The sequence below is a fragment of the Streptomyces auratus genome (genome assembly GCF_050433025.1).
GTDB lineage: Bacteria > Actinomycetota > Actinomycetes > Streptomycetales > Streptomycetaceae > Streptomyces > Streptomyces sioyaensis.
In genome coordinates this window covers 2,535,964-2,592,314 of sequence record NZ_JBNGCB010000001.1, presented here as the reverse complement: position 1 = coordinate 2,592,314, position 56,351 = coordinate 2,535,964, and the positions used below count along the sequence as shown (strand labels likewise).

At 70.9% G+C, this 56,351-nt stretch carries 49 protein-coding genes, 3 pseudogenes and 2 riboswitches (2 of these 54 only partly in view); of the genes and pseudogenes, 20 read left to right on the top strand and 32 right to left on the bottom strand.

What is annotated here, in order from left to right; translation table 11 throughout:
• The 6 genes from BKA18_RS11135 to BKA18_RS11110 form a co-directional block, all read left to right on the top strand.
• Positions 1 to 1,271, top strand: partial view of an MFS transporter gene (locus tag BKA18_RS11135; RefSeq protein WP_366042995.1) — the 3' portion only. It extends 34 nt beyond the left edge of the window; only the last 1,271 of its 1,305 coding nucleotides appear in the window; the start codon falls outside the window, past its left edge; it ends in the stop codon at positions 1,269 to 1,271.
• A gap of 102 nt (positions 1,272 to 1,373) precedes the next feature.
• Positions 1,374 to 2,786, top strand: a complete 1,413-nt coding sequence (locus BKA18_RS11130; RefSeq protein WP_366042994.1) for a M20/M25/M40 family metallo-hydrolase — start codon at positions 1,374 to 1,376, stop codon at positions 2,784 to 2,786.
• A gap of 6 nt (positions 2,787 to 2,792) precedes the next feature.
• On the top strand, positions 2,793 to 4,019 hold the full coding sequence (locus BKA18_RS11125; protein ID WP_366042993.1) for a CaiB/BaiF CoA transferase family protein: 1,227 nt from the start codon (positions 2,793 to 2,795) through the stop codon (positions 4,017 to 4,019).
• 5 nt (positions 4,020 to 4,024) lie between these two features.
• The gene (locus BKA18_RS11120) at positions 4,025 to 4,801 is read left to right on the top strand and encodes an enoyl-CoA hydratase/isomerase family protein (RefSeq protein ID WP_366042992.1); all 777 of its coding nucleotides are present in this window, start codon (positions 4,025 to 4,027) and stop codon (positions 4,799 to 4,801) included.
• 162 nt (positions 4,802 to 4,963) lie between these two features.
• Positions 4,964 to 5,515: a DoxX family protein gene (locus BKA18_RS11115; RefSeq protein WP_429638315.1), complete on the top strand. Its 552-nt coding sequence runs from the start codon at positions 4,964 to 4,966 to the stop codon at positions 5,513 to 5,515.
• A 176-nt stretch (positions 5,516 to 5,691) separates the two neighbouring features.
• Positions 5,692 to 6,192 carry a VOC family protein gene (locus BKA18_RS11110; RefSeq protein WP_366042990.1) on the top strand — a complete coding sequence of 167 codons (501 nt, stop codon included), beginning with the start codon at positions 5,692 to 5,694 and terminating at the stop codon, positions 6,190 to 6,192.
• A gap of 22 nt (positions 6,193 to 6,214) precedes the next feature.
• Here BKA18_RS11110 and nicT read toward each other — a convergent pair whose 3' ends face one another.
• The 3 genes from nicT to BKA18_RS11095 all read right to left on the bottom strand — a co-directional run bounded on the left by nicT (position 6,215) and on the right by BKA18_RS11095 (position 9,196).
• A complete protein-coding gene (nicT, locus tag BKA18_RS11105) occupies positions 6,215 to 7,432 on the bottom strand; it encodes a Nickel transporter NicT (RefSeq protein WP_366043462.1) in 1,218 nt (405 codons plus the stop codon).
• 31 nt (positions 7,433 to 7,463) lie between these two features.
• Positions 7,464 to 7,678, bottom strand: a riboswitch (cobalamin riboswitch).
• Positions 7,679 to 7,757: 79 nt separating this feature from the next.
• The gene (locus BKA18_RS11100; RefSeq protein ID WP_366042989.1) at positions 7,758 to 8,606 is read right to left on the bottom strand and encodes an alpha/beta fold hydrolase; all 849 of its coding nucleotides are present in this window, start codon (positions 8,604 to 8,606) and stop codon (positions 7,758 to 7,760) included.
• On the bottom strand, positions 8,603 to 9,196 hold the full coding sequence (locus BKA18_RS11095; protein WP_366042988.1) for a MarR family winged helix-turn-helix transcriptional regulator: 594 nt from the start codon (positions 9,194 to 9,196) through the stop codon (positions 8,603 to 8,605). Before BKA18_RS11095 ends, BKA18_RS11100 begins: the two co-directional genes overlap by 4 nt.
• A 211-nt stretch (positions 9,197 to 9,407) precedes the next feature.
• Here BKA18_RS11095 and BKA18_RS11090 point away from each other — a divergent pair, with 211 nt between their 5' ends.
• Positions 9,408 to 9,833: a hypothetical protein gene (locus BKA18_RS11090; protein WP_366042987.1), complete on the top strand. Its 426-nt coding sequence runs from the start codon at positions 9,408 to 9,410 to the stop codon at positions 9,831 to 9,833.
• On the opposite strand, the gene BKA18_RS11085 is transcribed toward BKA18_RS11090, so the two are convergent.
• Both BKA18_RS11085 and BKA18_RS11080 read right to left on the bottom strand, forming a co-directional pair.
• Complete coding sequence (locus BKA18_RS11085; RefSeq protein WP_366042985.1) at positions 9,796 to 10,452, bottom strand: nucleoside/nucleotide kinase family protein; 657 nt, start codon at positions 10,450 to 10,452, stop codon at positions 9,796 to 9,798. The genes BKA18_RS11090 and BKA18_RS11085 overlap by 38 nt on opposite strands.
• Positions 10,453 to 10,586: 134 nt before the next feature.
• Positions 10,587 to 11,783 carry a methyltransferase gene (locus tag BKA18_RS11080; RefSeq protein ID WP_366042983.1) on the bottom strand — a complete coding sequence of 399 codons (1,197 nt, stop codon included), beginning with the start codon at positions 11,781 to 11,783 and terminating at the stop codon, positions 10,587 to 10,589.
• 416 nt (positions 11,784 to 12,199) lie between these two features.
• Here BKA18_RS11080 and BKA18_RS11075 point away from each other — a divergent pair, with 416 nt between their 5' ends.
• Complete coding sequence (locus tag BKA18_RS11075; RefSeq protein ID WP_366042982.1) at positions 12,200 to 12,844, top strand: DUF4328 domain-containing protein; 645 nt, start codon at positions 12,200 to 12,202, stop codon at positions 12,842 to 12,844.
• A gap of 10 nt (positions 12,845 to 12,854) precedes the next feature.
• Here BKA18_RS11075 and BKA18_RS11070 read toward each other — a convergent pair whose 3' ends face one another.
• The 5 genes from BKA18_RS11070 to BKA18_RS11050 form a co-directional block, all read right to left on the bottom strand.
• A complete protein-coding gene (locus BKA18_RS11070; RefSeq protein ID WP_366042981.1) occupies positions 12,855 to 13,508 on the bottom strand; it encodes a DedA family protein in 654 nt (217 codons plus the stop codon).
• Positions 13,509 to 13,726: 218 nt separating this feature from the next.
• Positions 13,727 to 14,191 (bottom strand): DoxX family protein, encoded by a 465-nt coding sequence (locus BKA18_RS11065; RefSeq protein WP_366042980.1) that lies wholly within the window; start codon positions 14,189 to 14,191, stop codon positions 13,727 to 13,729.
• 78 nt (positions 14,192 to 14,269) lie between these two features.
• A complete protein-coding gene (locus BKA18_RS11060) occupies positions 14,270 to 16,240 on the bottom strand; it encodes an FAD/NAD(P)-binding protein (protein ID WP_366042979.1) in 1,971 nt (656 codons plus the stop codon).
• A 182-nt stretch (positions 16,241 to 16,422) separates the two neighbouring features.
• Positions 16,423 to 18,144, bottom strand: coding sequence for an alkaline phosphatase D family protein (locus BKA18_RS11055; protein WP_366042978.1), 1,722 nt, complete (start codon positions 18,142 to 18,144; stop codon positions 16,423 to 16,425).
• Positions 18,145 to 18,257: 113 nt separating this feature from the next.
• Entirely contained in the window at positions 18,258 to 18,902 is a 645-nt protein-coding gene (locus BKA18_RS11050) for an HNH endonuclease family protein (protein ID WP_366042977.1), read from the bottom strand.
• Between the two features lie 207 nt (positions 18,903 to 19,109).
• Here BKA18_RS11050 and BKA18_RS11045 point away from each other — a divergent pair, with 207 nt between their 5' ends.
• Both BKA18_RS11045 and BKA18_RS11040 read left to right on the top strand, forming a co-directional pair.
• Entirely contained in the window at positions 19,110 to 19,868 is a 759-nt protein-coding gene (locus BKA18_RS11045) for an ABC transporter permease (RefSeq protein WP_366042976.1), read from the top strand.
• A 227-nt stretch (positions 19,869 to 20,095) separates the two neighbouring features.
• Positions 20,096 to 20,677 (top strand): TMEM165/GDT1 family protein, encoded by a 582-nt coding sequence (locus BKA18_RS11040; protein ID WP_366042975.1) that lies wholly within the window; start codon positions 20,096 to 20,098, stop codon positions 20,675 to 20,677.
• A gap of 61 nt (positions 20,678 to 20,738) precedes the next feature.
• On the opposite strand, the gene BKA18_RS11035 is transcribed toward BKA18_RS11040, so the two are convergent.
• Positions 20,739 to 21,401 carry an HAD-IA family hydrolase gene (locus BKA18_RS11035; RefSeq protein WP_366042974.1) on the bottom strand — a complete coding sequence of 221 codons (663 nt, stop codon included), beginning with the start codon at positions 21,399 to 21,401 and terminating at the stop codon, positions 20,739 to 20,741.
• A gap of 171 nt (positions 21,402 to 21,572) precedes the next feature.
• Positions 21,573 to 22,676, bottom strand: a complete 1,104-nt coding sequence (locus tag BKA18_RS11030; protein WP_366042973.1) for a peptidoglycan-binding protein — start codon at positions 22,674 to 22,676, stop codon at positions 21,573 to 21,575.
• Positions 22,677 to 22,963: 287 nt separating this feature from the next.
• Here BKA18_RS11030 and BKA18_RS11025 point away from each other — a divergent pair.
• Positions 22,964 to 25,041 (top strand): annotated as a pseudogene (locus BKA18_RS11025) (DHA2 family efflux MFS transporter permease subunit).
• A 128-nt stretch (positions 25,042 to 25,169) separates the two neighbouring features.
• On the opposite strand, the gene BKA18_RS11020 reads toward BKA18_RS11025, so the two are convergent.
• Both BKA18_RS11020 and BKA18_RS11015 read right to left on the bottom strand, forming a co-directional pair.
• Positions 25,170 to 25,733, bottom strand: coding sequence for a GNAT family N-acetyltransferase (locus BKA18_RS11020; RefSeq protein ID WP_366042972.1), 564 nt, complete (start codon positions 25,731 to 25,733; stop codon positions 25,170 to 25,172).
• 64 nt (positions 25,734 to 25,797) lie between these two features.
• On the bottom strand, positions 25,798 to 26,133 hold the full coding sequence (locus BKA18_RS11015; protein WP_366042971.1) for an antibiotic biosynthesis monooxygenase family protein: 336 nt from the start codon (positions 26,131 to 26,133) through the stop codon (positions 25,798 to 25,800).
• Here BKA18_RS11015 and BKA18_RS11010 point away from each other — a divergent pair, their 5' ends adjacent.
• The 5 genes and pseudogenes from BKA18_RS11010 to BKA18_RS10990 all read left to right on the top strand — a co-directional run bounded on the left by BKA18_RS11010 (position 26,134) and on the right by BKA18_RS10990 (position 32,421).
• The gene (locus tag BKA18_RS11010) at positions 26,134 to 27,894 is read left to right on the top strand and encodes a recombinase family protein (RefSeq protein ID WP_366042970.1); all 1,761 of its coding nucleotides are present in this window, start codon (positions 26,134 to 26,136) and stop codon (positions 27,892 to 27,894) included.
• Positions 27,895 to 29,547: 1,653 nt separating this feature from the next.
• Positions 29,548 to 29,802 (top strand): hypothetical protein, encoded by a 255-nt coding sequence (locus BKA18_RS11005; protein ID WP_366042969.1) that lies wholly within the window; start codon positions 29,548 to 29,550, stop codon positions 29,800 to 29,802.
• A gap of 474 nt (positions 29,803 to 30,276) precedes the next feature.
• Positions 30,277 to 30,624: pseudogene (locus tag BKA18_RS11000) on the top strand (phage major capsid protein); the annotation flags it as partial.
• Positions 30,625 to 30,665: 41 nt separating this feature from the next.
• The gene (locus tag BKA18_RS10995) at positions 30,666 to 31,100 is read left to right on the top strand and encodes a phage major capsid family protein (protein WP_366043460.1); all 435 of its coding nucleotides are present in this window, start codon (positions 30,666 to 30,668) and stop codon (positions 31,098 to 31,100) included.
• Between the two features lie 934 nt (positions 31,101 to 32,034).
• Positions 32,035 to 32,421, top strand: coding sequence for a phage terminase small subunit (locus tag BKA18_RS10990; RefSeq protein ID WP_488169137.1), 387 nt, complete (start codon positions 32,035 to 32,037; stop codon positions 32,419 to 32,421).
• A 1,242-nt stretch (positions 32,422 to 33,663) separates the two neighbouring features.
• Here BKA18_RS10990 and BKA18_RS10985 read toward each other — a convergent pair.
• The 4 genes from BKA18_RS10985 to BKA18_RS10970 all read right to left on the bottom strand — a co-directional run bounded on the left by BKA18_RS10985 (position 33,664) and on the right by BKA18_RS10970 (position 36,369).
• A complete protein-coding gene (locus BKA18_RS10985) occupies positions 33,664 to 34,011 on the bottom strand; it encodes a hypothetical protein (protein ID WP_366042967.1) in 348 nt (115 codons plus the stop codon).
• Positions 34,008 to 35,258, bottom strand: coding sequence for a WXG100-like domain-containing protein (locus BKA18_RS10980; RefSeq protein ID WP_366042966.1), 1,251 nt, complete (start codon positions 35,256 to 35,258; stop codon positions 34,008 to 34,010). The genes BKA18_RS10985 and BKA18_RS10980 overlap by 4 nt, the downstream gene beginning before the upstream one ends.
• Positions 35,255 to 35,584 carry a WXG100 family type VII secretion target gene (locus tag BKA18_RS10975; RefSeq protein WP_366042965.1) on the bottom strand — a complete coding sequence of 110 codons (330 nt, stop codon included), beginning with the start codon at positions 35,582 to 35,584 and terminating at the stop codon, positions 35,255 to 35,257. The genes BKA18_RS10980 and BKA18_RS10975 overlap by 4 nt, the downstream gene beginning before the upstream one ends.
• A 323-nt stretch (positions 35,585 to 35,907) precedes the next feature.
• A complete protein-coding gene (locus tag BKA18_RS10970; RefSeq protein ID WP_366042964.1) occupies positions 35,908 to 36,369 on the bottom strand; it encodes a DUF2000 family protein in 462 nt (153 codons plus the stop codon).
• Positions 36,370 to 36,436: 67 nt separating this feature from the next.
• Between BKA18_RS10970 and BKA18_RS10965 the strand changes: the two genes are divergently transcribed.
• The gene (locus tag BKA18_RS10965) at positions 36,437 to 37,288 is read left to right on the top strand and encodes an AraC family transcriptional regulator (RefSeq protein WP_006605896.1); all 852 of its coding nucleotides are present in this window, start codon (positions 36,437 to 36,439) and stop codon (positions 37,286 to 37,288) included.
• Between the two features lie 159 nt (positions 37,289 to 37,447).
• On the opposite strand, the gene BKA18_RS10960 is transcribed toward BKA18_RS10965, so the two are convergent.
• From BKA18_RS10960 to BKA18_RS10945, 4 genes are all read right to left on the bottom strand, one after another.
• A complete protein-coding gene (locus BKA18_RS10960; protein ID WP_366042963.1) occupies positions 37,448 to 38,005 on the bottom strand; it encodes a hypothetical protein in 558 nt (185 codons plus the stop codon).
• 215 nt (positions 38,006 to 38,220) lie between these two features.
• Positions 38,221 to 39,732 (bottom strand): glycine betaine/L-proline transporter ProP, encoded by a 1,512-nt coding sequence (proP, locus tag BKA18_RS10955; RefSeq protein WP_366042962.1) that lies wholly within the window; start codon positions 39,730 to 39,732, stop codon positions 38,221 to 38,223.
• 741 nt (positions 39,733 to 40,473) lie between these two features.
• Positions 40,474 to 41,505, bottom strand: a complete 1,032-nt coding sequence (locus BKA18_RS10950) for a CU044_5270 family protein (protein ID WP_366042961.1) — start codon at positions 41,503 to 41,505, stop codon at positions 40,474 to 40,476.
• A complete protein-coding gene (locus BKA18_RS10945) occupies positions 41,498 to 42,187 on the bottom strand; it encodes an RNA polymerase sigma factor (protein WP_429638314.1) in 690 nt (229 codons plus the stop codon). Before BKA18_RS10945 ends, BKA18_RS10950 begins: the two co-directional genes overlap by 8 nt.
• A gap of 137 nt (positions 42,188 to 42,324) precedes the next feature.
• Here BKA18_RS10945 and ctaD point away from each other — a divergent pair.
• Positions 42,325 to 43,959, top strand: a pseudogene (ctaD, locus tag BKA18_RS10940) (aa3-type cytochrome oxidase subunit I); the annotation flags it as partial.
• A 95-nt stretch (positions 43,960 to 44,054) separates the two neighbouring features.
• Positions 44,055 to 44,408, top strand: coding sequence for a hypothetical protein (locus BKA18_RS10935; protein WP_366048293.1), 354 nt, complete (start codon positions 44,055 to 44,057; stop codon positions 44,406 to 44,408).
• A 111-nt stretch (positions 44,409 to 44,519) separates the two neighbouring features.
• Here BKA18_RS10935 and BKA18_RS10930 read toward each other — a convergent pair whose 3' ends face one another.
• The 4 genes from BKA18_RS10930 to BKA18_RS10915 form a co-directional block, all read right to left on the bottom strand.
• Positions 44,520 to 45,218, bottom strand: coding sequence for a hypothetical protein (locus BKA18_RS10930; RefSeq protein WP_366048292.1), 699 nt, complete (start codon positions 45,216 to 45,218; stop codon positions 44,520 to 44,522).
• A 145-nt stretch (positions 45,219 to 45,363) separates the two neighbouring features.
• Positions 45,364 to 45,792 carry a DUF6114 domain-containing protein gene (locus BKA18_RS10925; RefSeq protein ID WP_366048291.1) on the bottom strand — a complete coding sequence of 143 codons (429 nt, stop codon included), beginning with the start codon at positions 45,790 to 45,792 and terminating at the stop codon, positions 45,364 to 45,366.
• On the bottom strand, positions 45,783 to 46,403 hold the full coding sequence (locus tag BKA18_RS10920; RefSeq protein WP_093482940.1) for a DUF6230 family protein: 621 nt from the start codon (positions 46,401 to 46,403) through the stop codon (positions 45,783 to 45,785). The genes BKA18_RS10925 and BKA18_RS10920 overlap by 10 nt, the downstream gene beginning before the upstream one ends.
• A 420-nt stretch (positions 46,404 to 46,823) precedes the next feature.
• On the bottom strand, positions 46,824 to 48,056 hold the full coding sequence (locus BKA18_RS10915; RefSeq protein WP_366048290.1) for a cytochrome P450: 1,233 nt from the start codon (positions 48,054 to 48,056) through the stop codon (positions 46,824 to 46,826).
• Between the two features lie 240 nt (positions 48,057 to 48,296).
• Between BKA18_RS10915 and BKA18_RS10910 the strand changes: the two genes are divergently transcribed.
• Positions 48,297 to 49,466 (top strand): steroid 3-ketoacyl-CoA thiolase, encoded by a 1,170-nt coding sequence (locus BKA18_RS10910; RefSeq protein WP_006605909.1) that lies wholly within the window; start codon positions 48,297 to 48,299, stop codon positions 49,464 to 49,466.
• Between the two features lie 25 nt (positions 49,467 to 49,491).
• On the opposite strand, the gene BKA18_RS10905 is transcribed toward BKA18_RS10910, so the two are convergent.
• The 6 genes from BKA18_RS10905 to BKA18_RS10880 form a co-directional block, all read right to left on the bottom strand.
• Positions 49,492 to 50,379 (bottom strand): ECF transporter S component, encoded by an 888-nt coding sequence (locus tag BKA18_RS10905; protein WP_366048289.1) that lies wholly within the window; start codon positions 50,377 to 50,379, stop codon positions 49,492 to 49,494.
• On the bottom strand, positions 50,376 to 52,085 hold the full coding sequence (locus BKA18_RS10900; RefSeq protein WP_366048288.1) for an ABC transporter ATP-binding protein: 1,710 nt from the start codon (positions 52,083 to 52,085) through the stop codon (positions 50,376 to 50,378). Before BKA18_RS10900 ends, BKA18_RS10905 begins: the two co-directional genes overlap by 4 nt.
• Complete coding sequence (locus BKA18_RS10895; protein WP_366048287.1) at positions 52,082 to 53,269, bottom strand: CbiQ family ECF transporter T component; 1,188 nt, start codon at positions 53,267 to 53,269, stop codon at positions 52,082 to 52,084. The genes BKA18_RS10900 and BKA18_RS10895 overlap by 4 nt, the downstream gene beginning before the upstream one ends.
• Entirely contained in the window at positions 53,242 to 53,901 is a 660-nt protein-coding gene (locus BKA18_RS10890; RefSeq protein WP_366048286.1) for an SCO2322 family protein, read from the bottom strand. The genes BKA18_RS10895 and BKA18_RS10890 overlap by 28 nt, the downstream gene beginning before the upstream one ends.
• Positions 53,901 to 55,214 carry an SCO2321 family membrane protein gene (locus BKA18_RS10885; RefSeq protein WP_366048285.1) on the bottom strand — a complete coding sequence of 438 codons (1,314 nt, stop codon included), beginning with the start codon at positions 55,212 to 55,214 and terminating at the stop codon, positions 53,901 to 53,903. Before BKA18_RS10885 ends, BKA18_RS10890 begins: the two co-directional genes overlap by 1 nt.
• Before the next feature lie 185 nt (positions 55,215 to 55,399).
• Positions 55,400 to 55,493, bottom strand: a riboswitch (cobalamin riboswitch).
• A 153-nt stretch (positions 55,494 to 55,646) separates the two neighbouring features.
• On the bottom strand, positions 55,647 to 56,351 hold the 3' portion of the coding sequence (locus tag BKA18_RS10880) for a Strvi_7410 family MBL fold metallo-hydrolase (RefSeq protein WP_366048284.1). Its footprint extends 357 nt past the window's final position; only the last 705 of its 1,062 coding nucleotides appear in the window; its start codon lies off the right edge, out of view; it ends in the stop codon at positions 55,647 to 55,649.

The following is a 56,351-nucleotide window of genomic DNA, read 5'->3' as shown; positions in this document are numbered from 1 at the left end:
CCGAGAAACCCCTGAGCCGGAATCGGGCAAGGCGTGCCGTGCTCGCGGCCACGGCCGGAAACACGCTTGAGTGGTACGACCTGACCACTTATGGGTTCTTCGCGGTTTCGATCTCCAAGGCGTTCTTTCCCACCGGTGACGCAACGGTGTCCCTGATGCTCGCCTTCGGCACCTTCGGGATCTCGTATCTGGTCCGGCCGTTGGGCGCACTCGTTCTGGGGCCGTACGCGGACCGCGCCGGACGCAAGGCCGGTCTGCTGCTGACGATCCGGCTGATGATGATCGGCACGTTGCTGATCGCCGTGATGCCCACCTATGCCTCCATCGGCATTGCCGCACCGGTCATGATTCTGCTGGCCCGGCTGGTGCAGGGATTCTCTGCGGGCGGTGAATTCGGCAGTGCGACCGCATTCCTGTCCGAGCAATCGTCGGACCGGCGCGGCTACATGGCGAGCTGGCAGTTCGCCTCGCAGGGCCTGGCGACGCTGCTGGCCGCGACCTTCGGCACCGTGCTCAGCATGAATCTCTCCGCTGCCCAGCTGGATTCCTGGGGCTGGCGCATTCCGTTCCTCCTCGGCCTGCTGATCGGTCCGGTGGGGTATGTGATCCGCCGGCAGCTCCCGGAGACCCCCGAATTCGCCGAGGTCGTCGAGGCGGGAGAAGCCACGACGACACCGATACGGCAGGTGCTCGGACGGCAGAAGCTGCGGGTGCTGCTCATGGTCGGCGCCATGGTGATGTCCACCGCGGTGACGTATGTGATCGTCTATATGCCGACCTATGCCCAGAAGGTCCTGGGGCTGCCGTCCTCCGCGGGCTACATCGGTGCGGCGGTCTCCGGGGTGATGCTGACGACCGTGACGCCCCTGATCGGCCATCTCTCGGACCGGATCGGCCGCACGAAGATCATGCTCATCGCCGGGACCGCGATGGTGCTCCTCATCTGCCCACTGTTCCTGCTGCTGTCGGGCAGCCCGTCGCTGCTGGTCATGGGCGTGGTGATGGGAGTGCTCGGGCTGTTGAAGGCCTGCTACTTCGGTGCGCTGCCCGCCCTGATGTCCGAGGCGTTCCCGACGGCCACCCGCAGCACCGGCCTGTCGCTGAGCTACAACCTCGGCGTGCTGTCCTTCGGCGGCTTCGCCCCGGCGATCATCACCTGGATGATCGCCAGCACCGGCAATCACCTCTCGCCCGGCTTCTACATCATGGCGGCCGGCGCCCTGAGCATCGCCGCCCTGCTGGCCGCCCGGCGCCTCCTCGCCCTGCGCTGACCCGCCGGCCGTATTCCGTACGCACCGCCGACCAGCCGCCAACGGCTGCTGCCGGACGGGTCCCTGCCCGCCGGCCCCCCACGAGAGAACGAGGTCACTTCCATGACGGACGCTGCGACGATCCGCGCTCAGCTCCCCGGCACCCCGCGTGATCTGGTGCACGAGCGCCAGGACGCACTCATCGCCGGACTGATGGACTACGTCAGCCAACCCGGCGTGAGCGCGACCGGCGAGGGGTTCCCCGCCGCGACCGACCGTGCACTCGACGAGGTCAAGCGGGCCGGCCTGACGCCGTCGGTGCTGGCGAGCGACGGGGGCCGGCCGCTGGTGGTCGGCCACCGCGCCGGGCCGGCCGGGTCGCCGCACGTCCTCCTCTACGGCCACTACGACGTCCAGCCGGCCGGACCGCGCGAGCAGTGGGACTCCGACCCCTTCACCCCGGTCCTGCGGGACGGGCGGATCTGGGGGCGCGGCACCGGCGACAACAAGGGCCAGCACTATGCGCATCTGCAGGCGCTGCGCCTGTTCGAGGAGTACGCCGGCCAACTGCCCTGCTCGGTCACGGTGCTGCTCGACGGCGAGGAGGAGATCGGCAGCCCCACGCTGGCGACCACCCTGCGCGCGCACCGGGAACTGTTCGACGGCGATCTGGTCGTCTGGAGCGACCGGTCGGTGCACGAGTCCGGTGAATGGTGTGTCTCGCACGGGGTGCGCGGCATGCTCCGGCTCCGGCTGCGGGCGACCGGTCCGAGCCGTCCCCTGCACTCCGGCAACTTCGGCAATGTCGCGACCAATCCGGCCTGGCAGCTGGTCCACGCGCTGGCCTGCCTCAAGGACCCGGCCGGCCGGGTCCTCGTCGAGGGCTTCGACGACGGCCGCGAACCGCTGCCCGACGCCGACCGCGCCGCGTTCGCCGCGCTCCCGCTCGATCTGCCGCAGGTCCTCGGGGACATCGGGCTGAGTGGGATGGACCCCGCCTTCGACGGGCTGTCCTTCTACGAACGCCTGGCGGACCGGCCCACGCTGACGATCAACGGGATCAGCACGGGTGACGTGGCCCGGACGATCATCCCCGACACCGCGGAGGCGGGCGTCGACATCCGGCTGACGCCGGGCCAGGATCCGCAGGCCGTCTTCGAGCGGGTGGCCGCCCATCTGCGGGTCCACGCCCCCGAGGTGACGGTCGTCAAGACCGGCGGCACACCGGCCTCCCGGACCACGATCGACAATCCCTACACGCCGCGGGTGGCAGCGGCCATCTCGCGGGTCACCGGGCGGCCCCCGCTGCTGATACCCGCCTACGGCGGCACCCTCCCGGACTGGGTCTTCACCGACGTCCTCGGGCTGCCCAGCATCGGCCTGCCGCTGGCCAACGCCGACCAGGCCAACCACGCGCCGAACGAGAACCTGCGCGTCGACTACTTCCTCGACGCCACCGCCATCTGCATGGAGCTCCTGCTCGAACTGGGCTCGTCCGACGGCCCGTTGGCGCCTTCCACCGGAACGGAGGCGTGAGACCCGATGCACCCCGCACCACACCCCGGGCCCTGGCTCGTCCACGACGGAACGCTGACCGGTCTGAAGGTCCTCGATCTGTCCCGCATCCTGTCCGGGCCGTTCTGCACCATGATGCTGGCCGACCTGGGCGCCGATGTGATCAAGGTCGAGGACCCCGTCTCCGGAGACGACACCCGGGTCTGGGGTCCCCCCTTCCAGGGCGAGGACGCGGCGTACTTCCACAGCGTCAACCGCAACAAGCGCGGTATCGCCGTCGACCTCAAGGACCAGGAGTGCCGCGGCCTGATCCACGAGCTGGCGGGCACCGCCGATGTGATCGTGGAGAACTTCCGGCCGGGCACCGCGGCCCGCCTCGGTCTCGGTTACGAGGACGTCCGGGCCGGCAACCCCGGCGTCGTCTACGCCTCGATCAGCGGCTACGGGCAGACCGGGCCGTACCGGCAGGAGCCCGGCTATGACGCGATCGCGCAGGCGGTGAGCGGGGTCATGAGCGTGACCGGCGAGCCCGGGGGGCCGCCGGTGCGCTTCGGGGTGTCCCCCGCCGACCTCGCCGCCGGCATGTGGGCCGCCCTCGGCATCCTCGCCGCCCTCCGCAGCCGTGAGCGCACGGGCCGGGGCGAGTGGGTCGATGTCTCGCTGCTGGACGGCCAGGTGGCCTGGCTGAGTTATGTGGCCGCCGGCTACTTCGCCTCCGGCGACGTCCCGCAGCGCTACGGCTCGGCCCATCCGGCGATCGTGCCCTACCAGGCGTTCCCCACCGCCGACGGTCATCTCATGGTGGCCGCCGGGAACGACGGGCTGTGGCGCCGTTTCGCCACCGCGATCGGACTCGCCGCTCTCGCCGACGACCCACGGTTCGCGACCAACCCCGACCGGGTCCGCCACCGCGGGGAGCTGCTTCCGCTGATCGAACGCGCGCTGGCTGCCCGCGGCGCCCAGGAGTGGGCCGCACAACTCACCGAGGCGGGGATACCGGTCGGTCCGATCAACACCGTGGACCAGGCCCTACGGCATCCCCAGGTGATCGCCCGCGGCATGGTCGCCGAGATCGAGCACCCCGACGCCGGCACCCTCCGTACGCTCGCCTCGCCGCTCAAGCTGTCCGAGCACCCGGCGGCCGTACGCACCCCGCCGCCCCGGCACGGTGAGCACACCGCACAGGTACTGACCGCCCTGGGGGCCGGCCCCGGACAACTGGCCGGTCTCCGTGCGCGGAAGGCCGCGAAGTGACCCCGGTGACCGGCCCCGAACCCGCCGTCGCGCTCACGCGCTCCGGCGCCGTCGGCGAGATCCGGATCGGTGACGGCGGCCGGCGCAACGCCCTTCCCGCCGCCGCCTGGGCGTCCCTGGCCCGGCAGATCAGGGAGCTCGGGGCGTGCGGGGCGCTGCGGGTGCTGGTGATCCGCGGGCAGGGCGACACCTTCTGCGCCGGGTCGGACATGACCGACTGGGTGGCGGCGGACCCCGGCCGTGTCGAGGAGTCCTTCGCCCACATGGAAGCGGCGTTCACGGCGATCGAGGACTGTCCGGTCCCGGTGATCGCCGAGGTCCGCGGGGTCGCCGCGGGGGCGGGGTGCCAGCTCGCCCTCGCCTGCGATCTGCGGCTCATGGCGGACAGCGCACGGATCGGGATGCCGATCGCCCGGCTCGGCATCCTCGCCAGCCCGGTCTTCGCGGCACGGCTGGTCGCCCTGGCCGGACCGGGCACGGCACGGGAGTTGCTCTACACCGGCCGGCTGGTCGAGGCCCGCACGGCGGTGGCCCTCGGACTCGCCGACCACTGTGTACCCGACGACCGGCTCGCCGAGCACGTCGGCCGCCTCGCCGCCGGGATCGCCGACCATCCGCCGGCGGCGATCCGAGCCGCCAAACAGGCCGTCGCCGCCGCCCTGGCACCGCAGCGCACGGCGACCGCCGCCCCGCAACGGCCGGTGGTGGCCCGGCCCCACTTCGACCGCGCGATCGCCGCTTTCCTCGGGCGGCCCTCGGCGGCACCGCCGGACCCGTCCTGAGCAGGGACGGTGTGGGGTGGGTGCGCGGCGGGCCGTCCGGGGTCGCCGCGCGCTGTTGTTCGCCGTGGGGGGTGCTGTGTATCGTCGAGAGTGACTTGAAGTTTCAAGTAACTGGCCCGTCGGTTCGCGGGCCGGTCCTCGACCTGTGAAAGAGCGCTTCTCATGACGTCCCCCCTCAGCACTCTTGAGCCCTCCCGCCTCGGCGTCTCGATGCGCGACAAGCCCGCTCCGTACGGCTACGACACCGGGCTGCTTGTGCTGCGGCTCGCGCTCGGGCTGACCATGGCGGCCCACGGCGCCCAGAAGCTGTTCGGCTGGTTCGGCGGGCCGGGGCTCGACGGGACCGGGCAGTTCTTCACGATGAGCGGCTATCCGGCCGGCCGGACGATGGCCGTCGTCGCCGGACTGAGCGAGACGCTCGGCGGGCTCGGCTTGGTGGCCGGGCTGCTCACCCCGCTCGCCGCCGCGGCGGTCGTCGGCACGATGGTCAATGCCCTGGCCGTGAAGTGGGGCGGGGGCTTCTTCGCGCCCAAGGGCGTGGAGTACGAGCTGCTGCTGACCGCCGGTGCGGCGGCCCTGGCGCTGACCGGGCCCGGCCGCTTGGCCGTTGACCGCTTCCTGCCCGGCCTGCGGGTCCACCGGCCGGTCCGCGGTGTGGCCGCACTGGTGCTGGGAGTGGTCGTGGCGGGCGTGATGCTGCTGGTCCGGAAGTGACGCCGGGCCGGGCGGGGCAGGAACGGATGCCGGCCCGGGACGGGAGGAACAGACACCGCGCTCGGTCCGGGCAAAGGAACGGATGCCGGCCCGGCGGGGCAGGTGCAGCGGAGTCGGAAACGGGGAGTGCGGCGGCACCATGGTGGTGTCACGGCGGAAGAGCGGAGAGCAGGGCCATGTCGGTACGACGTCTCAATCACGCGGTGCTCTATGTACGTGAGGTGGCGCGGGCCGTCGCCTTCTACACCGAGGCTCTCGGGCTCACGGTGGATGTCGAAGTGCCGGGGCGCGCCGCGTTTCTCAGCGCTCCCGGCTCGCTCAACGATCACGACCTGGGGCTGTTCACCGTGGGTCCCGGGGCTCCCGGGCCCGAAGCGGGTCGCGTCGGGCTCTACCACCTCGCCTGGGAGGTCGGCACGCTCGGCGAACTCATCGCGGCGCGTGACCGGCTCGACGAGCGGGGCGCCCTGCTGGGAGCCAGCGACCACCTCGTCGCCAAGTCGCTGTACGCCAAGGACCCGGACGGCAACGAGTTCGAGGTGATGTGGCGGGTCCCGCGCGAGGACTGGCCCGGCCCGGACCAGCCGGATCGCCTGCTGCCGCTCGATCTGGCGGCGGCACTGGAGCGCTGGGGGCCGGACCTGATGACGGGGGCGGCGGCGGGGTCGGCTACCTGAGGGGGCGGGGGCGGACCGGTCCTCAGGCGTCCGACGCCGCCCGCTCCTCCTGTCCACTCCGCCCCGCCGGCTGCACCTCTTCCTCCGGACCTGTCGTGCTTGCCGGACCTGTCGTACCCTCCGGCTCCGTCGGCTGCGCTCGCCCGGCCCGCTCCGTCCAGCGCTTCTCGACGCCGGACAGCCGCCAGTACGCCAGCGCCGCGGCCCACACGACCACGAACAGGCCGACGATGAGGAAGCCGACGTTGTCGAGGTCGAGGCCGGATATCCAGCCGGTCAGCGGGTCGGTGAGGGCGAGCTTGTCGTGCAGCACCGTCACCAGCTCGATCGTGCCGATGAAGAAGGCGACGGCGATCGAGAGGCCGGTGATCGCGAGGTTGTAGTAGACCTTGCGCACCGGGTTGGAGAACGCCCACTGGTAGGCGAAGTTCATGAAGGTGCCGTCGAGGGTGTCGAACAGGCTCATTCCGGCGGCGAAGAGCAGCGGCAGACACAGCACGGCGTACCAGGGCAGACCGGCCGCGGCGCCGCTGCCCGCCATCACCATCAGGGTCACTTCGGTCGCGGTGTCGAAGCCGATCCCGAAGAGGAAGCCGAGCGGGAACATCTGGCCGGGGCGGGAGACGGAGCGGGTGAACCGCCCCAGGAAGCGGTTCATGAAGCCGCGTGAGTCCAGTTGCCGCTCCAGCTCGGCCTCGTCGTAGCGGCCGCTGCGCATCTCGCGGAAGACCCGCCACATCCCGGACAGCGCGATGAGGTTGAGGGCGGCGATGAGGTAGAGGAACGACCCCGAGACGGTGGTCCCGACCATGCCCAGGATCTGGTGCATGCGGGATTCGTCGTTGAGCAGGATGCCGGCGAGCTGCGCGCCGCCCGCCACGAGGGCCGCCATCACGACGACCACGCTGGAGTGGCCGAGGGCGAACCAGAAGCCGACCGAGACCGGCCGCTTGCCGTCGGCCATCAGCTTGCGGGTGGTGTTGTCGATGGCGGCGATGTGGTCGGCGTCGAAGGCGTGCCGCATGCCGAGGGTGTACGCGGTGATGCCCAGCCCGACGCCGAAGACCTGGCTGCCGACGGTGTAGTGGTGCGGGACCACCAGCAGGAAGAGCACGCCGAAGGCGACGACATGCAGTCCGGCTATGACGGCCATCAAGCCCGCGGTACGGACGGTGTCCTGCCGGCGCCAGCGGAAGGCGCCGGAGGCAGGGGTGGTCGGGGTATCGGTGGACAGGGCCATCCGGCGGTCACGCTCCAGCACCTCGTGGATCAGTTCGTGAGATGCCGTGGCCGGTCTCCTGGCTTACGGGTGCACGCGTCCGCCCCCGCCTTCCCGGCCGCGGGCTGCGGTCAGTGGCGCCGCAGAGGCGTCATGCATCTGCGGAAGGGGTGGAAACTCCCCGATCACAGTGGCGAGGGCCGCTCCGGTCTGGGACCTCAAGGTCCGTCACCGGTCTTCCCGAACACCACGGCCCGGCCACTCTAACCGCCACGGGGGAGGGGTGCGGTCCGTGGGGCGGATCCGGGGACGGGCGGGAGCGCCGTCGGCGGGAGATGCCCGTCCGTCACAGGTCAAGGGAGCAGAGAAAGGCGTGGAGTTCCTGGTCGAAGAGCGCGGTGTGCTCCAGATTGACCATATGGGCCGCGCCCGGTATCCGGATCCTGCGGGCGCCGGGGACGGACAGCGCTATCGCATGGGCGTTGGCGGAGATGTCGCGGCCGTCGAGATCGCCGTCGAAGACGACCGTCGGCACCCGGATCTCCCCCAGCCGCCCGGCGGCACCGACCTCCAGGGGCATACCGGATGCCGTCCCCTCGCCATGCACCTCCACATTGGCCTCGGCCGAGGCGCGCATCCGCTCACGGAATCCCGGGTGCACCGCGGACGGTTCGCGGTGCGGTCCGTCCACCCACATCCGCAGGAAGTGCTCGATATAGCGCTCCACGCCGTCCGGTGCGCCGATCGCCGCCACCTGCTCCTTGATGTGCTCCAGGAGGAAGGGGTCGGTGAAGGCGCGGCCGCTGATCCCGGGGGAGGCGAGCGCCAGAGCCGTCACCCGGTCCGGGTGGGCGAGGGCGGTGTCCAGCGCGACCCGGGCGCCGTGGGAGAGGCCGACGAGGACGGCGCGGGGGACGTCGAGGGCGTCGAGAAGGGCGCACAGGTCCTCGTGGTGGGCGTAGTCACCGGCCACTGTGGAGGACAGACCGTGGCCGCGGAGGTCGTAACGGATCGCGCGCAGGCCGGAGTTCACCAGCCAGGCGAACTGCTCGTCCCACATGTGCTGGTCGAGCATCGCGCCGTGCAGCAGTACCACCGCGGGGCCCGAGCCCGCCGTCTCGTAGAAGAGTTCGCCCTCCTCGACCGGCACGATGCCGTTGTCGATCTCGGACCAGGCGGTGATTCTGCGGGTCATTCTCTGGGCCGTCCTTTGTGCGTCGGATGCGGGGAGCTGGGCTGGATGCGATGGGCGTCGGTATTGCCGTGACTGTCGGTTTCCTCCGGTGGAACGTGTGAGCCGTTCCCGAGGTGCCGGAATTCCTCACCGAGTCGGTCGAGCACGTTCAGTGCGGTGCGGAGGTCCTCGGCGGGCAGATCGGCCAGCCGCTGCCGCAGCTGCGCCGTCTCGGCCTTCTGGATTCCGCGTATCGCCTCCGCGCCCTCGGTCGTGAGCTGGATCAGCGACGAGCGGCGGTGGGCGGGGTTGGGCGCCGTCACCGCCAGGCCCAGTTCGACGGCGTGGTTCACCCAGCGCTGCACCGGCTGTCGGTCGAGGTCCATCGCGCGCGCCAACTGCGGGACGGTCCGCGGGCCTTCGGCGTGCAGCGCGTCCAGCAGTGCGTGTTCGCCGGCGGTCAGGCCCGTGCCGGACAGTTCGCGTTCCACCGCGCGCACGACCGTGCGGTGCAGTGGCCACAGGCGCCGGATGACGCCGTACAGCAGGTCTTCCTCGGGTGCCGGTGCCGGTGCTCCCTCGCCGTCGCCGCCGCGCTCGATGGTGCTCATGGACGTGGACTCCCCCTCGATGATGCCGACTCGCCTCACTGATTCCCCCTCACTGATTCCCCCTCAGCGACTCCCCTTCAATGACACTCATGGTGTCATGGTGACACTCGTGATGTCGTTTGGGAAGGGGGCTGCCGCGGAAAGGGGTTGAAGAGGAGAACGAGCCTGACGGGGCTCGTGTGACCGGTGGGTGAGAAAAGGCGGACGGTGGATGAAGGTCTCTTTGCTGCGTGCGGTCGGAGTGGCCACGGCGGCGTACGGGGTGGCGGTGGCCGCGGCGCCCGGTCTGCTGGCCCGGCCCTCGGGGCTGGCCGATGCCGCGGGGCGCACCGCGCCGGCGACCCGGACCTCGCTGCGTCCACTGGCCTGGCGGGACGCGGTGAGCGGGCTGGCCCTGGCACTGGCTCCGGAAGGGCCGGCGCTGCGCACCGCCGCATATGTGCGGATCGCCGCCGACTTGGGGGATGCCGTGCTGCTCGGTGCGACGCTGCCGGGGCGCGGCCGCCGGGCGGTGGCGGTGGCGGTCTCCGTGGGCTGGGGCGCCCTGTCGGTGGCCGGGCTGCTCGCCGACGGCCGAGTGAGGGAGGCCGGGAAGGGGCCTATGCGCCCTCGGGGGACGGAGCCTCGTCGGGTGTGAAGCGGATGACGAGGTCGGCGCGTTCGCGGGTGGCCGCCACGACACGGGCGTTGGCCTCGTCCGAGGCGTGCACGAACCGCTCGGCATCGGCACGCGGGCGTCCGAAGCGCTCATGGCGGTCGATCAGCCGCCGGATCCGCTCCGCGCCGTCCAGCTCCACGTACCAGACCTCGTCGAGCAGTGCGTGCACCCGCGACCAGGGGGCGCAGTCGAGCAGGAGGTAGTTGCCCTCGGTGACGATGAGCGGGATGTGGGGTGCCACGGGGATGCTGCCGGCGACCGGTTCCTCGATACGGCGGTCGAACGCCGGGGCGTAGACGGAGGTGTCCGGTTCGGGGGAGCGCAGACGGGCCAGGAGTGCCGCGTAGCCGGCAGGGTCGAAGGTGTCCGGTGCGCCCTTGCGGTCCCCGCGGCCCAGGCGGCGCAACTCCGCCTCGGCGAGGTGGAAGCCGTCCATCGGCACCAGCGCCGCCTGCCCGGCCAGCCCGGCCACGAGATGGGCGGCGAGGGTGGACTTCCCGGCGCCCGGCGGGCCGGTGATACCGAGCAGCCGGCGCCGGCCGGGCGTCGCGGAGGCGGCGAGGCCACGGGCGCGGGAGAGGAGGTACCGGAGATCCATGATGTCTCCATCGTGCCCGACCGGGAGGCCCATCGGGCGGCCGCACCCCGAGCCGGCGGCTGCATTTCCCGGTCCATACCGGCCCTGCCCGGCGGCCGCACCGCCGCCCCGCGCCGGCCCCAACCCGCCCGGCCTCAGCGGGAGTCGGCCGCGCCCCCGCCCGCCAGGCCCAGCCGCCACAGGGACGTGACCTCGGCGGCGCGGGCCACATGGAGCGGGTCGGAGGTGTCGCGGGCGCGCGGATGGCGGGGGGTGATGTCGAGCCGTCCGAGGACGGTCAGGCCGGAGGCGGCGAAGGCGTCGAGGAGTGCGGCGTGCGGACGCAGACCGAGGTGTTCCGCGAAGTCGGAGAGGATCAGCCAGCCCTCGCCGTCCGGTGTCAGGTGGTCCCCGAGGCCGCCCAGGAAGCCGTGCAGCATCCGGTTTCCCGGGTCGTACACCGCATGCTCCACGGGGGAGGTCGGTTTCGCGGGCACCCACGGGGGGTTGCAGACGACCAGCGGGGCTCGGCCGGCCGGGAACAGATCGGCCTCGACCACCTCCACCTGTCCGGCGACGCCCAGCCGTTGGGTGTTCTCGCGGGCGCAGGCCAGCGCCCGCGGGTCCTGGTCGGTGGCCACGATCCGGCGTACTCCGCGCCGGGCGAGCACCGTGGCCAGTACGCCGGTGCCGGTACCGATGTCGAACGCCAGCTCCCGGGAGGGCAGCGGGGCCTCGGCCACCAGGTCGACGTACTCGCCGCGGGCCGGGGAGAAGACGCCGTAGTGCGGATGGATGCGGTCGCCGCCGAGCGCCGGGATCTCCACTCCCTTCCTGCGCCATTCGTTGGCGCCGATGAGGCCGAGCAGCTCGCGCAGCGAGACCAGGGAGGCGGTCGGATCCGCGCCCTCGGCGGCCCCGGACGCCTCGTCGCCGGCGGGCTCAGCGGGGCCGTACGCCCTGGCGCAGGCCTCGCGGACGTCCGGGGCGCGGTGCAGCGGGACGGTGAGGGACGCATCGAGCGGGACCAGCAGCATGCCCAGGATGCGGGCGCGTTGGTTCTGCGCGGCGCGGTGCAGATGGAACGCCTGGGTGACGTCGGCGGGCGGTGCCTTGCGGGGGCGGCGGTCGATCCGGCGGGCCATCGCGGTCAGCAGCTGGCGGGCGTTGTGGAAATCGCCGCGCCACAGCAGCGCGGTGCCCTCGCAGGCGAGTTTGTAGGCGTCGTCGGCCTTCGTCCGGTCGTCCGCGATGACGATGCGGCGGGGTGGCGGAGCGCCGTTCTCGGAGCGCCAACGGGCGGAACGGGCCTCGTCGGCCTCGGTCCATTCGACGACCGGCGGTTGGTTCACCGAAGTGTGCCTCGCGTGTGTGGTTCGGACCCCGCCGAGGGTGCCGCCCAGGGGGGCGGTCCCGGTCCGGCGTCCGGGGAGCGCGAACGGCTCACAGGAGACGGGGGGCGTGGTGTGACGGCCGATTTTACTCCGGATCGGGGTCTGGCCCGCCCCGGTGTGTGCCACTGAAGCGTGACCGCGCAGGTCAACGCGTGGAAGGGCGGCTTCGCTACAGTAGCCGGACGGTTCCGCTGGGAGCCGCCCCCGCGAAGGTGCGCCGCGATGATGTCGGCCGCTCCTGAACCCGGCGGGCCACCCCCCAATACTCCGACCCTCAATGTCGAGGGGGAACGCCGGCTCGGACGGAGTGGCCTGTGGCCGACGCGGCCTCCCGTAGGGATGACGCGACCTCCCGTAGGACTTAGGACGACCACGTGAACGATCAGATAGCACCGCCCGCTCTGCGCCCGGTCCGGGGAGCGGCCCGCTGTGCCGTCGCCGCCCTCGCCCTCGCCGGCGCTGCCTGGGCGGCCCGGGCCGCATGGCAGATTCAGCTCGCCGCGGCTGGACAGCCGGCGTCCGGACCGCCGGACCAGGGCGCCGGACAGCACCGCACACTGACCGCGCTGGAGAACACGTACCACCTCGTCAGTGCCCTGGGAGACGTGGCCACGCTGCTGTGCGCGTTCGCCTTCCTGGCCTGGCTGTGGCGCGTCCGGGACAACGCGCACACCCTCTCGGGACAGCGCCCGCGCTACGCCTGGCCCTGGGTCTACGCCGGCTGGATCGTCCCCATCGCCAACCTGTGGATCCCCCGGGGAGTCGTCGCGGACGTCCACCGCGCCAGCGCCCCCGGCGAGCGTCTGCCGCACGCCGTGAACTGGTGGTGGGGCCTGTGGCTGGTCGGCTTCCTGGGCGGGGCGAGCCTGTACGCCGGTACTACGGACGCCGTCATCGCCCGTGCCTACACGAACGCACCCCCGCTGCTGGTGATCGATGCGACCGTCGTCGCCGCGGCCGCGGCCGGCGTCTTCGTCGTCCGCGCCCTCACCGCGGTACAGCAGAAACACCTGCGCTAGGGGGTGTCCGTCAGCGCGCCGTACCCCGCTCCGGCCGCCGCATCAAAAACGCGGCCGCCGATCCCGCGCCGAAGAGGGCGACGGCCGAGAGGGCGGTACTCACCCAGGACGTCCCGAGCCACTGCCCGCCGAAGTAGCCCAGGCTCACGCTGTATGCGGCCCAGGCGAGGCCGGCCAGTGCGGACCAGGGCAGGAATTCGCGGACCGTACGGTGGGCGACGCCGGCGCCCAGGCTGACCACGGACCGTCCGGCGGGCGCGAAGCGGGCCAGGACGACGACGATGCCGCCGCCCCGGGTGAGCGCCGTACCGAGTCGCCGCTGCGCCGCGGTCAGCCGGCGGGATCGGCCGATGGCGCGGTCGAAGCGGTCACCGCCGCGCCAGGCGAGCCGGTAGGCGACCATGTCGCCGAGCACCGAGGCGGTGGCGGCACACAGCAGCAGCGAGAACGCCGGGGCCAGATGGGCGCCGCCGTCGACGGAGGCGGTGACATCGACGCGGCCGACCGCATCCACGGCGCTCCCGGCGCCGGCGGAGGCGGTGGCCGCGGCGATCACCAGGATCCCGCTCGGCAGGATCGGGACGAAGACATCGAGCACGATCGAGCAGCTGACGACCACATACACCCACGGGTTGCCACTGAGGGACCCCAGGCTTTCCAGCAACGTCCTACTCCCGGTCCGAACCCCGCCGCGACGTCGCTCGGTGCGGCAGGGGCGGCCCTTCGGCCATACAGCGTACGCCTGTGCGCTCGGGCCCCAACCGGCCGGGTGACCGGGTGGTCGGCCGGCCGGAGAAAGCGGCACGGCCCGTACGGCGGGATGCCGTACGGGCCGGGAAGTGCGGGGCCGCGGACGTGACGGGCCCGGGCGGAGCCGGTGCCTCAGGCGGCGGACGGCTCCTGCTGAGCGGCCGGCGCCGTCGGCTCCGTGCGCGCGCCGAAGAAGACCCGGTCGAGCGCCCAGGAGCCGGGGCCGGTGAAGAAGAGCAGCAGGAAGGCCCAGCAGAACAGCACGGACGCCTCGCCGCCGTTCTGGATCGGCCACAGCGCGGTGCCCTGGTGCGTGGAGAAGTAGGCGTACGCCATCGAACCGGAGCTGAGCAGGGCCGCGGGGCGGGTGCCCAGGCCGAGCAGCACCAGCAGGCCGCCGGCCAGCTGGATCACGGCGGCGTACCAGCCCGGCCAGCTGCCGGTGGGAAGGGTGCCGCCCTGCCCCATGGCGCCGCCGAGGACACCGAAGAGCGAGGACGCGCCGTGGCAGGCGAAGAGCAGCCCGATGACGACGCGGAAGAGCGCGAGGACGTGCGGGGTGGCTCTCTGGAGGAAGGATTCCAGGGGTGCAGACATGTGGGGGCTCCTACGGTTTCTGGGGACGGGTAACCGCTGGAGGCACAGGTTAGGGAAACCTAATCAATACTTGCAACTTCAACCTCTGGCCATATGGGACCTTTGGCTCGAAGCGGCCGATCGTGCTGCCGGAACCGTGCCTCCGCCCGCACCGGCACCTGTATGTACCCCCGCAACCGCCGCCCGCAGCGCCGCCCGTGCCACCGCATCCGTATCGGCGAGGGTGACCGACCCCACCCCGGGGCGGGCCCCGGCCGCCGTCACCCAGTGCACCCCCTCCGTCGGGACCCCCACCGCGAAACGCCGCGGATGGCGGCGGCCGTCGGCCTCGATCAGGTGGTACGGGCTCGGCGACACATCGAGCCCGCCGGTCTCGTAGCCGTCCACGGTGTGCGGGCGGCAGCCGCCGTCGGCCAGCAGCCGGGCCAGCAGCGCGTCCCCGGTGCGCCGCAGATCCGGCTCCGGCAGCCGCGCCTCGATCAGCGCCGCCGCCGTCACCTGGGAGCCCGTCACCTCCGGGGAATGGGCCGTGAAACCGGGCCCACGGCCGTCGGCGGCGCCCAGCCGGACCGTCATCCGCGGGCCGACGACCTCCAGCACCCCCGCCTCGATCAGCGCCGCCATCTCCTCTATCCGGCGCCGCGGCGGCCCGATGGACAGGAAGGCGTTGAGCGGGGTGTACCAGCGGTCCAGATGGTCGCGGCGGGACACCCCGGCCAGCCCGCCGTGGTCGACGATCTGCCGCAGCTCGTTGCGCAGATCCCGCAGTACGTCGAGGGCCGCCTTGACCGGGCCGGACACATTGTTCTCCCGGGCGTGCGCGACGTCCGTGCGCAGATGGCCCAGCAGCCACTCCCGGAAGGCCGCGGGGCCGGCGAACGACTGCTCCGTGTGCGGCCGGGCGAGGCGGTCCCAGTCCCAGCGGGCGTCCGGCGTGATCCCGAAGGCGTCCAGGGCGGCGGCCTCTTCGGGGCTGCGGTGCGCGCCGGCCAGGAACCGCTCCCGGAAGCGGAGCACCGCCTCGCTGCCCGCGCCGCGCCGCGCCAGCAGCGCCTCGTAGTAGACCGTCTCCACCTCCTTGGCCATCAGGGGCCAGACCTCCGTCAGGAAGTCGGGCAGGTCACCGGAGTCGGCGCGCTTGCGGAAGGCCGCGCGCACCTCCGGGGTGAGCAGCAGCGGCAGATGGCGGCCGTGGGCGCCCTTCGCGTTGTCGCCCCGTGCGTGGTACGGGATGCCGCGCCGGGAGCCCGCGTACAGCCGCGGCTCACGGCCGGACGGCAGATACGCCGGCGCACCGTCCGTACCGCGGACGAACCGGCCGCCGCGGGCCGTCGTCAGCAGCGCCATGTGGTCGAAGAAGTTGAGGCCGAGGCCGCGCAGCAGCACCGGGTGGCCCGGGGCCAGCGACTCCAGCTCGGCGGAGAGATCGGCGGGGTTGGCGGGCGGCAGATAGTGCAGACCGTGCCCGGCGGCGTAGTCGGCCAGCCGCTGCTGCTCGGCGTCCGGCGCGGTCGGCAGATGGCCCTGGGCCAGGACCACCGCCCCCAGGCCGTGCAGTGTCCGGCCGTCGTCGAGGGTCAGCGACTGCGAACCGTCGGGCGCCTCGGCCAGCCGCACCGCCCGGGCCGGGTGCGTCACGACCGTCACCTCCGGGGGAGCGGTGCGCACCGTGCGGCGGAAGACCCACTCCAGATAACGGCCGTACAGCGCTCGCCCCGGGTAGTCGTCCGGGCCGACCTCGCACCCCTCCCAGTCGTACAGGCTCGGTCCGGGACATATCGGACCGGCGCACTCGACGCTGTCGTCGGTGAACAGCGTGACCTGCGACGCCACCGTGTTCATCAGCAGCTCGGGCGGCTGGGCGGTGCGCCACACCTGCCCGGCACCGGGCGGGGCCGGGTCGATGACATGGACGGTCAGCTCAGTGCCCGGCGCCAGTTCGGCGGCCGAGGCGCAGAGCCGCTCCAAAACGCTCGTGCCGCGCGGTCCGGCGCCCACGAGGGCGAGGGCGGGCCGGGCGTGGCGGTCGGCGAGACGTTCGGCGGCCAAGAGGGGCGCTCCCTGGTGCGGCGGACGGCCGGCGCGTGGAGGGCGCGGCCGCCCGGGTACGGGCGACGGGCAAACGTGCGCCCCATCATCACCGCCCCGTATCCGGGCGCGGCACCCGGGTACGGCAAAGAACGACGCTGCCCGGGGTACCGCGTCCCCTCACGGACACCGGGCCGCCCGCCTCATCCGCTCTTCGGCCGATCCGTTCCCGGTACCGGACCGTCCGCAGCGGTGGATTCCCCGGCAAGGCGGGCATCGGCCACCTCGGTGCGCCAGACCGTCACGAGCCGGACGCCGCCCTGTTTCTCCCGGCGGGCCTGGTCCAGGGCGAGACGCGCCGCACGGCCCGCCAGCGTCAGCGTCATCAGCTGGTTGCCGAACCACGGGCCGCCCGTACGCCGCCACTTCACCGGCGGCCGGGGCAGCCGTCCGTGCCGGGCCAGCAGCTTCCCCAGCCACCGGCCCGGCCGGCTCCAGCCGAACCGGAATCCGGCCTGCAGCACGCCGGGGATGCTGTTGTGGACGGGCGAGCACGTCAGCTGCAGCACTCGGCTCGCGGGATGCGGGCCGGCGCCACGACGGCGCGGCTCCGCCACATAGGCGTGGTGCACGTCACCGGACAGCACGCAGACCGTCGCCGGGGCGTCCCTGCCGGAGCCCGCCTCGGTGATCAGCTCGGTGAGCGCGGTGAACGAATCGGGGAAGGCCGCCCAGTGCTCCAGGTCGGCGCGTTGGCGCAGGGACTCGCTGTGCCGGGCCCAGCGGGGGCCGCGTTCACCGGCGCACAGCGCGGCGTTCCAGCCCTCGGCGGCATGGACGAGATGCGGCAGCAGCCAGGGCAGCGAACTGCCGAGCAGCAGATGGTCGTAGCCGCCGCGCTCCTCCAGCACCGCCTGCCGCAGCCATTCGCCCTCGGCCTTGTCGAGCATGGCGCGGCCGCCCTCGTCCAGGATCCGGCCGGCCCGGGTGTCGATCATGACCAGGCGTACCCGGCCGAAGTCCCGGCGGTAGCTCCAGCGGACGCAGGCCGGATCGGCATCCGCCGCCTCCGCGAACTCCCGTACCAGGTCCGTCCCGTCGCCGGCGGCCCGTACCCGGGTGTACAACTCGTCGGCGGCCAGTTCCGCGGGCGACAGATTGCCCAGGTGCTGGTGCACCCAGTACGACATCAGACCGCCGAGAATCCGCTCGCGCCACCACGGGGTCGCCCGCATCCGGGCCAGCCAGGCCGCCGAGGTGTTCCAGTCGTCGATCACATCGTGATCGTCGAAGATCATGCAGCTGGGGACCGTGGACAGCAGCCAGCGGACCTCCGGGCCGAGCCAGGACTCGTAGTAGAGGTGGGTGTATTCCTCGTAGTCGGCGACCTGCTGCCACGGCGGCTCGCTGAGGTCGCGGCGGCCGGCCAGCGCACGGGCGGTCGCCTCGGAGGTCTGGTCGGCGTAGACCTGGTCGCCCAACAGCAGCAGGACGTCCGGGCGTTGCCGGCCGGGATCGGCGGCGAGGGTGGCGGCGAGCGCGTCCAGGGCGTCCGGGCCGACCGGGTCGTGCGAGGCGTCCGACGGCGTCGCCGACCAGCGGCAGGAGCCGAAGGCGAAGTGCAGTGGCCGGTCCGGGGAAGCGGGGAGGGTGCGGATCGTGCTCGCGGGGAAGGGGCTGTCGGGCGGCGGCCAGACCGTCCCCTCGTCCAGCAGGACCTGGTAGGGCGTCTCGCTGCCGGGCGCCAGACCGGTCACCGGGACCAACGCATAGTGGTGCCCGGCCACCTGCCAGGTGCGCTCCGCGCCGTGTACCCCGCCGTCGCAGCGGATCTGCACCTCGCACGGCCGGTCGGTCTCCACCCACACCGTGGCGCTGGTGGCATCGACGTACCGCAGCAGCGGTCCCACGCGCAGTCCGGCCATCGGTGCCTCCCCATGTCGTCGTCAGAGGATAAGCACACCGGGTGTCGCGGGAGGCGGGGGGCGGCGGGCCCGCCGGCCGGTGGTGTCCGGCCGGCGGGCGCGGGGACGAGGGCTCAGCAGCCGTCCAGGATCTTCTTCAGTGTGGCCTTCTCGGCGGAGTCCGCGGTCATGCCGTACACATGCTTGACCCACACCCACATCCGGGCGTACTCGCAGTGGTACGAGGCCTTCGGCGGCAGCCACTTCGCCGGGTCCTTGTCCCCCTTCTCCTGATTGACGTTGTCGGTGACGGCGATCAGCTGGGAGTGCGTGAGGTCGTTGGCCAGCTCCTGGCGGCGCGCGGTGGTCCACTGCGCGGCGCCCGACCTCCACGACTCGGCCAGCGGTACGACGTGGTCGATGTCGAGGTCGGCGGCCTTGGTCCAGGTCGCCCCGTCGTACGGGGAGACCCACTTGCCGCTCGTGGCCGCACAGCTGCTGTCCTGCTGCACGTTCGTGCCGTCCCGCTTGAGGACCACCTCGCGGGTGTTGCAGTTCTTGCCCTGGTCGATCCAGTGCGGGAACTTGGCGCGGCTGTAGCCGTCCAGCGAGCCCTCGGGCTGCTCCTTGATGTCGGCGAGATACGTCCGTGCGGTGGCCGCGTCCGGGGGGCTGGGCGGCGCTGCCTGGGCGGACTGGCCGCTGAACACCAGCGTGCCGACCAGAGCGGCGGCCGCACCCGCGGCGATGGAAACTCGACGCGCGTAGACCTTTGCCATCGAAACTCCCTGTATGTGGGGGGGAAGTTGCCATGTGGTGCGGCCCATGGTGACGAAGTGGGGTTTCCATGGGACGGGCACCAGGTAACAGACTGGCGACATGCCCACGTCAGTTCAAGGGCTGACGGGAGGCCATAAGTGCATAACCGCACTCCGGTTGAACCGCTCCCGCGCATGCGCCCGCTGCCGCGCCCCTACAGTGAGCGCGTGCTGCTGCCGGTCAACGCCACCCTCGGGGTCGTCCTCGCCGTCCTGCTCGTCGTCGCCGTGGCCCTCGCCGGCGTGGCACGTCTCGGCCACGCCCGCGCCATCGCCGTCGCCGGACTGCGCGCGGCCGCCCAACTCGCCGCCGTCTCCTACCTCATCGGCTGGGTGGTGCATGCGCTCCCGTGGCTGCTGTGCTTCCTGCTGCTGATGTTCACGGTGGCGGTACGGACCGCCGGCCGCCGGATCACCCAGAACCGCACCTGGTGGTGGGCCGCCGCGCCGATCGCCGCCGGGGTCGTCCCGGTCGTCGCCCTGCTGCTGCTCACCGGCCTGGTCCCGCCGCGCGGACTGAGCCTGATCCCCGTCACCGGCATCCTGATCGGCGGCGCGCTGACCGCCACCGTGCTGGGCGGGCGGCGGGCGCTGGACGAGCTGGAGACCCGGCACGGCGAGTTCGAGGCGGGGCTCGCGCTGGGGCTGCTGGACCGGGAGGCGCGGATGGAGGTTGCCCGCCCGGCCGCGTCGGACGCCCTGCTGCCGGGGCTCGACCAGACCCGGACGGTGGGGCTGGTCACACTCCCCGGCGCGTTCGTCGGCATGCTGCTGGGCGGCGCCTCGCCCGTACAGGCCGGTGCGGTGCAGCTGTTCGTGCTGGTCGCGCTGCTGGCGGTGCAGGCGGCGGCCTGTGCGGTGGTGCTGGAGCTGGTCGCGCGCGGCCGAATGCACCGCGTACCCTCGGGGGCAGCAGAAGGGGAGTAGCTCTCTGCCGGACCGTCGACATAATGCCCTCCCGTCGCCCGACCACCACCCCTGGTGGAGCGCGCCTCGCGCGCTGTGGCGACGTGGCGAGCCGGCGCCCGGAGCGCGGTACGCAGCCGTACGGCGCCAGCGAGACCTTCGGCCGCAGTGTTTGACGCTGCCGTGCCGAAGCGACCCCTTTCCCGGGCTTCTTTGGTGCGGCCCGACCGATCGAGGTATGCCACCCCGTGTTCAGTCTCACCATCGCCGCCGTCGTCTTCGGCGTCGTCTTCCTCGCCGAACTGCCAGACAAGACCGCCCTCGCCGGCCTGATGCTCGGCACCCGCTACCGCGCCTCCTACGTCTTCGCCGGCGTGGCCGCCGCCTTCCTGGTGCATGTCGCGCTCGCCATCGCCGCGGGCAGTGTGCTGACGCTGCTTCCGCACCGCTGGGTACAGGGCGTGGTCGGTGTGCTCTTCCTGGCGGGCGCCGCCGTGCTGCTCTTCCGTAAGGGCGACGACGAGGAAGAGGTGAAGAAGCCCGCCGACCAGAGCTTCTGGAAGGTCTCCGGGGCGGGCTTCATGATGATCCTGGTCGCCGAGTTCGGCGATCTGACCCAGATCATGACCGCCAACCTCGCGGCCCGGTACGACGCCCCGCTCTCGGTCGGCGTCGGCGCCGTCCTGGCCCTGTGGTCGGTGGCGGCCCTGGGCATCCTCGGCGGCCGGACCCTCATGAAGTACGTTCCGCTCCGGCTCATCACGAAGGTCGCCGCGTGCGTGATGCTCGTGTTGGCGGGGCTGAGCTTGTATGAGGCGATTGCGGGCTGAGCAGGGCGCGGGCGGCGCGCGGTACGGCGCCGCCGGGGGCCGCTCGCGCGCGGCCGGTTGCTCAGTCCGTGAGGTGGAGGGCGAGCACGCCGTCCGCGCGTGCCTCGACGCGGACCTGGGTGAGGTCGCGTACGTGCGCGGTGGGCGCGAGCGCGACGGCGCGGTCGCCGACGCCGATCACCCGCATACCGGCCGCCCGGCCCGCCTCGATGCCCGCCTCGGAGTCCTCGAAGACCAGGCAGTCCTCGGGGGCGAAGCCCAGTTCGGCGGCGCCTTTGAGGAAGCCCTCCGGATCGGGCTTGCTGGCGCTCACGCTCTCCGCCGTGATCCGCACGGCGGGCATGGGCAGCCCGGCCGCACCCATCCGGGCGTCGGAGAGCGCGATATCGGCGGAGGTCACCAGGGCGTGCGGAAGGCCGGCCAGGGCGGCCATGAAGGCGGGTGCGCCGGGAACCGGCACCACGCCGTCCATGTCGGAGGTCTCCTGAGCCAGCATCCGGCGGTTGTCCGCCAGGTTGCGCTCCATCGGGCGGTCCGGGAGCAGCGCCGCCATGGTGGCCCAGCCCTGCCGCCCGTGGACGACCGTCAGGACCTCGTCCGCGTCCAGCCCCTGCTCGGCCGCCCAGCGCCGCCAGCAGCGCTCGACGACGGCCTCGGAGTTCACGATCGTGCTGTCCATGTCCAGCAGCAGGGCGCGGGCGGTGAGCGTGGTGGTGGCCGTCATCGGCGGGCTCCTCGGCGCTACGGGCATGCGGACGGCGGGACCGGCCGTGCAGAAGGTCAAGTGGTTCCGCCCGCCGGTCAGGGAGTGCGGGCGGAACCACTTTGTTCTCACACGATACAAAACGTTTCCGGGTGTCGACAACCGGCCCCGGTCAGCGCCCCCGTGCCGGGGCTATGGCTTTCCGGTGCGGGACTCCAGGGACGCCCGCGTCCCGGCGCCGTAGACGCCGTCCGGGTCGCCGGTCACCCCGTATTGCCGCTGGTAGCGCGAGACCGCGGCCCGTACCTCCGCGTCATAGCGGCCGTCTGCTGCGCCCGGATACAGGCCGAGCTGCTGCAGCCGTTGCTGGAGTTCCGCCACCTGTGGCCCGGAGGCGCCCTCGCGCAGCACCAGCGGCCCGGTGGGCGGAGCGCTGGAGGCCGGGGAGGGGCTGCCGGGGGATTCGGCGACGCTGCCGGACGCCCTGGTGGGGGCGGGGGGACGCGGAAGCCGGGTCCGGTAGCGCCGCACGGTGGCCGGGGGCGGGCCGGTGGCGGTCGCGGCGGGTGACGGGGAGCGGCCGGGGGTGGGGGAGGAGGCGGCCGCGCTCGGTGTGGGGGCGTCGCCGGTGGGGAGGGCGGCGCTGGGGGAGGCGGTGCTCTGGTCGGGCGGCGCCGCCCGGTCCCGGACGCCGCCGGTCAGCGCATCGGTACCGATCAGGGCGGCGGCGACGGCGGCCGCGGCGCCGGTGGCCACCAGGGCGGCCGGCCGGGGGCGGGTGCGGCGCTGCACGGGGCCGGCGGGGCCGGCGGACGGTTCCCCCTCGGCCGCGGCGAACGTCCGGGAGGTCGGACCGGAGCGGCGCCGCGCTCGGGGGACCAGGGGGTCGGGGGAGGGGAGAGCCGAGGGGGCGGACTGGGCGGGGAAAGTGGTGGAGGCGGACGTATCGGCGCGGTACACCGCCGCGTCCACCCCGGGTAAGTCGTCCAGCGGGTCGCCCGGTCCGGCGGCGGCCCCACCTGCTCCGGCGACACCCGGACCGGCCACGCCGACGGCACCGGCACCGCCCACCCCACCCTCGTCCCCGCCGTCGCCCTTCCCGTCATGCCTTCCGTCATCCCTTCCGAACCCCCTCCCGGCGTCCTCGCCCGCGCCCTCCTCCCCGTCGGGCAGTGACACGTACGGCCGAACGCGCAGCGGATCGAAGTCGTCCGCGCCGACCGCCGCGCACAGACAGGCCGGCCGGCCGTCGCCGCGTACCGGGGCAGAGCAGTGCGGGCAGTTCCGTGCCGTCACGAGTGGTCCCTCCCTCGACGCCTCGAACCGGCAGCGATTATCCAGACGTCACCCGCCCCGCGCAGGCGCTCGACCACATCCGCCCGGCCCGCCCCGGCCGTCCCCCGTGCGCCCCCGGATACCGGACACCGCTCGGCGGGCCATATCCGGCACCACCGCCCAGGATGGAAGAAGTCCGAAGGCCGGTCCGAAGGCCGGTCCCCACGGGAAGGAATGGACACCCCGGCACCCGGCACCCGGCACCCGGCACCCCGGCACCCGGCACCCCGGCACAGAGGGAGAGGCTCATGGCGCAGGACACCAGCGCTCCTGCCGTCCCCGGCGAGGACCGGTCCCGTCGGACGATCCTCGTGGCGATCGGCGCGCTGTTGCTCGGCATGCTCCTCGCGGCGCTCGACCAGACCATCGTGGCCACCGCACTGCCCACCATCGTCAGCGAACTCGGCGGCCTCGACCATCTGTCCTGGGTGGTCACCGCCTACCTCCTGGCCTCCACTGCAGCGACGCCCCTGTGGGGCAAGCTCGGTGACCAGTACGGCCGCAAGCGGCTGTTCCAGACCGCCATCGTGATCTTCCTGATCGGCTCGGTGCTGTGCGGTCTCGCGCAGAACATCGGGGAGCTGATCGCCTTCCGGGCCCTTCAGGGGCTGGGCGGCGGTGGTCTGATCGTGCTGTCGATGGCGATCGTCGGGGACATCGTGCCGCCCGCGAACGCGGGAAGTACCAGGGCCTGTTCGGCTTCGTCTTCGGCGGTGCGAGCGTGCTCGGCCCGCTGCTCGGCGGCCTGTTCGTGGACCATCTCAGCTGGCGCTGGGTGTTCTACATCAACGTGCCCGTCGGCATCGTCGCGCTCGCCGTCATCGCCGCCGTGCTGCACATCCCGCGCAGCCGCGCCTCGCACCGGATCGACTACCTGGGCACCCTCACCATCGCCGCGGCCGCGGCCTGCTTCGTGCTGATGGCCTCGCTCGGCGGCGTCAGCTACCCCTGGGGCTCCTGGCAGATCATCGGGTTCGGTCTCCTCGGCGCCGTACTGCTGGCGGCGTTCGTGGCCATCGAGCGCCGGGCCGCCGAGCCCGTACTGCCGCTGCGGCTGTTCCGGCTGCGCACCTTCACGCTCACCGCTGTCATCGGCTTCGTCATCGGCTTCGCGATGTTCGGCTCGATGACGTTCCTGCCGACGTTTCTTCAGGTCGTGCAGGGCGTGACACCGACCTTGTCCGGTGTCCACATGCTGCCGATGGTGCTCGGCATGCTGCTGGCCTCCACCGGCTCCGGCCAGATCGTCAGCCGCACCGGCCACTACAAGGTCTTCCCGATCGCCGGCACCGGCGTCGTCGTACTCGGCCTGCTGTTGCTGCACCGGCTCGAACCGGCCAGCGGCGTCGCCGAGATGAGCGCCTGCTTCTTCGTCTTCGGCTTCGGGCTGGGCCTGGTCATGCAGGTGCTGGTGCTCATCGCGCAGAACGCCGTCCCCTACCGGGACCTGGGCGTCGCCACCTCCGGCGCCACCTTCTTCCGCTCCATCGGTGCCTCGTTCGGTGTCTCCCTCTTCGGCACGGTCTTCGCCAACAACCTCCGCCCGCGAATCGCCGAAGCCCTCGCCGGACACCCCCTGCCGCCGGGCGTCGACCCGTCGCGGATCGCCGAGGATCCGCGGACCGTGGCACGGCTGCCGGCCGGGCAGCTCGCCGGTGTCCTGAGCGCCTACTCCGTCTCCATCACCGGTGTCTTCCTCTACGCCGTGCCGCTGGTCCTGGTGGCGTTCGGGCTGGCCTGGTTCCTCAAGGAGGAGCCGCTGCGCAGGAGTGTCACGGCACCCGACACCAGCGAGGTGATCTCCTCCAACCCCGTCGAACGGTCCTCACGCGACGAGGTCGCCCGCGCGCTGTCCAAACTCGGCAGCCTGGAGGGCCGTAAACACATCTACGAGAAGATCACTGCACGGGCCGGCCTCGACCTCAAACCGGCCGCCAGCTGGCTGATCCTGCGCATCCACCGCTACGGCTCGGTGGAGCCGGGGCTGCTCGCCGAACGCAGCACGGTGCCGCTCGGCGTGATCTCCGAGGGTGTCCGGCAGATCGAGGAGCGCGGACTCGCCGTCCGCCAGGGCCTGTTGCTACAACTCACCGACCGCGGACGGGAGCGCGCGGACCGGCTCTCGGCCGCCCGCCAGGAGTCACTCGCGGAGCTCCTGGGCGACTGGTGGACCAGGGACCGGCCCACCGACCTCACCGAACTCGTCCGGGAGCTGACGGCGGAACTGTGCGGCTCGGACGCGGAGGAGCCCCACAACGGCGACGCCCGGCAACCGCTGCCCCGCACTCATCCGCCTGCTCCGCATCGGCCCGACCGGGCGAAGTGAGCGTGGCCTTGCGGGGGTTGACGGGGTCGGGCACGGGCTCGGACCGGTCCGTCACGGTCGGCCCGCCCAGCCGGGCGAGGGGCGCCGGTCGGCATGCTCAGCCGGGTGAGGGGCGCCGGTCGGCACGCTCAGCCGGGCGAGGGCCGCCGATCCGCCGGCTCGGCCGAACGCGGAGCGCCGGCCAACCGCTTCTCGAAGAAGATCTCCGCGTAGGGGTCGTCGTGATACGGCTCGATCTCCGCGAAGCCGTGCCGCCGGTAGAGCGCGACCGCCTCCACCAGATCCCGCCGGGTGTCCAGCCGCATCCGCTCGGCGCCCAGCCGCGCCGCGGCCGACTCGGCCGCCGTCAGCAGCCGCCCCGCGCCACCGCGCCCGCGCCAGGGAGCCCGTACGAACATCTGCTTGAGCTCCGCGGTACGCGCGTCCAGCAGCCGCACCCCTGCGCAGCCCGCGACCACCCCGCCCGCCCGAGCCACCAGCAGCACCCCATACGGGGGCGTCAGATCGGCACTGGGGTACTCCGCCAGCCCCTCCTCGATCTCCCGCGGTGTCGACCGGCGGCCCTCGTACAGCGTGAAGTAGCGGTCGGCCACCTCGGTGTAGTACTCGCGCAACAGCGCCCCGGCGTCCGGCGACCAGGCCGCCTCCGCACGAACGGACCAGGCGGGACGGAGAGCGGCGGCGTCACACATGGAGCCATTGTCACGACCGGAACGGCATGCCGCACAACGGATTTCGGGTGACGCCGCCGCCGGCTCAGCCCTGCCTGGGACCGGCCTGCTGCACCACCTCGAATGACCACAGGGTCGACCCGGACGCGGCGGGCTTGGGCCGCTCCCCACTCTCGGCGCCCCCACCCTGCTGGTGCGCCGCCTTCATCGGGCCCTCCATCCACGCCTGGAACGACTCCTCGTCCCGCCAGCGGGTGTAAACGAGGTACTGGTCGGTGCCCTCCACGGGGCGCAGCAACTCGAACCACTCGAAGCCGTCGGAGGAATCCACGGTGCCGGCGCGGGAAGCGAAGCGCTTCTCCAGGGTTTCCCGCTGCTCGGCGGGGACGGTCAGAACGTTGATCTTGACTACGCTAGGCACATGGCACCTCTCAGGAAACGGGAGTTAGGCTCTACGCCTAACCTCGATCATGTGCGAGCAGTCTCCTACATCCGTCAGAGCAAGCGTCGCGACGACGACTCCCAGGCATCACCGATGGCTCAGCGCGAGCGCTGTTCGTCCCTCATCGCATCCAAGGGCTGGGACGACGCGGGTCACTTCGAGGACGTGGGGAAATCGGGGTGGGACCCCAGCGTTCACCGCCCCGGATTCGAAGAGATGATGGCCGCCGTTCGTGGCGGCCACGTGGACGCCGTGATCGTGTTTTCCCTGTCCCGGCTCACCCGACGGGGAGCGCTGGAAGCCATGAAGATCATCGATGAGCTGGAGCGATACGGCGTTCGCCTGGTCTCGGTGGAGGAGCCCTACCTGGACACCTCCACCCCGGTAGGTGTCGGCATCCTGGCCATCATCGCCGGACTCGCACAACAAGAGTCGGACCTGAAGTCTGCGTACATCACCTCCACGAAAGACGCGCTTCGCCGAGCCGGTAGCCATGTCTCCGGCGTCGCTCCCTTCGGCTTCCAGCCGGAGCGCGAGACTCGGGGCAAACTCACTGTGACCCGTCTCGTTCCGGACCCTGTAGAAGCCCCCGTAGTCCGGGACATGGCGTCGTGGATCGCGGACGGACTCACCGCATCCGCTGTGTCCAAGCGGCTGAATGAGTCACGCGTGCCCACGAAGATGGCCGGTTTGGGAGAAGCGGGAGCGAAGCGAATGGAGGCGCGACGGGCCCGCGTCGGTTCATCCGAAGCAGCCGAACGGGCAGGCTGGACCTCTTCCACGGTCCTGCGCGTCCTTCGGGATCCGCGCCTGGCGGGATACGCCATGGAGTGGCAGGGGCGCCAGGAGAGAAGCACGGACGCGGCCGGGAACGCGGTCCCCGGCAAGGCCGGGAAGCGGGTGATCCTTCGCGACGATGAGGGGCGCCCGGTGGAGTCGCACGAAGCGATCATTCCGGCGGATGAGTGGTGGAAGCTTCAGGACGTGCTGGACGGCCGGACCAAGACGGTCGTGCGGTCCGGGCGCCGTGTGCCCACGCTCTTGGCGGGACATGGCCTCCTGCTCTGCGATGTGTGCGGTTCGGTCATGGTCTGTGACAAGCGCTCAGGGAAGCTCTACTACAAGTGCAATCGTGCGGGGGGCGTTGTCCCTGGCCATGGTGGTTTGGTCATCAGCATGGGCGGCGCGGACGACGAAGTGGCTCGCCGGGTATGGGCGCGACTCGCGGCGATGGACACCTCGGACGAGGACGACGGGGAGTGGCTGGCGGAGGCCGCTCGCCGGTTCGCCCACCAACAGGACACCTCCGAAAGGGAAACGGAACACGCGGCGGCCCGCTCGGAACTGGAGCACGTCCGGGAGTCGCTTCGGACCCTCTACCAGGACCGCCAAGAAGGCCTGTACGCGGGACCCGTGGGAACCAAGATGTTCCGTGAGTCCGTGGAGCGACTGACGGCCCATGAACAGCGGACACGGGAGCGTTTGAAGGAACTGGACGCGGCGACGGACGTGGCCGTGGCGATCCCTGGAGAGTGGACGACGGTGGACGGTGACCCGATAGGGGAGGGATCCCCGTGGGCTGCATGGGATCTGCAAGAGAAGCGGGAGTTCCTGGCGCTGTTCATCGACTCTGTCCGGATCGCCAAATCGCAGGGCAGGGGAAGGAACGCCAATACGTGTGACCGTGTTCTGGTCCGGTGGGCGGAGCGTCCCCGCAAAGGCGACGACGGAATGGCGTAGTAGCGTCTCTGCGCCTGAATCGGTCGTGTGCGACGGGTGAGGCGACCAGTAACCGGCGGAGCCCCTTGGGCCCGTTCCTCTCTGGAGGGGCGGGCCCTTCGCCATATCCCACGAGGCCGCGTCACACCTTTGTGTAACGGCTCCCAGGCAACAGTCAAGAGACATTGTCGTGTGTGACGCAATTCGACTCCGTGTCCCCCTTTCCAGGGTCTTCCTATAGAGAGATCTATGGGAAGAGGATAAAAGCGAGGACGTGGAGTCGAGTTTCCTCACACAGTCGACCATGAGTGAGAAGTGGGTTCCGTTGGCCATCAAACCTCTGTCACCTATGGAAGCGGAGAGTCTCCGCGCGCTGCAAGAACGGGGGTTCCTAGTGCCGGAGTGCGAACAATGTGGTGAGCCTCGCCGTCGCAAGCATCGGTATTGCAGCGAGGCGTGCCGAAAGGCGGGTTACCGGGCCCGGAAGGAGAGCAGGCCGGAGCTACGGCGTGTGTGCCGAAGGTGCGGAGATGTGTTCTTCACGCACGATCCTCGGCGTGCGCACTGCACCTACGAGGATGCCGAATCTGACTGCCAAGATGCCTACAACGCCGCTGGATTCGTCAAGGAAGAGTCAGTTGCTGTGCCGTGCGCAGTCTGCGGGCTAGCGGTCGGTGGTGCGTCTACGGGCCGCACCCGGCGGTATTGCTCGCGGGCTTGCCAGCAGCGCGCCTATCGGCAGCGCCGCAGGGGGCGCGAGAACGACGACGCTAACGCCGAGTGAACGGCGAAGTCCAGGACACCAAAGACACCAAGGCTCGCCCTTACTGGCGGGCCTTTTTCATGCCCGGAGGCAACCGTGGCGATCGTGCCACCGCACCTGTATGAAGCCCTGGCCCGACAAGCCGAGAAGGAATTCGGTGTCCCTCCCATTGCGCCGGAGACGGAACATGGCTACGACCCGGCAACCCCGGATGACGCCTTGGCGCGCGTCGCCTGGACGGGCCTTGGTGACGAGAGTGTCGACGGAATACGGGCGGACCACCGTGTCATATCCGCCCGGGGCGACGACCTCCATGGAGGCGCGTTCCACGCGCTGAGCGGGACGGCCCCCAATCCGGCGGAGGGCCGGACCGGCGAGGAGATCCAACGGGCGGGCCGGGGCTCGACTTCGCCCAGCCATACCCGGACGTGACGGTCCGGCGCGTCGACCCGGCGGAGCTGAGGGAGGGAGGCTGAAACATGTTCCGGGGCGGACGCTCCTGCCTGGGTGCTGAACCCCCACGGGTCCTTCTCCATGCACGCGGCAATTGAGCGGGAGCGCGCTCGGCGGAAGATGACCGAGGCTCCCGCGCGCACGTATGAGACAGCGGGCGGAGTGGTCACCATCGAGAACGGCCGCAAGACCTACGCGGCCCAATGTGCGGAATGTCGCCATGGATTCACGGTGGAGCGTCCGGCGTCCCAGAAACGCAAATGGCCGACCGTGTGCGCCGGCTGCAAGACGGAGCGAAGGCGCATGCTCGCGGCGGAGCGGTGCCAAGCGATACCGGCAGCGCCAGTCATCCGGTGAAGGTAAGGCCCGGGAAACCCATGACAATTAAGTGTGGAGCGGGAGTTGAACGCCCTGGTACTCCGCTCTCACCTCATTACCGAATCAAGGGACGGCGCTACATGAACGCAACGCACGAGCGAATTAATCTCTACCGCCAGTGTCTGGCGGCCCTGACGGACCTGGTGTGGTGGGCAGCGGCTATCGACGCGGTGCCGACCCACGACTACTACGCGAGCAAGCGCCAGGAAATCACCCTGGAGTTCAACGCCTTCATATCCGCATCCCGTGAGCGAGGGGAGTTGGTGGAGGACGAGGTGAAGCGCTCCATCCTTCCCATTACCGGTCTGGAGAGTGCGCGTGCCTTCCACGCCTGAGCCCACGGAGGGGCAGGAGCCGGGCCCACAGGTCCCCATGACAGAGAATCCCACAACGCCCGTGGAGCCAGGCCCGACGGTGAATCAGCGGCGCGGATTGCGGAGCTGACGCAGCGCATCACGGAACTGGAACAGGAGAAGAGCAAGCGGGATCGGGAGGACACGATCACGGATCTGGCGCAGCGATTCCAATACGTCACGCCGGAGATGTTGGGCGCGTTCGGCAACGTGTCCACCGAGGAGTTGGAAGAGCGCGCCCGTGTACCCAATACGGCCATACACCAACGGGAGATGCTCCGGAATGCTGGCGTCGGCGGACTGGACCCCAAAAACGCCAACGGGCGTCAGCCGGCCACCTAGGCAGGCGCATTCCAGCGGGCCCGTGAGCAACGCCGCAACGGGCGCGGTGGCGTAACCCTATTCAGCGGTTCTCGCGGCTCTGGCGAACTCTAGGAAAGGCGAGTCATCTTGAGTATGTTCACCACCGCACCCGGCGCGCACGCGTTCACGCCGGACGATTACGCGGACCTCATCATCCGGCCCGTACAGGATGCTGCCGTGGCTTTTCAGGTAGCCACCCCCGTGACGACTTTCGCCACGCGCATGAACGTCCCGATCGTGGAAGAGGACGCCGGAGCCGCATGGCTGAACGAAGGCGACGACATACCGGCAGATGACGCGGCACTGGGCGAAGACGTGGCCGTCCCGTCCAAGGTGGCCGGTCTCACGGTCGTGTCCTCTGAGCTGGCCGAGGATTCAAGCCCGGACGCACAGCAGATCGTAGGCCAGGGCCTGGCCCGCTCCATTGCCCGACAGGTGGACGCAGCCTTCTTCGGCAACCTTCCCGACCGGCCCCACGCGGGCTGGAAGCACTGCCCGGCGTCACGAACGTGGCGGCCCCGAAGAAGTGGGCCAACCTCGACCCGTTCGAGGAGGCCATCAGCCTGGCGGCCACCGAAGGGGCGACGCTCACGGCGTTCATCGCTCACCCCCGTGATGCCCTGGCCCTGGCCCTGCTCAAGCAGCAGGTCGGAAGCAACGTCCCGCTACTCAGCCCGGACTCGACCCAGCCCACGCGCGAGATCCTTGCCGGCGTTCCGCTGTATGTCTCGCGGGCCGTCACGCCTGGCACTGTCTGGGGCCTGCCCAAGGACCGAGTGCTGGCCATCACTCGGCGGGACGTGAAGGTGGATGTATCGGCAGACGCGTTCTTCACCTCAGACCGAGTGGCCGTACGCGGCACCCTGCGGGCCACCTTCAGTTACCCGCACCTGGCGGCCATCACCAAGGTCTGTTGACCGTCTAGCGCTTGACCTGGGGGTATGCCCCCTTAATCTTGGTCTCCGGATCGCAAGCGTATAGCAGCCCGGATCGTGTACGGGTTCCGAGGCCGTCAGAAGTGTAACGGGCGAGGGCTGCTCATGTGAGGGCCCTCACACCTCCAGCGCTCGGGTTACTCCCGCTCGTCAATTTGCCGACGACGACGCGCGCGCTCATGCAAGTAGTTCAGCCACAATTCCTTTCGGTGGCTGGACTCCTGAGGCCATAGGAAGCGCGCCAGCGTAGTCACTCCAGAGACGATGACCACGAGCACGACAACGGCTACTACGGCACCCCACGGGGCCGTTTCCGGCAGGTTGAACACGACTTATGAGCCTTCCGACCTTGAACGGTCGGCGGGTCACTTAAGCAGCAAGAACGGCGCTCCCCAGTGCACTGCGACAGTGCCCGCCCCGGTAGGTGACCACGGGGAAGACAGAGTTCGGCCCCCTGGGCCGGATCTGTGGTGACACATCGAGCGGCTCCGGCTGCCATACGGGACCATCTTCGGGTGTGGCCTGGCTCAGCGAGCGGGACAGCAGGAGCAGCAGAGTCCGCACTAGGAATTGCAGAAGGGACCGGATCAGGTCCGACAATGCTTCGAGGAATTTACGCGCCGCAGTACGCCTTTCCGATGCGGTAGTGGCATTCCGCAGACGCTCACCGGCGGCGCCAACGGCACTGGCAGTTGCTGCCTGTTGCGCGAGCCAGACAAGGGCTTCTGTCTTGCCGCTTCCCATCGGAGTGTCAATCAGAAGCACAGATTCGGTAAGGCGTGCCGCCTCACGGTATGAGTTCACAACGATCATGTGTACTTCTGCGTCGTCCATCTCCACCCCCTATCAGCGCACGACATGAGCGAAGTCTAGCGCCCGACATCCACACTCTGGCATCTCTATTGGCGGTGACACCATGCCGGGCCCCGTCCCGAAGCGCAGTGACCAGCGTCGAAGGCGCAACAAGGGTGAGGGGCCGGATCTGGTGAAGGCTCCTGGCGGAGGCGCCCCGGATGTACCGCCGGCGGACGAGGTTTGGCACCCGATCGCCGGGCGCTGGTACGCGTCCCTGGTCCAGTCCGGACAGTCGCAGTTCTACGAGGCCAGCGACTGGGCCACCGCGCTGTATCTGGCGGAGGCCATGAGTCCGAATCTCAACTCCGGTAAGTTCTCAGCCCAGTTGCTCCAGGCGGTGCTATCCGGCATGACCGATCTCCTGACCACGGAGGTGCCCGGCGACGGGCTCGCGTGGAGCTGGAGCGTGAAAGCGGCGCAGACGACCCGCGAGAGGCCGCCCGCGTGACGTTGATGGAGATCTACCGCAAGGCCGCCGGAGACCCTGGCGTCTGATTGGTCCATCACCTCCTCACGCGAGGAGGTGAACGGTGCCCCGGCAAAGGGATGAACCGGGGCACCACGCCAAGATCAATCGTGAGGACGGATCACCAGCTCAAAGATCACCCCCCACAGCACCTTCACGATTGCTGCGACGGCGAACCTTGACGCCAGTTCCCTGCGCCACTCCTTCTTTTTCTCGGCCACCTTGCACCTCCTGAATCTGCTTACAGCTCCTTCGCGGAAGACGGGTGGGGACCCGCCTGGGACGTGTACGCGGTACACACGTCCCGCTTGTGGAGGGGACGCCCGCCCCCGGTTCCGCCGTCCCTTGTCGGCGGTGCCCGAGGGCGGGCTTTCCCCCGTGTTCCCCTTTTTTCCGCGCCTGGAGCTGGTGTTCAGGCAGGCAACTTCCAAGGTAGCGATGTCGCGGCCAACTAACCATTGAAACTTGGATACTTGATGGGAGGTGAGCCCATGACAGGCCTCTCCCTGGAGCCAGTCCGCACATGGCCGGACGGCGTGCCGCCGGAAACCCGCACGCTGGGGTGGGAGGTCCTGGAATGGACTTCGCGCTACCTGTTGCAGCCGGACGGTCCTGATGCCGGCCAGCCGTGGAAGCCCCCCCCGGAGCAAGTCCGCATTGTGCTTCGCTGGTTCGAGAGCGACGTGCTTCGCTGGTTCGAGAGCGACAGCGCCGGTGTGTTCGTGCGTCGGCAAGCAACGATCCGCCGATCGAAGGGCTGGGGCTTACCCGGGAGGCCCCATTTCTTGACATCGCGGGCCCTGGTGGAGTTCTGCGCCCCGCCCTATGCATCGGCAGGCATGGGACGGGGGCTTCCGCATGTAGTTCCCCGGGTTGCTTGGTCAGCCGCCGGTGGAGGTTTGGCAACCAGGCCGGATTGACGGATCTGCGTTGTACGGCTACGTGACGGGCATACGCTGGACAGGAGGGGACGGTGGCTCATGCCGCAAACAGTGGTGATGGCTCCGCTGCAATCAGGACCTGGGAGAGCGAACGGTTACCAGATCAGCGATCGTGGCCGGGTGTCTGCCGAAAACCGCGGGGGCATACGAGAATGCGAACAAGTACAGGCAAAATCTTGGGTATCTAGATAACAAGACGACTGAGGGCTCCGAACAACGGAGCCCTCAGTAGCTACCGCGACGGTCACCCCGCGGCGGAGCGGGGCGCAAAGGCGGAATGCCATTACATCGGCAGCCGGGAGATAAGTTCCTCCAGTCGATCGAGTTCACCATTGAGGGACGTGACCTGTTCGGAAGGGAGAGTATCCCAGTTCTGGTCGACAGCGACCGCGAAGATAACTTCCACTCCGAAGGCAGCAGACCGGAACTCCTCCAGCCACTCCGCTGGGGGCATCTGCAATTGCGAGGCGAACTCCTCCATGGATGCTCCTCCTCGATCGGCAAACGAATCCGAGAAGGACATCAGGTCGTCAGCAAGAGTGTTGAGCGGCATCTGCTGACGATCGAAATCTGCCAGGCTGCGCTCCAGCAGATGGCGTTGATTCGCCCACCACTCCGTCTCACTGTTCATTGCTTGATGATCCCTCCGGAAACCGTCACTACACGCCCTGTCTCGGTATTCGTGACAACGGTCAAGTTTTCTGCATGATTGTAGTGTGCCGTCGTGTTGGAGATCTTCCCGGGGACGGCCTCGCCGTTTCTGACTGTATCCTCCACCACGGACGGCATGTACCCGCGCTGCTGCATCCGGTCCAAGGCATGGCCTGTATAGGGGCGTCCATGGATGGTGGACGGGGCGTTCTTGGCTTTCGCTCCGTCAGGAAGGGCTACCTTGACCTCTCTGTTGCTCCGGTTAACAAGCTTGTCGTCGGCATCAGGCGAGCGAATGCTCATGTCGTCCTGCTTGCCTCGACGACCTACTGGGTATTGAGCAGTGTGATCACGTGGCGCGTCACCGGGGCTGGGTTGCTCTGCTTCACGCGAGGCTCCACCACCGCCTCCTTCAGCATTGCGCATCAAGGGGCGACCGGTTGGGCCGACGGACCCTTCGCCAGCCATGGCCAGGCGCGGTCCGCCCAGGCCGTCCAGGTGCATCCTGCCGAGGACATTCTTGACGCCACCGGCGTCAGCGATGGCTTTGGTGGCGCGCCCTGCTCCGCCTAAAGCACCGCCCAGGAGGACGCCGGAGACGCCAGCGTCCTTGATTTCAGCGAGATTTATGCCGTGCTGGTCACCGAGGAGATTACGCCCGCCCTGGGCAACGACCACATCTACAGTGATGGCCTCGATGCCGCCGATCGCTGCGGTGGCCAGGACGGTTCCGGCGATCTCAGCGACCGTGGCGGAGACCGCAACCCCGGCTGTGCTGGCCGCGGCGACGATCGCCTCTGTGGCGCCGGCTGCCGCGACTTCGCTGATGCCGCCGGTGAACAGGGCCAGTGCGGTACCAGCGACCAGTACCGCGCCGGCGATCTCCAGCTCGTGCTCGATCTTCTTCTTGGCTTCTGCTATCTGGTCCGCGAACTTGTCGAGCGCCTTGGCCATGTCCCGCGCCGCTTCGGCAACGTCGTCCAGATAGCCCTTGCCGCCACCGTGGTACTTGCGCCAGAAGGACGCGAAAGCTTCGATCGACTGGCCCTTGTTGTTGTCGATGACATCTTGCGCCGACTTGTGAGCCGCCCATGTGATGTCCTTGACGTCTTCGGCGAAGGTCCGCCAAGCTCGTGCGGCTTCCCGAAGCTTGTCCTCATCGCCCTCCGGCCACCACATGCCGGTGAGGTCCTGGACGATCTCCTTGGCCTTGTCTCCGGCGCTCAATGCCCACCGCCGTCATTGCGCTTAAACCCTGAGGTGTTGGCGTGATCCGTGGCCTCGTGGTTGTCAGCCATGTCCTTCATGGTCTTGGAGATACTCTCCAGCCCCTTCACCAAAGCGTGGGCGGCACGCTCGATTTCGCTGAGATGTGGGCTGTAGACATTCCCGAACTTCTTCCCTTGTTCGTCGTCCCCCCAAGCGTCTCCAAGTCCATCGAGTGAATGCTTCAGCTTCTCTGTTGCTTTGGCCAAGGCGACAGATTCCCTGTGAAATTTCGGCGCTTCACTCTTCAGCTGGTCTGTGTCTACGTCGAAGCCAGATGCAGCCATGAGTCCCCCTTGATGCTCATCTCAGGTCCACTACGAACGTACCCTGCGCCACTGACAGTGCACCTAGCGGGCCTACGGCCTCAGCCTGTTAGTCGACTTCGCCGTGATTGTGCATGTTGCGTCCCATCAGATGCAGCCAAGGGGTGGCCAGAATTCGCCAGTAAAGTGTGCTGTTCAACTAACGCGGAGGGCTGGTGAAGGGTGTGATGACGCTTCGTGGCCTGGAGATTGATTAACTCAACCGAGTGGAGTTTTATTTACGTCTGTTGAGTGCTCGCACTGGGCGCGACCCAGGATGCCGAGACTTGCGAGCACCCCGCCCGTCAGCCGTGCAGTTTCAGGCCCTTGGTGATTTTGTCGATGATGCCGCGGGGGCCGTACACGGCGAGGCCCACCAGGTCGAGGTGGTCGGTGGTCACCGCACGCACCGCAGCCCGGTTGTCGTCGTCGTTCCCCGTCGTGAACATGTCGGCGGTGTACAGCGCGGTCGGTACGGCGCGGCTGAGTGCGCGGGCGTGGGTGCGGGCCAGCAACCCGGCATCGGCGGTGAAGCACCACACCGGTTCCCGGAACAGCGGGAGATAGTCGTTCCCCGAGGCGTCTTCGTAGCGCTTGCCCATCACGTCGTCGGAGGCGTGTGCGATGCCGCTCGCGAGAAACGCGGTGACGTTCAGCTTTTGCCAGTCGGCGAGGTCGTTCCGGACGATCACGGCGATCTTGGTGTCGAAGCGGGGAGCGGCCGGTGCCGTGCGGGGAGTGGTGGTTGCGGTCGGTGCAGTCGTCATACGGGGAGTCTCGTCCGGCATCCGGACGGCCGTATTGAACGCTGGTGCGGAGCGGCAGACTGGAGCGATGAGCAGGCAGCACGACGGGGACTGGGTGCGCTATTGGCGCGATCCGGACCGGCCGCTGGAAGCGATGCACGCGCACTTCGTCCGCCATGTCTTCCACCCGCACAGCCATGATGCCTATTCGTTCGCCGTGACGGAGACCGGCGCCCAGCGCTTCACGTGCCGGGGTGCGGGCCACACGAGCGCCGCCGGCATGGTGATGGCGTTCAACCCGGACGACCCGCACGACGGGGAGTCCGCCGTCGAACTCGGCTTCACCTACCGGATCATGCACATCGGTCCGGACGTGGTCCGCGCCGTCCTCGACGATGTCACCGACGGCCGGGGCGCGATGCCGCTGTTCGAGCGCCCGGTGGTCGACGATCCGGTGCTGGCCCGCGCGCTGCGCAGACTGCATCCGGCGCTGGTCGAGGGCGCGGATCCGCTCGTACGGGAGGAGCGGCTCACCGCGGCCGTCGAAGCCGTGGTGCGGCGGACGGCCGCCGGTCGCGCCACGGCGGCCGGAGCGCGCGAACTCCCCCCGGGTGCGCAGGCCGGGGCGGCCCGGCGGGCGCGTGATCTGCTCAGGGCGGCGTATGACCAACCGGTGACCGCCCAGGAGCTCGCCGATGCCGCGGGATGCAGTCGCTTCGCGCTCTACCGGGCGTTCCGGACCGAGTACGGCATGGCGCCCAGCGACTTCCAGCGGCTGCTGCGGCTGCGCCGGGCCCGCACGCTGCTCATCGGCGGCCGCCCCACGGCCGAGGCGGCCGCCGAGGCCGGGTTCGCCGACCAGGCACACTTCCACCGCTGGTTCGTGCGCTGCTTCGGTGTCACTCCGGGCGCTTTCCGCCGGGCCGCCGCGCGTACGTGAGGGACCCGGGCCGCCGGCGCCGGTCACGCCCGCACGCGGGTCATGTGAGGAGGCCGGTCACGTGCGCTCGCCCATCACGTGCGCCCGCCAATCACGTGCGCCCGCCCCTCACGCGCGCCCGCCCCTCACGCGCGCCCGCCCCTCATCCCTGGAAGCCGGTCACGCCCCGAACGGAAATGTGAAGCCCAACTGCTCGCTCAGCGCCACTGTCTGCTCGGGTGTGGCGAGGACCATGATGCTGTCGTAGCCGGCGTGCGGCCTGCGGGTGAAGTCGACGTAGTGCCATGAGCGGGGGTCGTCGTCATGGGCGGTGAGGGCGATGGCCTCGCAGGCCGCCTCGTGGTCGTAGTAGTCGTCTGCGAAGTGTTCGGCGGGGAGGGAGATGGGCTCGCCGTTCCGTTCGAACTCGAGGCGGTCGAAGCGGCCGTCCGAGAAGTCGCCTTCGCCTTCGACGAGGCGGACGTTGGTCAGGGTGACCGCGCCGCCGGCGACCTCTTCGGCCTCCGCCAGCAGGCTCGCGTAGTCGTCGTGGATGGAGTCGATGTCGTCGGCGTGGACCGAGACCGCCACGCCGAAGTGTTCGAGGGCGCAGGCGGCTTCGTACTGGCTCAGCTCGTGGTGTGCGAAGTCGGCGAAGGCGTCGAGGACGCTGTGCATCTTCTCCTTGGAGACCATGCCGATCTCGTGGAGGAGCGGGCCTATGCGGGTGTACGTCATCCGCGTGGACGTAATCGATGAAATGTTCGACACGGAGGGGATCTTGCCAGAACAGCGGTCTCCGCGTGTGGAGTTCGGGTCGGAGGCTGCGCGCATGCCAACGGCCTGCACCACCCCAGCGGGGTCGTGCAGGCCGTGGGCGCGTGGGTTCCGGATGCACCCGCAGTGTCGATGTCTGCGGCCGGGCCCCGGTGTGCTTCGGGGTACGGGTCTGGTCAGGCCGCCGAGCCGGCCGTGGCCGGGCGGCGGGCCGCCTCGCGGAGCTCCTGCGCCTCCGCCTCGGTCTCGACGGCCGGCGGCGAGCCGGGCAGCGGCTTGCGGGCGCTCTCCGACATCAGCAGGACGGCGATGCCGCCGATCACGGCCGCCGCCATCATGTAGTAGGCGGGCATCATCTTGTTGCCGGTCGCACCGATCAGGGCGGTGACCACCAGCGGGGTCGTCCCGCCGAACAGCGACACGGAGACGTTGAAGCCGATCGACAGCGAGCCGTAGCGCACCTTGGTCGGGAACAGCGCGGGCAGCGTGGACGGCATCGCCGAGGTGAAGGTGACCAGCAGCAGGCCGAGCGCGGCCATGCCCAGCGCGATGGCGGCCAGTGACCCCTGACGGATCAGCAGCAGGGCGGGCACGGACAGCACCAGGAAGCCGACGCAGCCCGCGCCGATGACCGGGCGGCGGCCGAATCGGTCGGTGAGCCGGCCCGCGAGCGGCTGGACGCCCATCATCAGGACCATCACAGCGAGCACGACCAGCAGCCCGTGCGTCTCGTCGTACTTCAGCTCAGAGGTCAGATAGCTCGGCATGTACGACAGCAGCATGTAGTCCGTGACGTTGAAGACCAGGACCAGGCCGACGCACAGCAGCATCGACCGCCACTGACCGAAGATCATCTCGCGGATGCCGATCCGCTTCTCGGCCTCGCGGCGCTCCTTCTCCTTGGTCCGCGCCTCCTTCTCCAACTGGGCGAAGGCCGGGGTCTCCTCCAGCCGCATCCGCAGGTAGAGGCCGATGATGCCCATCGGGCCGGCGATCAGGAACGGGATGCGCCAGCCCCAGGAGTTCAGGGCGTCGGTGGACAGCAGCGCGGTCATCAGCGTGACCAGGCCGGCACCGCCGACGTAGCCGGCCAGCGTGCCGAACTCCAGCCAGCTGCCGAGGAATCCGCGCTTCTTGTCGGGCGCGTACTCGGCGATGAAGGTGGAGGCGCCGCCGTACTCGCCGCCGGTGGAGAAGCCCTGCACCAGGCGGGCGACGAGCAGCAGGATGGGCGCGCCGACGCCGATGGACGCGTAGGACGGGATCAGGCCGATGGCGAAGGTGCCCGCCGCCATCATGATCATGGTGATCGCGAGGATCTTCTGCCGGCCGATCCGGTCACCGAGCGGCCCGAAGACCATGCCGCCGATGGGGCGTACGAGGAAGGCCGCCGCGAACGCTCCGAACGTCGACAGCAACTGCGCGGTCGGATTCCCGGACGGGAAGAAGACATGCCCGAGGGTGACCGCGATGTAGCTGTACACGCCGAAGTCGAACCACTCCATCGCATTGCCGAGCGCGGCCGCCGATACGGCGCGCCTGACCATGGCGGGGTCGACGACGGTCACCTCGCCCGAGGCCGGCCGTGCCGGATCCGCCGGCTGGTTCTGCTGCGGATCGGGTGCGGTATCGGCACGGCTGCCGACGGGTTTACGGGGCCCGGGGACGACGGGGGACTGCGTCGGCACGTGCTCGCTCGCCTGCGCTCTCTTTGGACGACGACATGAGACTGCCCGCCATGGGGTGGCGGGCCAGGGCCCGCCGTGGAGCGACGGGCAAAGGTCGACCATAGGGGCAGACCGGATCATCACGGACAGTGTGCGGATGACCGCGCAGTCGGCCGTATACCCGCTCCTTGCTGGGGAAACGCACTTTCGCCGAGCGATTTCCGGCATGCGACTCTGTGATCCATATCGCGATGATCCGTTGCAACCATTGGGGCATTGTGGTGTGGGTCACGCGGGCGCTGGTGGACGGTATGCGTCGGATCGGAAGGCCGGGCGTGTACGGAGAGGGCCGCGGCATACGGGGTCCCGTTCGTACGCCGCCGGGGGGACGGCGCGGGGCAGGTGGCGTACGGCGACGGGCCGGGGCCGGGCGCGACGACGGCGCGGCGGCACTCTGCACCGCCGCGCCGATGTGGATCGTCGCGTTCTTTCAAGGATCAGGCATGGACGCCGGGCCCGCCACTCGGACGCCACCCCGCGGGCCGGCGCGCCAGGGTCCGCAGCCGCTCCACCCTGCTCGGATGGCCGCTGCCGCGGCCTGCACGCTTGGATTTCGGGCCATGGCTGCTTCGGGAAGCCGGCCGGGGCCTTGCCGGCTGGGGCCTTGCCGGCTGGGGCCTTGCCGGCTGGGGCCTCGCCGGCCGGGGCCGGCCCGGGGCCGATGGCGTTCCGTCCGGCGCCGCCCCGCCCGGCTCGTCCGCCTCACGGCATCCAGGCCTCGTACGACATCACCTCCCCGGACCGGATCCGGAAATCCGGCTGGTTCTTGGTGAAGGTGACCTCCAAGCCCAGGAGTTCGCCGGTGCGCGGGTCGAGGATCACCATCTGGCGCGTGGAGTTCGCGGCGCCGTCGGGGCCGTCGTACACAAACGCCTGTCCGCGTCGGCCCAGCCGGTCGGTGACCACGCCCGCCGGGCGCAGCCCGCCCGCGTCGGCCAGCATCCGGACGATGGCTGCCGTTTCCCGCGGCCCCGGCGTCCACTCCTGGCGGAACGAGGAGAGCGCGGTGAGGAGTTGCCCGGTGGTGCGGGTGTCGTCCGGGCCGCCGTAGAGCCACGACAGCTGTTCGCGCAGCTCCGCGGGGTCCGTCGACGGCCGCGTACGGGAGGCCAGGCCGCTGTGCCGGGCCTCCGAGCCCGCCGGATAGGTCTTGTCGTGCAGGACCTTGCCGTCGCTGACGGTCTGCCAGTGGCCGTCGTTGTCGTGGATCACCGGGCGGCCCGGGTGCCGCGGGTCGGTGGCCACGACCAGTTCCGAGCCGCTGCCGTCGGCGTTCCAGTGGGTGATCCGCTCCTCGGGCACGGTGACCGGCGGCGCGGCGTCCGGGCCCGACTCCATGCTCATGTACCAGGTCTGCAGATGGCTGCCGCGCCGCGGCCCGTCCGCGGCGCCGGCCGTCCGTGCCGCGGCCTGCGCCCGGCGGGCGAGGGTGTCCAGCGACACGGACGGCGCACCGGTGTGCAGGGTGAGGGCGGCGGGCGCGGCGACGGCGGGGCTGCTGCCGGCGCCGGAGAAGGTCAGCGCTAGGGCGGCGACGGCGGCCAGCGACGCGGCGGTCAGGCCCAGCACCAGACGCCGCCGGCGCACGGGGCGCGGGCGGGCGGAGGGGCCTGGTCCGGTCGTCAGCTCCGCTAGCCGGGCCGTTGCCCGGGCGGTCAGCGGGCGGTCCCGCCAGGGCCCTTCGCCGGCCGGGGCGGGGTCGGCCTGCCGCAGCAGCTCCAGTTCGTCAGTCATGGCGGCGGCCTCCCGAGCGGGTCGGTACGGGGTGGTGGGGGGACAGGGGGAGGGGGGTGGCCGGGCGGGGGGCCGGCGGCGACGGGGGCGGCGCCGCGGGGGGCGGCGCATCGGCCGGGGGGCCGTCCGCGGCCCGGGAAGTGTCCGTGGCCCGGAGGGTGTCGCTCCGGGCGGTGTCCTTCTGCCGCATCCGCTCTATCTGCGTACGGAGCCGGCCGCGCGCCCGGTGCAGGCGCATGGCGGCGGCGCTCTGCCCGCATCCGAGGGTCACCGCCAGTTCCCCGACGGTCAGTTCCTCCCAGGCGGTCAGTCGCAGCACCTCCTGGTCGGCGGGGGAGAGCCGGGCCAGCGCCTCGTGCACCCAGGACCCGGGCCGCTCCGCGTCCGGGCTGTCGACGGTCTGCCGCCGCTGCGAAGCCTCGTGGTGGCCGAGCCGGTGCAGCAGTCGCCGGTAACGGCCCCGCCCGCGCACGGTATTGGCCAGACAGTTCCGGGCCACCCCGTACAGCCAGGGCAGTGGCGCGTCGGGGAGTTCGGCGCGGCGTCTCCAGGCGGTGGAGAAGACCTCCGCCACGACTTCCTCGACCTCGTGTGCCTGTCCGTCCAGCCGCCGCGCCACAAAGCGGCTGACCGCCCAGTAGTGCGCGCGATAGGCCTCGGCGAAGGCGTCGTCCGTGCTCATGAACCCTTGGTGTCCGGCATGGCTCAGATCTTCACACCCGGCCGGGTGAGACTTCCCACCCCCGCGTACGGGCCCCGGGCCCGGCGCGCGGTGAAGTGCGCGGCGGTGCCGGACACCTACCGGGCATGAGGTTTCCCGTGAAGTGGTTGACGACCACCGACCACAAGACGATCGGCACGCTCTACCTGGTCACCGCGTTCGCCTTCTTCTGCCTGGGCGGACTGCTGGCGTTGGCGATGCGTGCCGAACTGGCCCGGCCGGGCCACCAGATCCTGTCGAACGAGCAGTTCAACCAGGCGTTCACGATGCACGGCACGATCATGCTGCTGATGTTCGCGACGCCGCTGTTCGCCGGTTTCGCGAACTGGATCATGCCGCTGCAGATCGGCGCGCCCGATGTCGCCTTTCCCCGGCTGAACATGTTCGCCTACTGGCTCTATCTCTTCGGTTCGCTCATGGCGGTGGGCGGATTTCTGACGCCGCAGGGCGCGGCGGACTTCGGCTGGTTCGCCTATGCGCCGCTCTCCGATTCCGTGTATGCCCCCGGAATCGGCGCCGATATGTGGATCATGGGTCTGGCCTTCTCCGGCTTCGGCACGATCCTCGGTTCGGTCAACTTCATCACGACGATCATCTGCATGCGGGCGCCGGGCATGACGATGTTCCGGATGCCGATCTTCTGCTGGAACGTGCTGCTGACCGGTGTTTTGGTGCTGCTGGCCTTCCCGGTGCTGGCGGCGGCGCTGTTCGCGCTGGAGGCGGACCGCAAATTCGGTGCGCATGTCTTCGACGCCGCAAACGGCGGCGCGTTGCTCTGGCAGCACCTCTTCTGGTTCTTCGGCCATCCCGAGGTGTACATCATCGCCCTACCGTTCTTCGGCATCATTTCCGAGGTCATTCCGGTGTTCTCCCGGAAGCCGATGTTCGGCTACATCGGTCTGATTGCGGCGACGGTTTCGATTGCCGGTCTCTCGGTCACGGTGTGGGCGCACCACATGTATGTGACGGGCGGCGTGCTGTTGCCGTTCTTCTCCTTCATGACGTTCCTCATCGCGGTGCCGACGGGTGTGAAGTTCTTCAACTGGATCGGCACGATGTGGAAGGGCTCACTGTCCTTCGAGACGCCGATGCTGTGGGCGATCGGCTTCCTGATCACCTTCACCTTCGGTGGTCTGACCGGTGTCATCCTGGCCTCGCCGCCGATGGACTTCCACGTCTCCGACTCGTACTTCGTGGTGGCGCACTTCCATTACGTGGTCTTCGGTACGGTCGTCTTCGCGATGTTCGCCGGATTCCACTTCTGGTGGCCGAAATTCACCGGCAAGATGCTGGACGAGCGGCTCGGAAAGATCACCTTCTGGACGCTGTTCGTGGGCTTCCACGGCACCTTCCTCGTCCAGCACTGGCTGGGCGCCGAGGGCATGCTGCGGCGTATCCCGGACTACCTCGCGGCCGACGGTTTCACCACTCTGAACACCGTCTCCAGCATCTTCTCTTTCCTCCTCGGGCTCTCCCTCCTGCCGTTCCTCTACAACGTGTGGAAGACGTCGAAGTACGGCGGGAAGGTCGCGTCCGACGATCCCTGGGGGTACGGCCGTTCGCTGGAATGGGCGACGTCCTGCCCGCCGCCGCGGCACAACTTCCGTACGCTGCCGCGTATTCGCTCCGAATCCCCGGCCTTCGATCTGCACCACCCGGAGATCGCGCGCGAGATCGAGGCCTTGGCGGACGCCGGGGACACGCCTGTCACCGGAATAGGGGCACGCAGATGAACGAGGGAACGCAGATGGGCGAAGGAAGGCGGAGGGGCGAAGGAAGGCGGCGGGGCGAGGGCGGGGAAACGGGCGGAGGAATGCCCGAAGGAGAAATGCCGGGGGTCGACGGCACGGCGATGGACCGGGCCCTCAACGAGATCGAGGGATTTCTCCTCTGGGAGGCGGAGAAGGACCGGGCACGCATTCGCGCGCAGGCCTTCTGCGCCGGCCTGCCCTGGCTCACCGACAGCCAGCGGCGGGAGGTGGAGCTGCACTACTGCCGCGACCAGCGCGATGCCACGTGGGCGTACCTGGAGCGCATCGCGGTCCGCAGCGCCACCCTGCGGACCGAATACGAAGGCGTCTACCGGGCCCTGCGGCGACGGCTGATCACCGCGTTCCTCAGCGGCACGGTGGCGGTCGCGGCGCTGGTGATCGTGGCGGTCGCCGGCATGGCCGTGCGCTGACGGTGCCGCCGGGCCGTGCGTTCAGGAGGAACCCCCGGGCCGTGCGCCGAGGGTGACGCCCGCGCCCGCGCGGAGCACGGCCGTCACCCCTGGCCTCGGCCGGTTTCCCGCTCAGCCCGTGACAGTGATCTGAGACCCGGGATCAGTGGTATCGGCGACCTTGTAGCTGGCGTTGAACGTCGAGCTGGTCGCCGTGGTCGGGCAGCCGAACCCGCCCACCACCTTCACCGGTACCGCGGCGTCGGTGAAGGTGAGCGTGGACGGTGCGCCGTTGGTCCAGGTGCCGCCCACCGTGGCCGGCGCGGTGGGGGCCGCGGTGACCGTGCAGGACGCCAGCCCGCTGGTCTTGAGGACGAATCCGCCGGTGGGGATGGTCAGACCGGCGGTCACCGGCGCCCCGTTCTGCATGGCGACGCCCCAGGTGCCGGTGGTGGTGACGGTCGCACTGACGCCCGGCAGGCTCGTCGAGCAGGAGCCGTAGGTCGCCGGGGTGGTCGAACTGCTCACCGGTCCGGCCGGGTTCTGGTTGCCGGGCGCGGCCGGGACCTGCCCGCTGGAGGTCGAGGTCGTACAGGTCACCGTCACCGCACCGGCCTTGAAGGTGGCCTTGCCGCTGAGCGTGGCGGTGAAGCCGTGACCTGCCGGCGTCACGGTCGTGGCGGACGGGGCGAGCGGCGCCGACGGAGCGGGCAGAGCCGCCGCGGAACCCGGCACGGCGAGCGGCAGGGCGAGCGCCGCGACGATCCCGGTGCCGGCGGAACGGAACGCGCGTCTGCGGTGCGTACGGCGGGCGGGGTGCGTCATCGTCATCGTGGGTCTCCTTCAAGGGGGGTGGGTGCCACAGGAGCGGTCGGTCCGCGGTGCGGGCAGCGGTCCGGTCCCGTACGCGGACGAAGGCGCTGGGGGTTGCGGGTACGGGTGTACGGGTGTGGCCGGGTGGCCGGGCTGTGGGGGCCTACGGGCCGCTGGGCGCGGGCGCGCCGTCACCCGGTTCGGCATCCGCCCCGGACGCCGCGGGGGCGCCGGGTTCCGCCGGTGCGGCGTCCGGGGCCGGCTGCCAGGCGAACATCATCGAGCCGCCGAGAATCCCGAGAATGGTGCCGATCAGAAAGCCGCCGAGGTTGGACATCACCAGCGCGGCCGCCGCGCACAGCACGGTGAGCACCCCCGCGAGGCCCCGGTAGTGCGGGGTGAACCACGCCGAGAGTCCCATCACGATCATCACCAGCCCCATCAGCACGGACGGGATGCCGGCGATGCCCTGTTGCAGCATGATCTTCAGCGGCGCCAGGGGGATGGCGCAGAGCTCGGCGCCGGCGAGGACGGCCGCCAGACCGCCCCAGAAGGGCCGCGCCCTCCGCCAGCGCCGCCAGGTCAGAAGCATTCCTTGGAGCCCTTGGAGATCTTCATGTTCAGGCCGGACAGCTTGAAGGTCCCCGCGTTGGTGGCCCAGGCCGTCTGCCGCAGGCTGCTGATGTTGACGTCATCGGCCTGCTGGGCGAAGAGGTCCTGCATGCCCTGGGCGCTGTCCGGTCCCTTGTCGAGGGTGGAGGCGTCCCGGCCGATCTCGATGCCGTGGAAGGCCGCATTGCCGGAGAGCTGGGTGGCGTCCACGAACAGATTGGTCGCCTCGACGGGCTTGCCGCCCGTACCGGCGCTGAGGTTGAGCGAGATATCGCCGATGACGGGCAGGTGGGTGACGACCGACTGGCACAGATGGTTCATCCGGGCCGTCTTGATGGCGGTGACGGCGACCGGCAGGAGGTCTCCCCTGGCGTTCGTGTCCACACTGCCGTACTGGGCGAAGCCGTCGCCGGTGAGGCTGTCGGCGGAAACCTTGAACTGCTGTCCCGAGACGGCGAACGACGCCGCCAGTGCCCCGTTGGCCAGGGCGATGCCCAGGGCGGCCGTGCCGACGAGGGCCGGGACGGACAGCGCGGCGAACCTGCGCCATCTGATGCGTCCCGTGACGGGTCTGCCGTGTGCGTCCTTCATATCGGTGTGTCCCCTTCGAAGAGCGAGGAAGCGCGCTGTCGAACCGTGTGGGGGGTGCCTGTGCGTGGTGGGGCGTGCTGCGTGGGTCGGCGTGCTGCGCGGGTGTGGCGACGCGCGGGGAGCCGGCGTGTGCGGACGTGGGGAAGAACGTACGGTTCGGGTGCCGGCGCTGCGGAGCTGTGCGCCAAGATGCCGAACTGCCAAGTGTTACCCGCGAGTTGAATGTAAGTCTGAGCATGACAACTGACAAGCTTGCGGAAGGAACCGGTTTCGGACATACCGCTCGTCCGGCTTTCCGGGCCCGCCCCTGCCGGTAGCGGGCCCAGCCCTGCCGGTAGCGGGCGCGCCCCGTCCGGCAGCGAGGCGCCCACCCCATGGTTCCGGGTGCGCGCCCTGCTGTCTTCGCCGTCGTGCCGGGGGTCAGCCGTAATGAACCCGGAGTTCCTTGACGCCGTTGAGCCAGGCCGAGCGCAGCCGGCGCGGTTCGCCCGCCAAGGAGATGCCGGGCAGGGCGTCCGCGAGGGCCTGGAAGATCAGGTCGATCTCCAGCACCGCAAGGGACTTGCCGAGGCAGAAGTGCGGACCGCCGCCGCCGAATCCCAGATGGGGGTTGGGGTCGCGGGTGATGTCGAAGACCTCGGGGTCGGTGAAGACCTCCGGGTCGTTGTTGGCGGAGGAGTAGAAGATCCCCACCCGCTGCCCTTCCTTGATCTTCGCGCCGCCCAGTTCGGTGTCCTGGGTGGCGGTGCGCTGGAAGGAGACCACCGGAGTCGCCCACCGCACGATCTCCTCGGCCGCGGTCGCCGGGCGCTCGCGCTTGAAGAGTTCCCACTGGTCGGGGTGGGTGAGGAAGGCGTGCATCCCGTGGGTGATGGCGTTGCGGGTGGTCTCGTTGCCGGCCACCGCCAGCAGCAGCACGAAGAACCCGAACTCGTCGGAGCCGAGGTTCCCCTCGTGCTCCGCCGCCACCAGTCGGCTGACGATGTCCTCGGCGGGGCATTCCTTGCGCGCCGCGGCGAGGTTCATGGCGTACGAGATCAGCTCCATGGCCGCGTTGCTGCCGACCTCTTCGGTGATCGCCAGCTCGGGATCGTCGTAGGCGACCATCTTGTTCGACCAGTCGAAGATGCGGGCCCGGTCGTCCTGGGGGATGCCGATCAGTTCGGCGATGGCCTGGAGGGGGAGTTCGCAGGCGATGTCGGTGACGAAGTCCCCGGTGCCGTTGCGGCGCGCCTCATCGACGATGTGCGTGGCCCGGCGGCGCAGGGCGTCCTCCAGGCCGCGGATGGCGCGCGGGGTGAAGCCGCGCTGCACGATCTGCCGGACCCGGGTGTGCTCGGGCGGGTCCATGTTCAGCATGATGAGTTTCTGTACGTCGATCTGCTCACGGGTCATGGACGCGTTGAACCGGATGATCGAGGTGTTGCGGCTGGCGGAGAAGACGTCCGGCTTGGTGGACACCTCCTTGACGTCCTGGTGGCGCGTGACGACCCAGTAGCCGTCGTCGTCGAAGCCGGCGATGCCGTGCGGCTGGGCGTTCCACCACACCGGAGCGGTCTGCCGCAGCAGCGCGAACTCGGGGAGCGGAACGCGGGACTGATAGACGTCGGGGTCGGTGAAGTCGAACCCGTCGGGCAACGCGGGGCATGGCATCGGCGACTCCTGGTCCATCCACAATCTTCTGACGGTTCATCAGGTATGGATCGCGGTGAAGGTAGTGACGAGTCCTGCAAGTGGCAAGGCCCGTGGCGACTCCCTTTGTGGACAAGGGTGTTGCACGCCCCTTGCGCCCCGGAGGGCGGCTCATAAGACTGTTTGCAGAACTAGAACGCGTACTAGTTCTTCTTCCGTGGGTGCCGGGACCCGCGGACGCGAGGAGAGGACGAGTCAGTCATGGCCGCGGAACCCGTCATCGTCGAAGCAGTACGCACCCCGATCGGCAGGCGCCAGGGCGCCCTCGCCAACCTTCACCCCGCCTACCTCCTGGGCGAGACCTACCGCGAACTCCTCTCCCGTACGGGCATCCAGCCCGACTGCATCGAACAGATCGTCAGCGGCACCGTCACCCACGCCGGTGAACAGTCCATGAACCCGGCCCGCAACGCCTGGCTGGCGATGGGCCTGCCGTACGAGACCGCCGCGACCACCGTGGACTGCCAGTGCGGATCCTCCCAGCAAGCTAACCACATGGTCGCCAACATGATCGCGAGCGGCGTCATCGACGTCGGCATCGGCTGCGGGGTCGAGGCGATGTCCCGGGTGCCGCTCGGCAGCGCCTCCAAGCACGGGCCCGGCAAGCCCTGGCCGGACGAGTGGAACGTCGATCTGCCCAACCAGTTCGAGGCGGCCGAACGCATCGCCCGCCACCGCGGGCTGACCCGCGAGAACGTCGACTCGCTCGGGCTGATCTCACAGGAGCGGGCGGCCGCCGCCTGGGCCGAGGAGCGCTTCAAACGGGAGACCTTCGCCGTCCAGGTGCCCACCACCGAGGACGAGCAGGCCGCGGGCCAGGGCATGTGGCGGCTGGTCGACCGGGACGAGGGGCTGCGCGACACCAGCATGGAGGCGCTGGCCGGCCTCAAGCCCGTGATGCCGACCGCGGTCCACACCGCGGGCAACTCCTCGCAGATCTCCGACGGTGCCGCCGCGGTGATGTGGGCCTCCAAGCGGATGGCCCGCGCCCTCAAGCTCAAGCCGCGCGCCCGGATCGTGGCGCAGGCACTGGTCGGCTCCGATCCGCACTTCCATCTGGACGGGCCCATCGACGCCACCCGCGCGGTGCTCGGCAAGGCCGGGATGTCCCTCAGGGACATCGACCTCGTCGAGATCAACGAGGCCTTCGCCTCCGTGGTGCTCTCCTGGGCGCAGACCTTCGACCAGGACCTGGAGAAGGTGAACGTGAACGGCGGCGCCATCGCCCTGGGCCACCCGGTCGGCGCCACCGGCGCCCGGCTGCTGACCACCGCGCTGCACGAACTCGAACGGCGGGATAAGGAGTTCGCCCTGATCACCATGTGTGCCGGCGGGGCACTGGCGACGGGGACGATCATCCAGCGGCTTTAGCGGGGCGCGGCTGTAGCGGGACGGCTCACGAAGAGCCGGTCCCCGGGGGCGGGCCGGGCGTGAAGGAGACGGGGGCGTCGAAGGCGGCGCGGCGGGTGGCGCGGCGCAGCGCCGTCAGCACGGTGCCGCCCAGCGCGAAGGTGAGGACCACCGTGACCAGGGCCCGGGGCAGGTCCCAGCCCAGGGAGGTGGCGAGGCAGTAGTCTAGGAAGCGGGTGAGGTTCGCGTCGAGCGGATCGCCGGGGACGAAGGAGACCCCCGAGGCCATGCCGCCGATGTAGGGCCAGCCCTGGAGGTTCATGACCAGGCCGTAGAGGACGGCGGAGACGGCTCCGTACGCGGCGAGCAGGGCCAGTTCGCGGCGGCCGCGCAGCCGGTCGGGCCCGGGCAGCAGACCGGCCCCCATCGACACCCACCCCATCGTCAGCATCTGGAACGGCATCCAGGGCCCGACACCACCGGTCAGCAGGGCCGACGCGAACATCGCCACGGACCCCAGCACGAACCCGAAACCCGGCCCGAGCACCCGCCCCGCCAGCACCATCAGGAAGAACATCGGCTCGATGCCGGCCGTCCCCGCGCCCAGCGGCCGCATCGCGGCCCCGGCCGCTGCCAGGACGCCGAGCATGGCGATGGCCTTCGCGTCCAGGCCGGTGTCGGCAATGGTCGCCACGACGACGGCGAGCAGCATCGGCAGCAGCGCGGCGAACAGCCAGGGCGCGTCCCGGGAATGGGCGAGACCGGAGGCGGAATCGGCGAGCAGCGGCCACCCGAAGGCCATCACCCCGAGGGCCGAGATCAGGCACAGCGCGGCGACGGAGCGGGGCCCGAGCCGGATGGCACGCGCCCGGTGCCCGGGGCCGGGGCCGGGACACGGCCCGGCGCCCTCGGTGCGGTACACGGGCGCGGTCATGCGGTGGCCTCCAGGACGTCGGCCACCTGCGGCACGGTCAGCCAGGGCAGTGGCGCGAGGACCTTGGCGACCTGCGGCGCGAACGACGGCGAGGAGACCACGACCTCGTCGGTGGGACCGTCGGCGACGATCTCGCCGTCGGCCAGGATGACGACCCGGTGGGCGAGTTCGGCGGCCAGCTCCACGTCGTGGGTGGCCAGGACGATGGCGTGGCCCTCGGCGGCCAGCGCGCGCAGCACCTCGATCAGCCGGGCCTTGGCGGCGTAATCCAGGCCGCGGGTGGGCTCGTCGAGCAGGAGCAGCGGCGGGCGGGCGGTCAGCACGACCGCGAGGGCCAGGGCCAGGCGCTGGCCCTCGGACAGATCGCGGGGGTGGACGGAGTCCGGGACATCGGGCAGCAGCCGGGTGACCTGGGCCCGGCAACTGCCGGGCGGGGCGCCCGCGTCCTGGTCGGCCGCGGTGCACTCGGCGGCGACGGTGTCCGCGTAGAGCAGGTCACGGGGTTCCTGGGGGACCAGGCCGACCTGCCGCAGGAGCGCCCGCGGGCCGGTGCGGTGCGGGGTGACGCCGCCGACCCGCACCGAGCCGGCGGACGGCTGGTGCATCCCGACCAGGGTGGACAGCAGGGTCGACTTGCCCGCCCCGTTTCGGCCCATCAGCGCGACGGTCTCGCCGCGCCGCACGGTCAGCTCCACCCCGTGCAGCACCTCGGCCCGCCCCCGCCGGACGCCCAGCCCGGACACTGCCGCGGCGATCCCGTCCGGGACGGAAGCGGCCCCGGGCGCCGGGCCGGACGGCACCGTTCCGGGCCCGGCACCGGTCGGTACGGCTCCCGCCCCCGCACCGTCCGCCCCAACCCCCCGCCGCGCCCCCGGCGCCGCCGGCGTCACCCCCGTCAGCCGCTCGCGCAGGGCGGCGGCCTTCCGGCGGGCGTCGCGTACCGACAGCGGCAGCGGGGACCAGTGCGCGAGGCGGCCGAGAGCCACCACCGGAGGGTGGACGGGGGAGACGGCCATGACGTCGGCGGGGGCGCCCATCACCGGGGCCGCGCCGGGGGAGGGGAGCAGGATGACCTGGTCGGCGTACTGGACGACGCGCTCCAGGCGGTGTTCGGCCAGCAGGACCGTGGTGCCCAGGTCGTGGACCAGGCGCTGGAGCACCGAGAGCACTTCTTCCGCGGCGGCCGGGTCGAGCGCCGAGGTCGGCTCGTCGAGGACCAGGACCTTGGGGTGGGGGGTCAGCACCGACCCGATCGCCACCCGCTGCCGCTGGCCGCCGGACAGCGTGGCCAGGGCGCGGTCGCGCAGCTCGGCCAGGCCCAGCAGATCCAGGGTCTCCTCGACCCGGCGGCGCATCACGTCGGGCGCGAGGCCGAGCGACTCCATGCCGTAGGCGAGCTCGTCCTCCACGGTGTCGGTGACGAAGTGCGCCAGCGGGTCCTGGCCCACGGTGCCGACGACATCGGCCAGTTCGCGCGGTTTGTGGGTGCGGGTGTCCCGGCCGTCGACGGTGACCCGGCCGCGCAGGGTGCCGCCGGTGAAGTGCGGGACGAGACCGCAGACGGCGTTCAGGACGGTGGACTTGCCGACGCCCGAGGGCCCGACCAGCAGGCACAGTTCGCCCTCGGGGACGGTCAGGTCGATGCCCTGGACGGCCGGCGCCGTGGCGTCGCCGTAGGTGACCGAGACCTGCTCGAACCGGATCACGGGGTGGGCTCCTTCGCACGCGGATCGACATCGACGGCACGGCCACGGCCACGGGACGCGGTGCGGTCCGCCCGGCCCCCGCTCGACGGGAGCGGGGCGACGAAGGCGGGCAGCAGTCCCACGAGCACGGAGACGGCCGGCCAGAGGGGGAGGACAGGGGCGGTGAGCGGGACGGCGGGCGGGTGGAGGGCGCTGGGCGCGTAGGAGTTGGCCCAGATCATCAGGGCGGCGACGGCGCTGCCGGAGCCCGCGACCAGCCAGGCGCGCACGCCCCACCGCTCGGGCCGGTAGCGGCTGCGCACCGACCGCCGGCCGCCGAGCCACAGCCCGCCGAGCGCCGCCGCCAGCCCGGCCAGCAGCAGCGGCAGACCGTAGCCGCCGCCGGCCTCGCCCAGCAGCCCGTACGTCCCGGCGCAGACGCCGAGCAGCCCGCCGAGGGTGAGGACCGAGGTGGTGTGCCGTACGGCCCGCGGTACGTCGGCGCTGCGGCCGTAGCCCCGCGCGTCCATGGCCGCGGCCAGCGCCACCGAACGCTCCAACGCGCCCTCCAGCACCGGCATGCCGACCTGGAGGAGCGCCGCCACCCCGCGGTCGGGGCGGCCGCGCAGCCGGCGGGCGGCCCGCAGCCGCTGGACGTCGGCGACCAGGTTCGGGGCGAAGGTCATCGCGACGACGACCGCGACGCCCACCTCGTAGAGCGCGCCGGGCAGCGACTTCAGCAGCCGCGCCGGATGGGCCAGCGCATTGGCGGCGCCCACACAGATGAGCAGGGTGGCCAGTTTCAGCCCGTCGTACAGGGCGAAGACCATGCCCTCCGCGGTGACCCGGCCGCCGATCCGAACGCCCTTCGCCCAGTCGGGCAGCGGCACTTCGGGCAGCGTGACCAGGGTGTGCGTGCCGGGAATCGGCGACCCCAGGAAGAAGGCGAAGCCCAGTCGGATGGCGATCACGACCAGGCCGAGCTTGACGAACGCCCCGTACGAACGGGCCCACGGCGCCTCCGTACGGCGGGCCGCGACGACATAACCGGCCACCCCCACCAGCAGCCCCAGCAGCAGCGGATCGGTGGTGCGGGAGGCCGCGGCGGCCAGGCCGAGTGCCCACAGCCACCAGGCGCCGGCGGGCAGCGCGGTGGTACGGGTCGCCCGCGGGGCGCTCATCCGCGCCGGCGGCGGAGCTGCCATCCGGCCGCCGCACCCAGGACGAGAAGGACCGCGATCCCGCCGAACAGCCCGGCGGACGGCCCGCCGTCGTCCCCGCCGTCCGCCGCCGCGCCCGGGGCCGGCGACGCCGCGGACCGTGCCCCCTGCGAGTCGTCCACCCGCTCCGCGCACCCCGCCTTCGGGTACCCGGCGACGGCACACAGCAGGGCGCCCGCGTCATAGCGCAGCGGCCGGGCGGCCGCCGCCAGCGCCTCGCCCGCCGAGGCGTCCTCGGACACCTGGGCACACTCCGTCCGGGACGCCGGCGGCCGTTCGCCGCCGGGCGCGTCCGCCGCGGTACCGAAGTCGACGACGACGCCGATCCGCTTGCGGCCCTCCTTGGCGGGGGTGTCATGGCAGATCGCGTCGAAACCGGGCGCCGTACGGGGCTTGCCGGCCGCGGCGGAATCGGCGCTGACGGTGAAGCGGAACCCGGCGACCGTGCCGTCGGCCGGCCGCAGGGTGCCCGGCCCCTCGGTGGCGTACGTCCAGGAACTGCCCTTGCCCTCCCAGAAGGACCAGTAGCGGTACTCCTGGGCCTGGGCGGGCCCGGCGGCCAGCGAGGTGACCGTGCCGGCCAGCAGCGCGGCGCCGGCGAGGGTGGCGCGCCGCATCAGAGCCGGTCCCTCTTGCGGCCGCTGAGCAGGAAGCCGAGGCCCGCGCCGAAGGCGAGGCCGACGGCGATGATCCACCACGGAATGCCGCCGCCGTCGTCCTTGCCGGAGGCGTCGGCGTCCTTGTGCTTCCCCGATACGGCGGCCGGCTCGGGGCCGGTCGCGTTGAGCGCGGTCACCAGGTCGGTGCCGCCGAAGGAGCGCGGGTCGCTGCCGGTGGCGTGCGCGGCCAGCACCAACTGGGCGTACGCGGCGGGGCCGCTCTGCCGCGCCCAGTTGGCCGCGTTCTTCTGCAGCCAGGCCAGCGGCCGCCGGGCCTCGGCGCCGTGCCCGCCGGCCGCCAGCGCCACCACGGCGTCCGCGGTGTTGCCGACGTCGGGCTGCGGCTTGGCACCCGGCATCGCGGAGAGCAGATGCCGGCCGTTCTTGTCGAGCTGGGCGACGAGATAGGCGGCGCCGCCGTCCGCGGCCCGCGCCGCGGAGACCGGGCCCGCCTTCTTGTCCTTGCCGTCCTTGCAGGCGGGCGGTGTGACCGGGGTGTGGGCGCCGCGGCCGGCGGGCGCGACGACAAAGCCCTTGCCGAGCATGCCGGTTGCGGCGGCCGCGGTGGCATCGGCGTTCGGGGCCGCGCCCTTGAGCTGGAAGGTGAACGCGCCGTGCGCGTCCTCCGTGCCCGCACAGCCCAGCCGGAAGGTGAGCAGCCCGTCGTAGGGGGTCTTGTGCTTCTTCGACGTCACCGATGCCGGCTTCTGCCCCGCCGCCGCGAGCGCCCCGATGACCACGGAGGTGGAGTTGGCGTCACCGGGCGAACCGGGCATCGAGCTCCAGCTGCCGTCGTCGTTCTGCACCGACTTCAGCCAGCCCACCGCCTTGTCCACGGCGTCGCCGTGCCCGCCCAGCGCGGCCAGTGCCTGCACCGCGGCGGCCGTCTGGTTGGTGTCCCGCATCGCCTTGGCGGCACAGGGCTTGCCCGGCTCGGCACGGAAGGCGGTGAACGCCCCGTCCGCGCACTGCTGCCCGACCAGCCACCGCACGCCCGACGCCGCCGGGCGCACCCCCACCGTGTGCTGCGCGAGCAGCGCGAGCGACTGCCGCCACACCCCGTCGTACTGCGGGTCCTTGGTGCCGTACAGACCGTCGGGCAGCTTCTTGGCCGCGGCGGACGGGGAACCGGGGACAGTGGCGTACGCGGCAGGGGCGGCGGCCGCGCCCAGTACCAGCGCGGCGGCCAGCGCCGTGGCGGCGCGGCGCGCCAGGGGGGCGCCGGAGTGCGGCGCGGGGGCCTGCTGGGCCAGGGAAGCCGTGGGAGCCATCGGGTCGGTGCCTCTCGGGTCGGGTCGCGGCGGCCACGCAGCCGCGCTCGGCCGCCCACCCGCGGACCGATCCGGGGATCGGGCGTGGTGGCACCGGGCTCAGCTCCGTATACCTCGACGGTGCCGCGCACCGGCCGTCCGCGGGCGGACGGCTGTGGTGGCGGGAGCCTTGGTCGTGCCCCTCGGGTGTTCCGGCTCGTACGGCCGCTCCGCGCCGGCGTGGCGTGGACGGGCCGTCCTCACGGTTGCGGGTCAGCGCCGGATTTCCACCGGCTTCCCCCGATCGGGCACGGATGAAGTTGTCCCGCACACCTTAACCGGCGCCCGCCCCGGCATTCGCTCGCCCGTACGAGGCGGGTACGCGCCCCGTACGCGCCGCACGGCCCCCGTAGCCATCCCGTACGCGCCCCGTACGCGTCCCCTGCGCCCGGGCTACCGCACCCCGTCCACCGCCTGATACCGCACGGGGCCGGAGCCCGGCACGCACTCCGCATGGCCCAGCTTCACCAGCCGCCGCAGATGCGCCTCGGCCTCCGAGACGGCGATGGTGCGGGACCCGTAAGGGATCTGCTCCCAGGGGCGGTTCCACTCCATGGCCCTCGCGAGCTGCCAGGCGGTGCGGGGTTCGCTCAGCAGCGTCCGCAGCTGGGCGAGCCGCTCCTCGTGGTGGGCGAGGAGCGCGCGGACGCGGCCGCCGGCGTCGGTGAAGGCGTGCTGATGCGCGGGCAGCACCTCGGCGGGGGCGAGCCGGCCGATGCGTTCGAGGGAGTCGAGATAGTCGCCCAGGGGGTCGGCGACCTCGCCCGCGCTCTCGGCCGGGTCCTCGTACAGGCCGATGTGCGGAGTGATGCCCGGCAGGAGGTGGTCACCGGAGAAGAGCCGGCCGAAGCCGCGGTTTTGCTGGGCGGGGTGCTCCTCCTCCAGATGCAGACACACATGGCCCGGGGTGTGGCCCGGTGTCCAGATCGCGCGCAGCCGGCGCCCCGGCAGATCGAGCAGCTCGCCGGGGCCGATCTCGCGGTCCGGAAGTGCGGCCCGCAGACCGGGCATCCGTCGGCCGCGCCCGCCGGCCCGGGCCGTGCGCAGCGGCGCCAGGTGCTCGTCCGGTGCGCCCGCCGCCGCGAGCTTGGCGATGAG

Excerpts from the sequence above, each read along its gene's own strand:
- BKA18_RS10890 (WP_366048286.1), bottom strand. The coding sequence starts at position 53,901 with ATGCGGCGCGCCACCCTCGCCGGCGCCGCGCTGCTGGCCGGCACGGTC.
- BKA18_RS11020 (WP_366042972.1), bottom strand. The coding sequence starts at position 25,733 with ATGTGTGACGCCGCCGCTCTCCGTCCCGCCTGGTCCGTTCGTGCGGAG.
- BKA18_RS11115 (WP_429638315.1), top strand. The coding sequence starts at position 4,964 with ATGACGTCCCCCCTCAGCACTCTTGAGCCCTCCCGCCTCGGCGTCTCG.
- BKA18_RS10885 (WP_366048285.1), bottom strand. The coding sequence starts at position 55,214 with ATGGCTCCCACGGCTTCCCTGGCCCAGCAGGCCCCCGCGCCGCACTCC.
- BKA18_RS11100 (WP_366042989.1), bottom strand. The coding sequence starts at position 8,606 with ATGACCCGCAGAATCACCGCCTGGTCCGAGATCGACAACGGCATCGTG.
- BKA18_RS11095 (WP_366042988.1), bottom strand. The coding sequence starts at position 9,196 with ATGAGCACCATCGAGCGCGGCGGCGACGGCGAGGGAGCACCGGCACCG.
- nicT (WP_366043462.1), bottom strand. The coding sequence starts at position 7,432 with ATGGCCCTGTCCACCGATACCCCGACCACCCCTGCCTCCGGCGCCTTC.
- BKA18_RS11125 (WP_366042993.1), top strand. The coding sequence starts at position 2,793 with ATGCACCCCGCACCACACCCCGGGCCCTGGCTCGTCCACGACGGAACG.
- BKA18_RS11010 (WP_366042970.1), top strand. The coding sequence starts at position 26,134 with ATGGCACCTCTCAGGAAACGGGAGTTAGGCTCTACGCCTAACCTCGAT.
- BKA18_RS10965 (WP_006605896.1), top strand. The coding sequence starts at position 36,437 with ATGAGCAGGCAGCACGACGGGGACTGGGTGCGCTATTGGCGCGATCCG.
- BKA18_RS10920 (WP_093482940.1), bottom strand. The coding sequence starts at position 46,403 with ATGAAGGACGCACACGGCAGACCCGTCACGGGACGCATCAGATGGCGC.
- BKA18_RS11090 (WP_366042987.1), top strand. The coding sequence starts at position 9,408 with ATGAAGGTCTCTTTGCTGCGTGCGGTCGGAGTGGCCACGGCGGCGTAC.
- BKA18_RS10970 (WP_366042964.1), bottom strand. The coding sequence starts at position 36,369 with ATGACGACTGCACCGACCGCAACCACCACTCCCCGCACGGCACCGGCC.
- BKA18_RS10915 (WP_366048290.1), bottom strand. The coding sequence starts at position 48,056 with ATGCCATGCCCCGCGTTGCCCGACGGGTTCGACTTCACCGACCCCGAC.
- BKA18_RS11065 (WP_366042980.1), bottom strand. The coding sequence starts at position 14,191 with ATGTCTGCACCCCTGGAATCCTTCCTCCAGAGAGCCACCCCGCACGTC.
- BKA18_RS10930 (WP_366048292.1), bottom strand. The coding sequence starts at position 45,218 with ATGACGATGACGCACCCCGCCCGCCGTACGCACCGCAGACGCGCGTTC.
- BKA18_RS10975 (WP_366042965.1), bottom strand. The coding sequence starts at position 35,584 with ATGGCTGCATCTGGCTTCGACGTAGACACAGACCAGCTGAAGAGTGAA.
- BKA18_RS11035 (WP_366042974.1), bottom strand. The coding sequence starts at position 21,401 with ATGACGGCCACCACCACGCTCACCGCCCGCGCCCTGCTGCTGGACATG.
- BKA18_RS11050 (WP_366042977.1), bottom strand. The coding sequence starts at position 18,902 with ATGGCAAAGGTCTACGCGCGTCGAGTTTCCATCGCCGCGGGTGCGGCC.
- BKA18_RS11005 (WP_366042969.1), top strand. The coding sequence starts at position 29,548 with ATGAACGCAACGCACGAGCGAATTAATCTCTACCGCCAGTGTCTGGCG.
- BKA18_RS10910 (WP_006605909.1), top strand. The coding sequence starts at position 48,297 with ATGGCCGCGGAACCCGTCATCGTCGAAGCAGTACGCACCCCGATCGGC.
- BKA18_RS10985 (WP_366042967.1), bottom strand. The coding sequence starts at position 34,011 with ATGAACAGTGAGACGGAGTGGTGGGCGAATCAACGCCATCTGCTGGAG.
- BKA18_RS11055 (WP_366042978.1), bottom strand. The coding sequence starts at position 18,144 with ATGGCCGGACTGCGCGTGGGACCGCTGCTGCGGTACGTCGATGCCACC.
- BKA18_RS11110 (WP_366042990.1), top strand. The coding sequence starts at position 5,692 with ATGTCGGTACGACGTCTCAATCACGCGGTGCTCTATGTACGTGAGGTG.
- BKA18_RS10990 (WP_488169137.1), top strand. The coding sequence starts at position 32,035 with ATGCCGGGCCCCGTCCCGAAGCGCAGTGACCAGCGTCGAAGGCGCAAC.
- BKA18_RS11085 (WP_366042985.1), bottom strand. The coding sequence starts at position 10,452 with ATGGATCTCCGGTACCTCCTCTCCCGCGCCCGTGGCCTCGCCGCCTCC.
- BKA18_RS10960 (WP_366042963.1), bottom strand. The coding sequence starts at position 38,005 with ATGACGTACACCCGCATAGGCCCGCTCCTCCACGAGATCGGCATGGTC.
- BKA18_RS10905 (WP_366048289.1), bottom strand. The coding sequence starts at position 50,379 with ATGACCGCGCCCGTGTACCGCACCGAGGGCGCCGGGCCGTGTCCCGGC.
- BKA18_RS10925 (WP_366048291.1), bottom strand. The coding sequence starts at position 45,792 with ATGCTTCTGACCTGGCGGCGCTGGCGGAGGGCGCGGCCCTTCTGGGGC.
- BKA18_RS10935 (WP_366048293.1), top strand. The coding sequence starts at position 44,055 with ATGCCGGGGGTCGACGGCACGGCGATGGACCGGGCCCTCAACGAGATC.
- BKA18_RS10945 (WP_429638314.1), bottom strand. The coding sequence starts at position 42,187 with ATGAGCACGGACGACGCCTTCGCCGAGGCCTATCGCGCGCACTACTGG.
- BKA18_RS11130 (WP_366042994.1), top strand. The coding sequence starts at position 1,374 with ATGACGGACGCTGCGACGATCCGCGCTCAGCTCCCCGGCACCCCGCGT.
- BKA18_RS10895 (WP_366048287.1), bottom strand. The coding sequence starts at position 53,269 with ATGGCAGCTCCGCCGCCGGCGCGGATGAGCGCCCCGCGGGCGACCCGT.
- BKA18_RS10950 (WP_366042961.1), bottom strand. The coding sequence starts at position 41,505 with ATGACTGACGAACTGGAGCTGCTGCGGCAGGCCGACCCCGCCCCGGCC.